This window comes from Streptomyces sp. NPDC031121, assembly GCF_055570615.1.
Genome location: NZ_JBVIGV010000002.1, coordinates 452,108 through 509,778, shown reverse-complemented (window position 1 = coordinate 509,778; position 57,671 = coordinate 452,108). Strand labels below are relative to the sequence as shown.

Below are 57,671 nucleotides of genomic sequence, written 5' to 3'. Positions count from 1 at the left end.
GCGGCCGCTGGCCGTCTTCGACATCGACAACACCCTGGCCGACACCGGCCACCGCCAGCACTTCCTGGAGCGCCGCCCGCGGGACTGGGACGGGTTCTTCGGTGCGGCGCCGGCGGATCCGCCGCTCGCGCGCGGGGTGGCGCTGGCGGTCGAGCGTGCCGCCGACAGCGAGATCGTGTACCTGACCGGCCGCCCGGAGCGGTGCCGGGCCGACACGGAGGAGTGGCTGGAGCGGCACGGGCTGCCGCAGGGGCGGGTGTGGATGCGCGGTGACCGGGACCGGCGGCCGGCGCGGCTGACCAAGCTGGAGATCCTGCGCCGCCTTGCGCGGAGCCGCGAGGTGCGGGTGCTGGTCGACGACGACGAACTGGTGTACCAGGCCGCGCGCGCCGAGGGGTTCCCGGTGCTGCTGGCGAACTGGGCGGCGGAGGCGCCGGAGCTCAGGGACGCCCAGGAGGGCGAGGGCCGCACCTGACGGCGACGGGACGGCGGGCGCGCCGGGCCCCGGGCGTGTGCCCGCGGGGCCCGGGCGTGTGCCCGCGGGGCCCGGCGCGTGCGTCATTCCTCCTCGTCGAGCCGGAAGCCGACCTTCAGTCCCACCTGGTAGTGCGCGATCTCGCCGTTCTCGATGTGTCCGCGCATCTGCGTCACCTCGAACCAGTCCAGGTGGCGCAGCGTCTGGTTCGCTCGGGCGATCCCGTTGCGGATGGCCTGATCGATGCCCTCGGTGGACGTGCCGACGATTTCGGTCACCCGGTACGTGTGGTTGGACATGGCGGTCTCCCGACGGTGGGGGCTTCGTCGCTTTCCACGGTGCCCCAGTACGTCCCTCGGCGCGAACTTTGCCGGATCAATTCCGCCACGAAGACCCTTGACCGGCCCATTGGTCTATGCCAATTTCAAGCCATCTCGGAACTTCCCGCAGAAGGTGACCCCTCGTGAAGATGCGCTTCCTCGCCGTGTGCGCCGCCGTCGCGGCCGTGGCCGCCCTGACCGGATGCAGCGGGGCAGGCGGCGCGTCCGGGGGATCGGACAAGGTGACGCTCTGGCTCATGAAGGGCAGCGCCTCCGACGAGTTCATCGCCCGCTTCACCGCCGCCTTCGAGCAGGAGCACCCGGGCGTCGACCTGGATGTCCGGATCCAGGAGTGGACCGGCATCGGGGAGAAGGTCGACGGCGTCCTCTCCGGCCGCGGCGGCGAGAGCGCCGACCTCATCGAGGTCGGCAACACCCAGGTCGCCCGCTACATCGAGACCGGCGGCGTCTCCGAGCTCACCCTCGAAGGCATGCGCAAGTGGGGCAACCAGGACTGGCTCGAAGGCCTCGCCGACCCGAGCAGCATCGGCGGCGCCCAGTACGGCGTCCCCTGGTACGCCGCCAACCGCGTGGTGATCTACCACAAGGACCTCTTCGCGGACGCCGGCATCAAGGCCCCGCCCCGCAACCGCCAGGAGTGGATCCAGGCCACCCGGAAGCTCGACAAGGGCGAGCAGCAGGGCATCTACCTCCCCGGGCAGAACTGGTACGTCCTCTCCGGCTTCGTCTGGGACGAGGGCGGCGACCTCGCCGTCCAGAACAACGGCACCTGGGAGGGGACCCTCCACGACGAGAAGGCCCTCGCCGGAATGGAGTTCTACAAGCAGCTCCAGGCCCTCGGCGACGGCCCCAAGGGCGCCGACGAGGAGACGCCCCCGCAGGCCGACGTGTTCGCCCGCGGCAAGGTCGCCCAGATCATCGGGCCGCCCAGCCAGGCCGCCGCCATCGAGGCCGCGAACCCCGCCCTCAAGGGAAAGCTCGGCTTCTTCCCCGTCCCCGGCAAGACCTCCGACAAGCCCGGCGCCGTCTTCACCGGCGGATCCGTCCTGATCATCCCGGAGCGGACCCGGCAGCGCGACCACGCCGTCGACGTCATCACCGCCCTGGTCAGCGAGAAGTGGCAGACCGAACTCGCCCGCACCATGGGCTACGTGCCCAACAAGACCACCCTCGCCCACGTCGTCGCCGACAACGAGGGCGCCGCCGGCATGGCCGCCGGCGCCGCCCACGGCCGCGCCACCCCCAAGTCCGCCCGCTGGGCCGAAGTCGAGGCCAGGAACCCCATCAAGCCGTACATGACGGCCGTCCTCACCGGCCAGGACCCCCGCAAGGCCGCCCGCACCGCCTCCGAGTCCATCACCACCGTACTGAACTCCGCCCGCTGAGCCGCCGAGTTCAAAGTCCGCACACCCGGCGGCCGCGAAGCGGTCACGCCGAATCCAGCCGGTCACGGAAGAAGTAGAGGAGCCGGGCCGCCACGCCTGCGGCCCGCGCTCCGTGCCCGGACCTGGAGCCGCCATGACCATCGCCCCGCTGTCCCCGAGCGCCGCCCCCGCCGCCCCCGCCTCCGTCCCCGAGCCCGCCGGCGCCCGCGGCGCCGCCCCCCGCTACGCGGTACGCCTCGCCCGCGACGAGGACGAGGTGCGCGCGGCCCAGCGGCTGCGGCACGACGTCTTCGCCGGAGAACTCGGAGCCCGCCTCGACGGACCCGAGCCCAACATCGACGCCGACGCCTTCGACGCCTACTGCGACCACCTCCTGGTCGTGGAGGAGGAGACCGGGCAGATCATCGCCACCTACCGGCTGCTTCCCCCCGAACGCGCCGCCGTCGCCGGACGCCTCTACTCCGAGACCGAGTTCGACCTCTCGGCCCTCGCCCCCATCCGACCCGGCCTCGTCGAGGCCGGCCGCTCCTGCGTCCACCCCGACCACCGCAACGGCGCCGCCATCGGCATGCTCTGGGCCGGGCTCGCCCGCTACATGGACCGCTGCGGCCACAACTGGATCGCCGGCTGCTGCTCCATCCCGCTCTCCGACGGCGGTGTCCTCGCCGCCGCCACGCACCGGAACGTCCTGCCCGGCAGCCTCGCCCCCGCCGAGTACCGCGTCACCCCCCACCGCCCCTGGAACCCCTCCGGCACCCCGTTCCCCGCCCGCACCCCGCTCCCGCCCCTGCTGCGCGGCTACCTGCGCCTGGGCGCCTGGGTCTGCGGAGAGCCCGCCCTCGACGCAGAGTTCGGCTGCGCCGACCTGTACGTCCTGCTCTCCCTGCGGCGCACCGACCCCCGCTACCTCCGGCACTTCCTCTCACTCGCCCCGTCCGCATGAGCGCCTGGCTGCCCGCCTCGCCCTGCACACCCTCGGCCTGCGCCGGCCACGCCGGGCCCACCGCGGGGATCGCACGCGCCGTCCTGCGGATCGCCACCGCCCTCGTCCTGCTCCTCGTCGCGGCCGGCGCCGCCCCGCCGGTCCGGCTGCTGCCCCGCGGGCCCCGCCATGCCCTCGTCCGCGCCTGGTCGACCGCCTTCCTGCGCGCCTTCGGCCTGCGCGTCCGCGTCCACGGCAGCCCCGGCCCCGACGGCCCCCGCCTCATCACCCCCAACCACGTCTCCTGGCTCGACATCCCCCTCGTGGCCGCGGTCCTGCCCGGCCGCATGCTCGCCAAGAGCGAGATCCGCGGCTGGCCCGTGTTCGGCCGGCTCGCCGCCGACGCCGGAACCCTCTTCATCGAACGCGACCGGCTGCGCGCGCTCCCCGCCACCGTCGACGCAGTCGCCCGCGCCCTCCGGGCCGGCGACCGCGTCACCGTCTTCCCCGAGGGCAGCACCTGGTGCGGGCGCGCCGGAGGCACCTTCCGCAGGGCCGCCTTCCAAGCCGCCCTCGACGCCCGCGTCCCCGTACAGCCCGTCCGCCTCGCCTACCTGCTCCCCGACGGCACCACCGCCGGGGCCTGCGCCTTCGTCGGCGACGACCCGCTCGCCGCCTCCCTGTGGCGGACGGCCCGCGCGCGCGGGATCACCGCCGAGATCCGGCTGCTGCCGCGGATCCCGCCGGGCCGGCACACCGGCCGGCGGGACCTCGCGGCCGCGGCTCAGGGCCCCGTACGGGCCTCCAGCACCGGCTAGCCGACCGCCACCGACAGCGACAGCGCGAACCGGCCCCCGGAGTCCGTCCACCAGCGGGCCGGCTCCAGCCCGGCGGCCGCCAGCTCCCGCCGCACGCCCTCCCGGCGGAACTTCGCCGACACCTCCGTCAGGATCTCCTCACCCGCCGCGAACGGCACCAGCATGTCCAGCGCCCGGATCTTCACCACCAGCTCCGACCGGGCCCGCAGCCGCATCTCGATCCACTCCTCCTCCCGGTTCCACACCGCGACGTGCTCGAAGTCGCCGAGCGGGAAGTCCGCGTCCAGCTCCCGGTTGACCACCGCGAGGACGTTCCGGTTGAACTCGGCCGTCACGCCCTGCGCGTCGTCGTACGCCGCCACCAGCACGTCCTCGTCCTTGACGAGGTCCGTCCCCATCAGCAGCGCGTCCCCGGGCTCCAGCCCCGCCCGCACGGACGCCAGGAACCGCGCCCGCTCCGCCGGCAGCAGATTGCCGATCGTCCCCCCGAGGAAGACCACCAGCCGCGGACCGGGCGACTCCGGAAGCCGCAGCGGCTTCGTGAAGTCCGCCACCAGCGCGTGCACCCGCAGCCCCGGATGCTCCTCCAGCAGCGCCCGGGCCGCCCCCTCCAGGGCGCTCCCGCTCACGTCCACCGGTACGTACATCTCGAGCGCGGGCATCGCCTCGATCAGGTGCCGGGTCTTCTCCGAGGACCCCGAACCCAGCTCCACCAGGGTCCGGGCCCCGCTCGCGTCCGCGATCTCCGCCGCCCGCTCCCGCAGGATCTCCCGCTCCGCGCGCGTCGGGTAGTACTCGGGCAGCCGGGTGATCTCCTCGAACAGCGCACTGCCGCGCGCGTCGTAGAACCACTTGGGCGGCAGCGCCTTCGGCGACTGCGCGAGCCCGTGCAGCACGTCAGCGCGCAGCGCCGCGTCCGCGGCGTGCTCGTCGAGGGTCCGGGTCAACTGGAAGTCACTACTGCTCACTGGACGGTCTCCTTGAGCGGGGTCAGTGCGACCCCCGTGCGGTGGGCGGTCAACAGGGTCCGGTCGGGCACCTCGCACCAGCGGGTGTCGTCGTCGTACGGCTCCGACGCCACCACCACGCGGCCCGCGGACGGATCGGCCAGATACCACAGCGAATCCCCCCAGGCGGTCGCGGCGATCGACGTGCCGTCCGTCAGCAGCAGGTTCAGCCGGGATCCGGGCGCGGCCTCCGCCACCTCCCGCACCGGCTCCGCCAGCGCCGTCGCCAGGTCGTCGCCCTGCCGCAGCCGGTGCAGCACGAGCGCCCACACCAGCGCGGAATCGGTGGCCGCGGGCAGCGACAGCAGCTCCGGCGGCGGTAGTTCGGCCGCGAGCGCCGCGACCGACAGCGGCCAGCCCCGCACCGCGCCGTTGTGGCTGAACAGCCACGGGCCCGCCGTGAAAGGCGCGGCCGCCGCCTCCCCCTCCGCCCCCGCCAGCGTCGCGTCCCGTACGGCTGCCAGAGCGGCCTCCGCCCGGACGACCCTTGCCAGGTCGGTGAAGGTCAGGTCCCCCCAGATCGGGCTGGCCCGCCGGTACCGGGCCGGCACCGGGTCGCCCTCCGCGTACCAGCCGACGCCGAACCCGTCGGCGTTGACCGTCCCGTGCCGCTGCCGGCGCGGCCGCCACGACTGCACCACCAGCGAATGCTCCGGATCGGCGAACACCCGGCCGAGGGCCGTCCGCGGCCCCAGATAAGCAATATGACGGCACATCAGGCATCCCTCGCCGTCCGGAACCCGGAGAAGATCTGCCGGCGCACCGGCAGGTCCCAGTTGCGGAAGGTGCCCCGGCAGGCGACCGGGTCCACCGCGAACGAACCGCCCCGCAGCACCTTGTGCTCCGGGCCGAAGAACACCTCCGAGTACTCCCGGTACGGGAACGCCCGGAACCCCGGGTACGGCAGGAAGTCCGACGACGTCCACTCCCACACGTCCCCGATCAGCTGCCGCACCCCCAGCGGCGACGCCCCCGCCGGATAGCTGCCCGCCGGAGCGGGCCGCAGGTGCCGCTGCCCCAGGTTGGCGTGCGCCTCCGTCGGATCCCCGTCGCCCCACGGGTATCGCCTGGACCGGCCAGTCGCCGGATCGTGGCGGGCGGCCTTCTCCCACTCCGCCTCGGTCGGCAGGCGCCGCCCCGCCCAGCGCGCGTACGCGTCCGCCTCGTACCAGCTGACGTGCAGCACCGGCTCCGCGTCCGGCACCGGCTCCGTCACACCGAACCGGCGCCGCAGCCACTGGCCCGCCTCCCGGCGCCAGAACAGCGGCGCGCCGATGCCGTGCCGCCGGATCTGCTCCCAGCCCTCCGGCGCCCACCAGCGCTCGTCCCCGTAGCCGCCGTCCTCGATGAACGCCTGGTACGCCGCGTTCGTCACCGGCACCGTGTCGATCCAGAACGCAGCGGTCTCCCGGACGTGCGCCGGCCGCTCGTTGTCCAGCGACCACGGCTCCGCCGACGTGCCCATCGTGAACGGCCCGCCCGGAACCAGCACCTCCGCCGCAGGGGGCGGCGGGCCCGCCGGCGGATCCGGGTCAGGCGCCGCCAGCACCGCCTCCCCGCGCCGCAGCTGGTGCGTGATCAGCATCGTCTCGTCGTGCTGCTGCTCGTGCTGCGCGATCATCCCGAACACGTAGCCGCCGTCGAGGAGCGCCGACCCCTCGAGCGCCGTGCCCTCCAGCAGGTCGAAGACGCGCCCGCGCACCTCCGCCGCGTACCGGCGGGCCTCCGCCGGCCCCAGCAGCGGCAGCTTCGGCCGCTCCGCCCGCGGATGCTCGAACGCGTCGTACAGCGGGTCGATCTCCGGATGCATCGCCTCACGGCCGCCCACGTGGCGCAGCAGCCACAGCTCCTCCATGTTCCCGATGTGCGCCAGGTCCCACACCAGGGGCGACATCAGCGGGGAGTGCTGCGCGGTCAGGTCCCGGTCCGACACCGCGTCCGTCAGCGCGGCCGTACGCGCCCGCGCTGCCGCCAGGGCCTGCACCGCCCGCCCCCGCACCTCCTCCGACGGGCCGGGAGCGTACGACTCCGCCGTCATCGCGCCGCCCCCTTCCCGGCCGCGTCTGCCGCCGGGCCCGGCGGCCGGTCGTCCGCGGGACAGCGCCCGCGCCGCACGTACCGGTCGGCGAAGCATCCGACCGCGTCGACCACGTACGTGGCCGCACCGAGCCGCGGCAGCGCCTCGACCGCCGCCCGGAAGCACACCGCCGCCGCGGCCCGCAGCTCCGGATCGGCCGGCCCGAAACGGGCCGCGGACCGCCACAGCCGGTTGCGCGGCGCAGCCTCCGGCCCGTACCCGTCGGCCAGCCCCTTCGCCACCCGGTACGCCGTCTCCGCGGCCTCCGGATCGTCGAACAGGGCGTGCACCACCGCCACCGGCACCAGCCAGCCGTCGTCACCGGGCTGCGCGTCGATCATCCGCAGCTCCAGGTGCCCGCGCGGCCGCACCGGCGGGAACAGCGTCGTCAGGTGGTACTCCAGGTCCTCCGCGGTGGGCGGACGCAGCGTCGCGGCCGGACCGGCGGCGTCACCCCCGCCCTGCCCGGCCGCCGCACGCAGCCAGTCGCGGAACGTCACCCCGCGGGGCACCGCCCAGGCGCCGCGCCCGTCGCCGTGCGACCGTACGCACATCACCTCGGTGTCCAGGGCGTGCCGCGCCCACGCCGCCCGCGGCTCGGCGTCCAGTGCCGGGGCGAGCGACCGCCGGGCGTCCAGGTCGCCCCAGATCCCCTGCCGGGCGCACCGCCAGCCCGCGTACCGGCCGGAGGCCGCGGGCGAGTTGGCGAACGCGGCGACGAACACCGCGCCCAGCAGGTGCGCCATCCGCCAGCGCCGGCCGTGCCCGAAGGGGCCCGGCTCCTCGAACCCGGCGTCCACGCAGACCTGCACGGACGCTGACGCCCGCATCATGGCGCGCCCGCCGGGGCCGGAGCGGTCGAGGTAGCACTCCATGGCGTCGTAGCGGGGGCTCTCCACCAGGCGGGGCACCGCGCCCCGCGGATCGCAGCCCGCGCCCTGGAGGCCCAGCCCCATGGAGCCCAGCGCGGAGCGGACGGCGGCGAGGTCGGCCCGCAGGCCGTCGAGGCACTCGGTGAGCGACGCGGCCGGGGCGGAGCTGAGCTCCAACTGGCCGCCGGGCTCGATGCTGAAGCCGGACCGCAAGGGGAGGGCGCGCGCGGCATCGTGCGCGGCGATCAGCCGTTCGGGGGATACGAGCTCGCCGGGGAGCTCGGCGTCCACGACGAGCCATTCGAGTTCGGCGCCGAGGATGCGGGGCGGGCCGGTCTTGAAGCAGATGCCGCGGACGAGGTCCTCGGCGCCGGTTTCGGTGATGGGGGAGGGGGCGCCCGGGGGCCGGGCGGCAGACGGGTCGGTCGAGTCCTGGTGCATGGCCGATCTCCTGTCCTGGACCGTTGACTTGACCATGCCTACCCGTCCTTCACGGGATCGAAGGGCCGATTCGCGCCGCGTTGCCGTCAATTCGTTGGCCGGGGTGCCGACCCGCCGTCGATGATGGCGGCGTGAGCAGCAGATTGCGCGAGATCGCGCGGGAGAACGCGACCATCCTTGCGGCCGGCGGGTACCGGACACGGTCGGGGCGGCACGTCTCCCTGGCCGCCGCCCTGGAGGAGTCCAAGGCCGGAACCAGACTATATGGACCGAACCAGGTCATTCCAGACGAGCAACTTCCGGCCGGTCCCCATGACACCGCCATCGAGGTGACCGGGGAAAGCAGCACGGCGGCGGCCCGCAGACTCACCGCGCCGGGCGCCGGGGGTGGGGAGGTCGGGGCGGAGCCGCACGCCGTGGCGGTGCTCAACTTCGCCTCGGCCCGCAACCCGGGGGGCGGCTACCTGCGCGGGGCGAAGGCGCAGGAGGAGGCCCTCTGCCGGGCCTCCGCCCTCTACGAGACGCTGCTCCTGGCCCCCGAGTACTACGAGGTCCACCGCGCGGGCCGCAGCGCCTTCTACACCGACCGGGTGATCCACTCCCCGGGGGTGCCCGTTTTCCGCGACGACCGCGGCGAACTGCTCGACACCCCGTTCCGCGCCGGCTTCCTCACTTCGCCCGCACCCAACGCGGGCACCATCCGCCGCCAGGAACCGGAGCGCGCCGCGGAGATCCCGGCCGCCCTGGCACTGCGCGCGGAACGCGTCCTGGAGACGGCCGCCCTGCACCGCTACCCCCGGCTGGTGCTGGGGGCATGGGGGTGCGGGGTGTTCCGCAACGACCCGGCGGAGGTCGCGGAGGCCTTCCGCGCCCTGCTGGCGGGCCGTTTCGCGGGGGTGTTCGAACGCGTCGTGTTCGGGATCCTGGACCGCAACCCGCAGCCCCGGGAGGCGTTCGAGCGGGCGTTCGGCGCGCCGGGACGCTGAGGGCGGGCAGCGGCTCCGGCACACGTCGGCTGCGGGTCCGATCCGGCCAAGCGGCGTTCGAAGGGGGCGGTGGGTCTGGAAGGATGCCACCGCAATGTCACAGTCATCGAAGCCGCCCACGGCACTCACGGCACCCGCGGTACCGGCGCCGCCGATGCCGCCCGCGTTACCCGCGCCGCCGAAGCCGCCCGCGCCGCCGCCCGCCCCTCCCGCCCCCGCCATACCCACCAGCGCCGATGTGGCCCGGCTCGCCGGGGTGTCGCGGGCCACCGTGTCGTACGTGCTGAACAACGCCGCCTCCGTGCGGATCAGCGAGCCCACCCGCCTCAAGGTGCGGCAGGCCGCCGAGGAGCTGGGCTACGTCCCGCACGCCGCCGCCCGCAGTCTGCGGGCCGGGCACACCCGCATCGTGCTGCTGGCCGGCTGGCACGTTCCCGTCGGGCCGCCGTACGGCTCCTTCCTCGGGGAGCTCCAGACCGCCCTGCACCGCATGGACTACACCGTCGTCCACTACGGCAGCCCCGGGCTCGGCGGCGACGACGCGGCCCGGGCGTGGGCCGAGCTGCGGCCCGTCGCGGTGATCTCCGTCGGCGGGGTCGTCCTGTCGGCGCACAACGTCGAGACGTTGAAGCGGGCCGGGGCCCGCGCCGTCGTCACCGTCGGGCCGTCCCGGGTGCCCGGGGCGCACGCCCTCGTCCTCGACCAGGCCGAGGTGGGTGCGCGGGCCGCGGCGCACCTGTTGGAGCGGGGGCGGCGCCGCATCGGAGTGGTCGTCCCGTCGGAGGGCGGGCTGGAGCCGTTCTCCGGGCCGCGCCTGGAGGGCGCGCGCCGAGCCGTGCGAGCAGCCGGCGGAGCCGGGGTCGTGGCCCTGCCCATGGCCTGTACGGAGGAGTCGGCGGCGGCGCTCGCCGCCGGCTGGCGCTCCCACGGGCTCGACGCGGTGTTCGCGTACAGCGACGAGTACGCGCTGCTGCTGATGGCCGCGCTCCACGACGCGGGGCTGCGCGTGCCCGCGGACGCCGCCGTGATCGGGGCGGACGACCTGCTCGTCGGACGGCTCCTGCGGCCCCGGCTGAGCACGGTGCGGTTCGGGATGCCGACCGGGCAGCAGCTCGCCGAACTCGTCGACCGGGCCGTGCGCGAGCCGGCCGCGATCACCGAGCGGCACGGCACGGCGGCGGCCGAGGCCCTCCACCGGGAGTCCACCTGACCGGCGGCCCGGTCCGGCGCGGCCGGGAGGCCGTTGACAGGCGGTGACCGGCGGACGGAGACTGCGGGCGCGCCCCACCGGGCGCGCCCGGCGTCGTACGGGTGCCGACGGCGGCACCCTGGCGGCGCCGCCCGTACGGATCCGCCCAGGAGAGACGCCATGAGCATCCGCACCGTCCGCGACGTGTACGTCGTCGACGCCGTCCGCACCCCCGTCGGCAAGTTCGGCGGCGCCTTGGCGGGGGTCCGGCCCGACGACCTCGCCGCGCACGTGGTGCGCGCGCTGGTGGACCGGACGCCCGGACTCGACCCGGCCCGGATCGACGACGTCGTCTTCGGCGACGCGAACGGCGCCGGCGAGGACAACCGCGACGTGGCCCGCATGGCGGTCCTCCTCGCGGGCCTGCCCGTCACGGTGCCCGGTGTGACGGTGAACCGGCTGTGCGGCTCCGGCCTCGAAGCGGTCGTCCAGGCGGCGCGCTCCATCGCGCTCGGCGACTCCTCCGTCGCGATCGCGGGCGGCGTCGAGTCCATGACGCGGGCCCCCTGGGTGGTGCAGAAGCCCGAGCGGGCCTACCCGGCCACGCACCAGCAGATGTGGTCGACGGCGCTCGGCTGGCGGATGACGAACCCGCGGATGCCGCAGGAGTGGACGGTGTCCCTCGGCGAGGGCGCGGAGCTCGTCGCGGAGAAGCACGGCATCACGCGGGATGAGCAGGACGCGTTCGCGCTGGACAGCCACCGCAAGGCGGCCGCCGCCTGGCAGGCCGGACTGTACGCCGACGAGGTCGTGCCGTTCCCCGGCGTGGAGCTGGAGCGCGACGAGTCCATCCGGGCCGGCTCCACCATGGAGGCGCTGGCCAAGCTGAAGCCGGTCTTCCGTACGGACGGGACCGGGACGGTCACCGCCGGTAACGCGTCTCCGCTGAACGACGGCGCGGCCGCGCTGCTGCTGACCGACGAGGCGGGGCTGCGCGCCACCGGGCGGGAGCCGCTGGCCCGGATCAGTGCCTCCGCGGTCACCGGCATCGAGCCGCAGCTGTTCGGACTCGGCCCGGTCGAGGCCGTGCAGCGGGCCCTGGAGAAGGCCGGTACGGGCTTCTCCGACCTGGCCGTCATGGAGCTGAACGAGGCCTTCGCGGCCCAGGCGCTCGGCTGCCTGGCGTCCTGGCCCGAGCTGGACCCGGCGGTCGTCAACCCGCGCGGCGGGGCGATCGCCATCGGGCACCCGCTCGGCGCGTCCGGCGCGCGGCTGGCGGGCGCGGTCGCCCACCAGCTCGCGGCGGCGGGCTCGGGCAAGGGCGTGGCGTCGCTGTGCATCGGCGTCGGCCAGGGCATCGCGCTCGTCCTGGAGCGCTGAACCGGAGCGCTGAACCGGAGCGGCGGGGGCGCAGGCGCTCAGGCCGGCGGTCACCGACTGCCGACTGCCGACTGCCGGCCGAAGACTGCCGGCCGCCGGCTGGGCGGCGCCCGGCGGTCCGGCGGTACGCGGCCGAGATCGGCGCCGCGGCGATCGTTTCCGGTCAGGGTCGGCTCCCAACTGCCCGAGAACCCGACAGAACTGGGCCTTCCCGTCTGGCACGATGGCGCGTGCCGCCGCCCCCCGCTCCGCCGAACCCCTTCGGAGGCCCGCGCCATGCCGCTCCTCGACCCGACCCTCTGGCAGGACGGACCGACGCTCACCGGCGGTACCGCGCCGGTCGTCGAGCCCGCCACCGGCCACACCCTGGCCACCGTCCGCCTGGCCGCCCCCGCCGACGCGGCCGAGGCCGCCGTACGGGCCCGGGCCGCCCAGCAGGAGTGGGCGCGGGCCACGCACGTGGAGCGTGCCGCCGTGCTGCGCCGGGCAGGGGAGCTGTTCGCCGCCCACGCCGGTGAGCTGCGCGAGTGGCTGGTGCGGGAGTCCGGCTCCATACCCGGCAAGGCCGACTTCGAGCTGCACGTCGCCGCCCAGGAGTGCCACGAGGCAGCCGCGCTCGCGTCGCGGCCGGCCGGGCAGGTCCTGCCGAGCGAGGCGCCCCGGCTGTCCTTCACCCGCCGGGTCCCCGCCGGGGTGGTGGGCGTGATCGCCCCGTTCAACGCGCCGCTGATCCTGTCGATCCGCTCGGTGGCACCGGCGCTCGCGCTGGGCAACGCCGTCCTGCTCAAGCCGGACCCGCGCACCGCCGTGTGCGGCGGGATCGCCCTGGCTGCGGTGTTCGCGGCGGCCGGACTGCCCGCGGGCCTGCTCCAGGTGCTGCCCGGCGGCGCCGACACCGGGGCGGCGGTCGTCGCGGACCCGCTGGTGCGGGTGGTGTCGTTCACGGGCTCGACGGCCGCCGGTCGGGCCGTCGGCGAGCTGGGCGGCCGCCACCTCAAGCGGATGCACCTGGAGCTGGGCGGGAACTCCGCGCTCGTCGTGCTGCGTGACGCGGACGTCGAAGCCGCCGTCGCGCAGGCCTCCTGGGGCTCGTTCTTCCACCAGGGCCAGATCTGCATGACCGCCGGCCGGCACCTCGTCCACGCCTCGCTGTACGACGAGTACGTGGAGCGGCTCGCCGCGAAGGCCGAGGCGCTGGCCGTGGGGGACCCGTACCGGGAGCAGGTGCACCTGGGGCCGCTCATCGACCGCACCCAGCTCGACCGGGTCCGCGGGCTCGTCGAGGCCAGCACCGGGCAGGGCGCCAAGCTCGTCGCCGGGGGCACGCACCGGGAGCTGTTCTACCGGCCGACCGTGCTCGCCGGGGTCGAGGACGACACCCCCGCGTACGCGGAGGAGGTCTTCGGGCCGGTGGCACCGGTGCGCTCGTTCACGACCGAGGACGAGGCCGTGGCACTGGCCTCGCAGGGCCCGTACGGGCTCTCCCTCGGCATCGTCACCCGCGACGCGGCGCGCGGCCTGGACCTCGCGGGGCGGATCCCGACCGGCATCGCGCACGTCAACGACCAGACCGTCAACGACGAGGCCGTGGCCCCGTTCGGCGGGGTCGGCGCCTCCGGCACCGGCGTCCGCTTCGGCGGCGAGGCCAACCTGGACGCCTTCACGGAGCTGCGCTGGACCACGCTGCGGTCCGCGCCAGCCGGACACCCGTTCTAGCCCTTCCGGCCTCGCGCCGGCCGTGCGGAATCCCCCGGACGCCGGGGTGGTCCGTCGCTCACGGGGGCCGACGCCTGCCCCGACGCAACAGAGGGCTCGCCGCCGCGTACGTATCGCGTGAAGAGTGCGGGGGCGAGCGTCGGGCCGTCACCGGCCGGGAGGCCACTGCCGCCGCGACAGCGCGAGGACGGCCAGGGCGATGGCGGTGCCCTCGCGGCCCAGGGCCTGCCCGTAACGACGCAGCATCGCGTTCTCCCGGGCGAGCGGTGACAGGGGAAGGCCCGACGCACGCCGGTCCAGCTGGCGGCCACGGGCCTCCCGCACCCGCAGGAGCACCAGGGCGACGAGCTGTTCGTCGAGCCGGTCGAGCTCGTCCGTCTCGGACGGCCCTCCGGGCTCGTACACCTCCGCGAGCTCGCGGAGTCCGGCGAGTCGGGCGGGCGCGGAGCCGTTCTCCACGGTTTCGGACATGCCGCCGATCCTGCCCTCCGCCCGCTGCGCAAACCCCTAGTCCATGACTAGGGGTTTTCCTGGCGGGGCCGATCGGAGACTTGCCGCTGGTCTGCAGGTATGCGCGATCTGACGCGCCGATCCCCTGCCGTCCGCCGGTCTTTCAGATGGGTTGAGTGGATATGGGCAACGAGCAGAAACTCCGGGACTACCTCAAGCGGGCCGGTGCGGACCTGCAGCGCTCGAGGCAGCGGGTGCACGAGCTGGAGGCGGCAGCCACCGAGCCGATCGCCATCGTCGGCATGAGCTGCCGCTTCCCCGGCGGGGTGGCCTCCCCCGAAGACCTGTGGAGCATGCTCGTGGAGGAGCGGGACGGCATCACCGGCCTGCCCTCCGACCGCGGGTGGGAACTCGACCCCGCCGACGGGCCCACCGACATCCGCGGCGGATTCCTCCGCGGCGCCGCCGACTTCGACTCGGCCTTCTTCGGCATCTCGCCCCGCGAGGCCCTGTCCATGGACCCGCAGCAGCGGGTGCTGCTGGAGGCGTCCTGGGAGGCCTTCGAACGGGCCGGCATCGACCCGCTCGCCCTGCGCTCCACCCGGACCGGCATGTTCGTCGGCGCGATGCCGCAGGAGTACCGGACCGGGCCCGACGACGACGTCCAGGGCTTCGTCCTGACCGGCAACGCGACCAGCATCATCTCCGGCCGCCTGGCCTACGTCCTCGGCACGGTCGGCCCCGCCGTGACGGTCGACACCGCCTGCTCCTCCTCCCTCGTCGCCCTGCACCTGGCCGCGCAGTCGCTGCGCTCCGGGGAGTCCGAACTCGCGCTCGCCGCGGGCGTCACCGTCATGTCCAGCCCCACCACCTTCGTCGAGTTCGCCCGGCAGGGCGGCCTGGCCGCGGACGGCCTCTGCCGCTCCTTCGCCGACTCCGCAAACGGCACCGGCTGGGCCGAGGGCGTCGGCGTACTCGTCCTGGAGCGGCTCTCGGACGCCCGCCGCAACGGGCACCGCGTGCTGGCCGTCGTCCGCGGCACCGCCGTCAACCAGGACGGCGCGAGCAACGGCCTGACCGCCCCCAACGGCCCCTCCCAGCAGCGGGTCATCGAACAGGCGCTGCGCGGCGCCCGGCTCTCCGCCGACCAGGTGGACGCGGTCGAGGCCCACGGCACCGGCACCACCCTCGGCGACCCGGTCGAGGCTCAGGCGCTCCTCGCCACCTACGGGCAGAACCGCTCCCAGGACCGGCCGCTGCTCCTCGGCTCCGTGAAGTCCAACATCAGCCACACCCAGGCCGCGGCCGGTGTGGCCGGCGTCATCAAGACGGTGCTCGCCCTGCGGCACGAGCTGCTGCCCCGGACCCTGCACGTGGACCAGCCGTCCACCCACGTGGACTGGTCGGCCGGCGCCGTACGCCTGCTCACCGAGCCCACCCCCTGGCCCCGGCGCGAGGAACCGCGCCGGGCCGGCGTCTCCTCCTTCGGCCTCAGCGGCACGAACGCGCACGCCATCATCGAGCAGGCCCCCGAGGACACCGACGCCGACGCGGCCGCGCCGCAGACCACCCGGCCCGCCGCGCCGGGCACGCTGCCGTGGCTGGTGTCCGGCCGGACCCCGGCCGCCCTGCGCGGCCAGGCCGCCCGGCTGCTGGAGTTCCTGGCCGCGGACCCGCAGCACTCCGACACCGACCTCGCGTACTCCCTCGCCACCACCCGCGCCGGTCTGGAGCACCGCGCCGTCATCACGGCCGCCGACCGCGCCGGGGTGCAGGCCGCGCTCACCGCCCTCGCGGGCGGCGAGGACGGCACCGCCGTGCGGGGCGCCGTCCAGGGGCGCACCAGGCTCGGCTTCCTCTTCGCCGGGCAGGGCTCCCAGCGGGCCGGCATGGGCCGCGAGCTGTACGCCCGCTTCCCGGTGTTCGCCGCCGCACTCGACGAGGTGCTGACGGCCCTGGACCCGTGCGACCACGGGCACGACGTCCCGCTGCGCGAGGTGCTGTTCGCCGCCGAGGGCAGCCGTGAGGCGGCCCTCCTCGACCGCACCGGCTACGCCCAGCCCGCCCTGTTCGCCGTCGAGGTCGCCCTCTTCCGGCTCGTCCGGTCCCTCGGGATCACACCGGACTTCCTCACCGGCCACTCCATCGGCGAGATCGCCGCCGCCCACGTCGCCGGGGTGTTCACCCTCGCCGACGCGTGCGCGCTGGTCTCCGCCCGGGCCCGCCTGATGCAGGCCCTGCCGGAGGGCGGCGCCATGATCGCCGTCCAGGCCACCGAGGAGGAGGTCCTCGACCGCCTCAGCGACGCGGTCGCGGTCTCCGTCGCCGCCGTCAACGGACCCAACGCCGTCGTCGTTGCCGGAGCCGCGGACGAAACCGCGGCCGTCGCCGCGCACTTCGACGCGATGGGCCGCAAGACGCGGCCGCTGCGCGTCTCGCACGCCTTCCACTCGCCCCTGATGGAGCCGATGCTGGAGGAGTTCCGCGCCGTCGTCGCCGGACTCGCCCCGCAAGCCCCCGCCATCCCGGTGATCTCCACCCTCACCGGCGTCCCCGCCACCGCCGAACAGCTCGCCTCCCCCGCATACTGGGCCGACCACGCACGCCACGCCGTCCGCTTCGCCGACGCACTCGACTGGCTCACCGGCCACGGCGCCGGCGCCTTCCTCGAACTCGGCCCCGACGGAGTGCTGTCCGCCCTCGCCCAGGCCCACCCCGGCGCCGACAGCCTGACCGACCTGGTCGCGAGCCCGCTGCTGCGCCCGGGCCGCCCCGAGGCCGACACCTTCACCGAGGGCCTCGCCGCCCTGCACGTACGCGGCATCCGCGTCCGGTGGGACGGCTGGTTCGCCGGCACCGGGGCCCGCCCCGTCGACCTGCCCACGTACGCCTTCGAACACCGCGCCTTCTGGCCCCGCACGGCGCTCGGCCGGCACGTCGGCGACGTGCGCGGCGCCGGCCTGGGCGCCGCCCGCCACCCGCTGCTGGCCGCCGCCGTGTCCCTCGCCAACTCCGACGGACTCCTGCTCACCGGTCGGCTCTCCGTCCGGTCCCACCCCTGGCTGGCCCAGCACGCCGTACGCGGCACCGTCCTGCTGCCCGGCACCGGCTTCCTGGAACTGGCCGTCCGGGCAGGCGACGAGGTCGGCTGCGACCGCATCGAGGAACTCACCCTCGCCGCGCCCCTGCTCCTGCCCGAAGAGGGCGGCGTCCAGGTGCAGGTGTGGGTCGGCAGCCCCGACGAGACCGGCCGCCGCACCCTGACCGTCCACTCCCGGCCCGACGCCGGCCAGGACGGGGCAGCCGCGGACGAACTGCCCTGGACCCAGCACGCCCAGGGCGTGCTGGCCGCCACGGACCGGCAGGCCCCGGCCGGGGACGGGTTCGCGGCCGGGGCCTGGCCCCCGGCCGACGCGCGCCCGCTGGACCTCGACGGGTTCTACGGGCGGATGGCCGACACCGGCTTCGCGTACGGGCCCCTGTTCCAGGGCGTGCGCGCCGCCTGGCGCGCCGGAGACGACGTGTACGCCGAGGTGGCGCTCCCCGAGACCGGGACCGCCGCCGACGCGTTCGGCATCCACCCCGCCCTGCTCGACGCCGCCTTGCACCCCTGTGCCTTCCTCGACCTCGGCGAACACGGCCGCGGCGGACTGCCCTTCGCCTGGCAGGACGTCAGCCTGCACGCCACCGGCGCCACCGCCGTCCGCGTGAAGCTCTCCGCCGCCGGTGACGACGCGGTCACCCTGGCCGTCGCCGACACCGAGGGCCGGCCGGTCGCCACCGTCGGCTCGCTCGTCCTGCGCGCCCTGCCCGAGGCCGACCTGAGCCCCGCCGCCGCACTGGCCCGCGAAGCCCTGTTCGAACTGCGCTGGACCCGGCTGCGCGGCACCACCGCCCCACCGGCCCCGGCCTCCGTCGCGGTCCTCGGCGAGGACCCGTACGGCCTCGGCACCCCGCTCGTGCGGGCCGCGGGCGCCGAGACACCCGCCCTGGTCCTCGCCCCGGCCGCCGCCGCGCCCGCCGACGACCCGGCCGCCGCCGCGCACGCCCTGACCGCGCGCGTCCTGCGCCAGATCCAGGACTGGCTCGCCGACGACGCCACGGCCGACGCCCGGCTGACCTTCGTCACCTGCGGCGCCGTCGCCGCGTCCGACGACGAGGGCGTCACCGACCTCGCGGCCGCCGCAGTCTGGGGCCTCGTACGCTCCGCGCAGGCCGAGCACCCCGGCCGGTTCGGCCTGCTCGACCTCGACCCCGACGCGCCCGCCGCCGTACCCCCGCAGGCCCTCGCCGGTGACGAGCCGCAACTGGCCGTCCGGGACGGCTCCGTGCTGACCGCCCGGCTCGCCCGGGCCCGCCGGGAGCCGGCCGAGGCCGTCCTCGACCCCGAGGGCACCGTCCTGATCACCGGCGGCCTCGGCGGCCTCGGCCGGACCCTGGCCCGCCACCTGGTCGCCGAGCGCGGCGTACGCCACCTGCTGCTGGCGAGCCGGCGCGGTCCCGCCGCCGAAGGCGCCGCCGAGTTCGCGGACGAACTGCGCGCCCTCGGCGCGCAGGTCGCCGTCGAGGCATGCGACCTGACCGACCGGGCCGCCGTCACCCGGCTGCTCGCCGCCGCCCCCGCCGCGCACCCGCTCACCGCCGTGGTGCACACGGCCGGGGTCCTCGACGACGGCGTGCTCACCTCCCTCACCCCCGAACGCGTCAGCGCCGTCCTGCGGCCCAAGGCCGACGCCGTCTGGCACCTGCACCAGGCCACCGCGGAACTCTGCCCCGGCCTGGCCGCCTTCGTGGTGTTCTCCTCCCTCTCCGGCTCCGCCGGAGCCCCCGGCCAGGGCAACTACGCCGCCGCGAACGCCTTCCTCGACGCCCTCGCGCAGCAGCGGCGCGCCGCCGGACTGCCCGCCCTCTCGCTCGGCTGGGGCCCGTGGGCCCCCACCGCCGGCATGACGGGCGGCATGACCGCCGCCGACCTGGAGCGCCTGGCCCGCACGGGCACCCCCGCCCTCACCGAGCGGGACGGACTCGCCCTCTTCGACGCCGCCCTCGCCGTGGACGCGCCCGTCCTGCTGCCGGCCCGGCTCGACCTGCCGGTCCTGCGCGCGCTGGGCGACGTACCGCCGCTGCTCCGCGGACTGGTCCGGGGCCCCGCCCGGCGTTCCGTCGTCGCCGGATCCGAGGCCGCCGCCGGGCTCGTCCAGCGGCTCGCCCGCCTCGACGGGGCGGACCGCGCCGCGGCCGTCACCGACCTCGTCCGCGCCCAGGTCGCCGCCGTACTGCGGCACGCCGGACCCGAGGACGTGGACCCCTCCCGCCGCTTCCAGGACCTCGGCTTCGACTCGCTCACCGCCGTCGAACTCCGCAACCGGCTGCGCACCACCACCGGACTGCGCACCTCCGCCACCGTGATCTTCGACTACCCGACGGTCACCGCACTCGCCGGCCACCTCCTCGACGAACTCACGGGAGACCAGGGCGCCGCCGCCGTGGCCGCCGCCCCGCGCACCGCCGCGGCATCGGAGGACCCGATCGTCATCGTCGGCATGAGCTGCCGCTACCCGGGCGGCGTCGCCTCGCCCGACGACCTGTGGCAGCTGGTCCGCGCGGGCACCGACGCCATCTCCGGCCTGCCCACCGACCGCGGCTGGGACCTCGACACGCTCTACCACCCGGACCCGGACCACCCCGGCACCGCCTACACCCGCTCCGGCGGATTCCTGCACGAGGCCGCCGAGTTCGACCCCGGCTTCTTCGGGATGAGCCCGCGCGAGGCGCTCGCCACCGACGCCCAGCAGCGGCTCCTGCTGGAGGCCTCCTGGGAGGCGATCGAACATGCGGGCATCGACCCGCTGTCGCTGCGCGGCTCACAGACCGGCGTGTTCGCCGGTGTCATGTACAACGACTACGCCGCGACCCTCGCCGACAGCCGCTTCGAAGGCCACCAGGGCAGCGGCACCTCGCCGTCCATCGCCTCCGGCCGCGTGTCCTACACCCTCGGCCTCGAAGGCCCCGCCGTCACCGTGGACACCGCCTGCTCCTCCTCGCTCGTCGCCATGCACTGGGCCATGCAGGCCCTGCGCGCCGGCGAGTGCTCGCTCGCCCTCGCCGGCGGCGTCACCGTCATGTCCACCCCGACCTCCCTCATCGAGTTCTCCCGCCAGCGCGGCCTCTCCCCGGACGGCCGCTGCAAGGCGTACTCGGACGGCGCCGACGGCGTCGGCTGGGCGGAGGGCGTCGGCGTCCTCGTCCTGGAACGGCTCTCCGACGCCCGCCGCAACGGACACACCGTCCTCGCCGTGGTCCGCGGCTCCGCCGTCAACCAGGACGGCGCCTCCAACGGCCTCACCGCACCCAACGGGCCCTCCCAGCAGCGCGTCATCCGCCAGGCCCTCGCCGGCGCCGGCCTGACCACCGCGGACATCGACGTCGTCGAGGGACACGGCACCGGCACCACCCTCGGCGACCCCATCGAGGCCCAGGCGCTGCTCGCGACCTACGGCCGGGGCCGCGACGCCGAGCGCCCGCTGCTGCTCGGCTCGGTCAAGTCCAACATCGGCCACACCCAGGCCGCCGCCGGCGTCGCCGGCGTCATCAAGATGGTCATGGCCATGCGCCACGGCATCGCCCCGCGCAGCCTGTACGCGGCCGAGCCCTCCCGGCACGTCGAGTGGCAGGACGGCGCCGTCGAGCTGCTGGCCGAGGAGACGGCCTGGCCCGAGACCGGCCGGCCGCGCCGCGCCGGCGTCTCCTCCTTCGGCATCAGCGGCACCAACGCCCACGTCGTCATCGAGCAGGCGCCCGCCCTGCCCGCGCCCGCCGCGGGCGCGGAGACCCAGGTCACCGCCTGGCCGCTGTCCGGCCGCACCCGGGCCGCGCTGCGCGACCAGGCCGTCCGGCTCCGCGCGTACGCAGAAGCCCGCCCCGAGCTCGACCCGGCCGACATCGGCCTCTCCCTCGCCACCACCCGGTCCGCGTTCGAACAGCGCGCCGTCGCCGTCGGCGGCCGCGCCGAACTGCTGCGCGCCCTGCGCGCGCTGGCCCGCGGCGAGGCCGACCCGGCCCTGTGCGAAGGCGAGACCGGCCCGGCCGGGCTCGGCTTCCTCTTCGCCGGGCAGGGCTCCCAGCGGGCCGGCATGGGCCGCGGGCTGTACGCCCGCTTCCCGGTGTTCGCCGCCGCACTCGACGAGGCCCTGGAGCACCTGGACCGCGGATACGGGATCCCGCTGCGCGAGGTGCTGTTCGCCGCCGAGGGCAGCCGTGAGGCGGCCCTCCTCGACCGCACCGGCTACGCCCAGCCCGCCCTGTTCGCCGTCGAGGTCGCCCTCTTCCGGCTGGTCACCTCGCTCGGCGTGCGCCCCGGCCCGCTGCTCGGCCACTCCGTCGGCGAGATCGCCGCCGCGCACTGCGCCGGTGTGCTCACCCTCGCCGACGCGTGCGCGCTGGTCTCCGCCCGCGCCCGCCTGATGCAGGAGCTGCCCGAGGGCGGCGCCATGGTCTCCCTCGAGGCCGCCGAGGACGAGGTCCTCGCCCGGCTCACCGACGGGGTCTCCATCGCCGCCGTCAACGGCCCCCGCGCCGTCGTCGTCGCCGGGGAGGAAGCCGACGTCCTCTCACTCGCAGAGCAGTTCACCGCGCAGGGCCGCAAGACCAAGCGGCTGCGGGTCAGCCATGCCTTCCACTCGGCCCGCATGGAGCCCGTGCTCGACGCCTTCCGCGCCGTCGCCGAGCAGCTGACGTACAGCCCTCCCGTCCTCGACGTGGTGTCCAACCTGACCGGCACGATCGCCACCGCCGAGGAGCTGTGCACCCCCGGCTACTGGGTGGAGCACGTCCGCGGCACCGTCCGCTTCGCCGACGGAGCGGCTGCCGCCCGGGCCGCCGGGGCCACCGCCTTCCTCGAACTCGGCCCGGACGGCGTGCTGTCCGCCCTCGCCCAGGACGTCCTCGGGGACGACACCGAATCCGTCCCACTGCTGCGCGCCGGCCGCGCCGAGGAGCAGAGCGTCACCGCCGCCCTCGCCCGGCTCCACGTACGCGGGACCGCCGTGGACTGGGCCGCCTACCACGCCCCGACCGGCGCCCGCCGGGTCGAACTGCCCACGTACGCCTTCCAGCACGAGCGCTACTGGCCCGAACGGACCACCGCCGCGGCGGCCTCCGCGGCCGGGGGCCCCGCCGACGCCGCCCTGTGGGGCGCCGTCGAGCGCGGCGACACCGACGGCGTGGCCGGCATCCTCGGCCTGCGCGACGAACAGCACGCCAGCCTCGCCGCACTGCTGCCCGCCCTGTCGACGTACCGGCGCCACCACGCCGAGCAGACCCTGCTGGACTCCGCCCGCTACCGGATCCGGTGGCAGCAGGTCCGCGCGGGCGCCGCCCCCGTACTGGACGGCACCTGGCTCGTCCTGACCACCGACGGGATCGAGGACGCCGAGCTGCTGGACGCCCTGCGCGGCCACGGCGCCCGGTTCACCCGCCTCGTCCTGGACGACGCCAGCCCGGACCGCGCCGAACTCGCCGCCCGGCTCACCGGGGCGGGGGAGCACCACGGCCTCCTGTCCCTGCTGCCGCTCGCCGACGGCGACGGCCTCCAAGGCGCCGGTCTGCCCGCCGGCCTGGCACTCGGCGTGGTCCTCGCCCAGGCTCTGCACGACACCGGCAGCACCGCCCCGCTGTGGACGGTCACCCGGGGCGCCGTCTCCACCGGCGGCGCCGACCCGGTCACCCGGCCCCTCCAGGCCGCCGCCTGGGGCCTGGGACGGGTCGCCGCCCTGGAACGCCCGCAGGCCTTCCACGGCCTGGTCGACCTGCCCGAGACCCTCTCCGCGCCGGCCGTGCAGCGCCTCGTCAGCGCGCTGGCCACCGCCCCGGGCGAGGCCGCCGAGGACCAGCTCGCCCTGCGCGGCAGCGCCGCCTACGCCCGCCGCCTGGTGCGCCGGCCCGCCGCCGAACTCCCCAAGGACGGGGCCTTCGAGGTCACCGGCACGGTGCTCGTCACCGGAGGCACCGGCGCGCTCGGCGCCGACGTGGCCCGCCGGCTCGCCGAACGCGGAGCCGCCCACCTGATCCTCACCAGCCGGCGCGGCCCCGAGGCCCCCGGCGCCGCCGAACTGGCGGAGGAGATCAGGCAGCTGGGCGCCGAGGTCACCGTAGCCGCCTGCGACGTCGCCGACCGTGACGCGCTGGCCGCCCTCCTGGCCTCCGTGCCCGCCGAGCACCCGCTGACCGGCGTGGTCCACGCGGCCGGTCTCGGCCAGGCCTCGCCGCTCGCCGCCACCCCGCTCGCCGACGTGCGCGCCTACACCGACGCCAAGATGCTCGGCGCGGCCCACCTCGACGCCCTACTGGACGGCCGGGACCTGGACTTCTTCGTCCTGTTCTCCTCCGTCGCCGGCATCTGGGGCAGCGCCGGCCAGAGCGCCTACGCCGCCGCCAACGCCTACCTCGACGCCCTCGCCGAGCACCGCCGCGCCCGCGGCCTGACCGCCACCTCCGTGGCGTGGGGCCCCTGGGCCGAGGCCGGCATGGCCACCCACGAGGCCGTCTCCGACAGCCTCGCCCGACAGGGCCTGCGCCTCCTGCCGCCCGCCACCGCCCTGGCCGAACTCGACCGGGCGATCCTCCGGCAGGACACCGCCGTCACCGTCGCCGACATCGACTGGGCCGCGTACGTCCCCGTCTTCACCGCGGCCCGCCCCAGCCGGCTCTTCGACGAACTGCCCGACGTGCGCGCACTCGCCGCGGCACCGAAGACCGAGGCCGCCGCCTCGGAGTTCGTACGCAAGGTCCGCGCGCTGCCCGAGGCCGACCGGGACCGGACGCTCGTGGACCTGGTGCGCCGCGAGGCCGCCACCGTCCTCGGGCACTCCTCCGCCGAGTCCGTCGCCCCCACCCGCGCCTTCCGCGACGCCGGATTCGACTCGCTGACCGCCGTCGAGCTGCGCAAGCGGCTGGCGGCCGTGACCGGCCTGGCGCTGCCCAGCACCATGGCCTTCGACCACCCGACGCCCCTCGCCCTCGCCGCCTTCCTGCGCGGCGAGATCCTCGGCGCCGCCGAGGCCCAGGCCGCCCCGCGGGCTGCGCTCGCGGGCCGGTACGACGAACCCATCGCCATCGTCGGCATGAGCTGCCGCTTCCCCGGCGGGGCCGGCTCCCCGCAGCAGTTCTGGCAGCTGATCGCGGACGGCGTCGACGCCGTCTCCGAGTTCCCCGCCAACCGCGGCTGGGACGAGAACCTGTTCGACGCCGACCCCGACGCGGGCGGCAAGACGTACTCCACCCGCGGCGGATTCCTCCACGAGGCGGGGGAGTTCGACGCCGGATTCTTCGGCATCTCCCCCCGCGAGGCCCTCTCCATGGACCCGCAGCAGCGGCTCCTGCTGGAGACCACCTGGGAGGCCTTCGAAGCGGCGGGCATCGACCCGGCCGCCGTGCACGGCAGCGCCACCGGCACCTTCATCGGATCCACCTACCAGGAGTACGGCACCGGCATGGACGACGCGTCCGCCGGCCACGCCGTCACCGGCACCAGCCCCAGCGTGCTCTCCGGCCGTCTCGCCTACCTCTTCGGCCTCGAAGGCCCGGCCGTCACCGTGGACACCGCCTGCTCCTCCTCGCTGGTGGCCCTGCACCTGGCCTGCCAGTCGCTGCGCAACGGGGAGAGCTCGCTCGCACTGGCGGGCGGCGCCACCGTGATGACCAACCCGAACGCGTTCATCGCCTTCAGCCGGCAGCGGGCCCTGGCCGCCGACGGCCGCTGCAAGCCGTTCTCCGAGGCCGCCGACGGCATGACCCTCGCCGAAGGCGTCGGCGTCCTCGTCCTGGAGCGGCTGTCCGACGCCCGGGCCAACGGGCACGAGATCCTCGCCGTGGTCCGCGGCTCCGCCATCAACCAGGACGGCGCCTCCAACGGGCTCACCGCCCCCAACGGCCCCTCCCAGCAGCGCGTCATCCGCCAGGCCCTCAGCAACGCGGGCGTCACCGCCGCCGACATCACCGCCGTCGAGGCCCACGGCACCGGCACGGCCCTCGGCGACCCCATCGAGGCCCAGGCCCTCCAGGCCGTCTACGGCCAGGCCCACGACGCCGAGAACCCGCTGCTGCTCGGCTCCGTCAAGTCCAACATCGGCCACACCCAGTCCGCGGCCGGCGTCGCCGGCGTCATCAAGATGGTCATGGCACTGCGGGGCGGACTGCTCCCGCGGACCCTGCACGCCGACGAGCCGTCCTCGCACATCGACTGGAGCGGCGGCACGGTCGCCCTCCTGCAGGCCCCCGCCGCCTGGCCGGCCGGCGAGCGGGTCCGCCGCTGCGCCGTGTCCTCCTTCGGCATCAGCGGCACCAACGCGCACGTGGTCCTGGAGGAGGCCCCGGCCGCCGACCCGGCCCCGGCCACGCCGGCCCCGGCCGACCCTGCCGACCCGGCCGGGACCGCCGGGCAGGCGTCCGACCCGGGCGGGGCCGTGATCCCGTGGGTGCTGTCCGCCAGGACGCCCGCGGCGCTGCGCGGCCAGGCCGCGCGGCTCGCCGAGCACCTCGACCGCCTCGGCCCGGACTCCGCCGCCGCACGGCCGGCCGACATCAGCCACTCGCTGGCCTCCACCCGCGCGCTCTTCGAGCACCGTGCCGTCGTCCTCGGCGACAGCGCCGGGGACCTGCGCCGGCACCTGGAGGCCCTCGCGACCGGCGGCGCGTCCACCTCCGTCGTCCAGGCCGCCGCCGACCTCGACGGCAAGACCGTGTTCGTCTTCCCCGGCCAGGGCGCGCAGTGGGCCGGAATGGCCGCCGAACTCCTCGACCGGTCACCGGTCTTCGCCGAACGCCTGCACGAGTGCGCCGCAGCCCTGTCGGCCTACACCGACTGGTCGCTCGTCGACGTCCTGCGCCAGGCCGACGGCGCGCCGTCCCTCGACCGGGTCGACGTCGTCCAGCCCGCGAGCTTCGCCGTCATGGTGTCGCTGGCCCACCTGTGGGCCTCGTACGGCATCACCCCCGACGCGGTCCTCGGCCACTCGCAGGGCGAGATCGCGGCGGCCGCCGTCGCCGGGGCCCTCACCCTGGACGACGCCGCCCGCGTGGTGGCCCTGCGCAGCCAGGCCATCGCCCGCCGGCTGGCGGGCTCCGGCGGCATGGTCTCCGTACCGCTGCCCGCCGACGAGGCCGAGGCGCTCCTGGCCGCACGCGGCGGAGGCATCTCCATCGCCGCCGTCAACGGCCCGCGCACCGTGGTCGTCGCCGGCACCCCCGAGGAACTCGACGCGCTCGTCGAGGAGCTCGCCGCCGCCGACGTCCGGGCCCGCCGCATCGCCGTCGACTACGCCTCCCACTCCGCCCAGGTCGAGCAGCTGGAGGAGGAGCTGCTGGCCGCCCTGGCACCCGTACGCCCGCGCACCGCCGACATCCCGTTCTTCTCGACCGTGACCGGCGACTGGCTGGACACGGCCGCCCTGGACGCCGCGTACTGGTACCGCAACCTGCGCCGCACCGTCCGCTTCGGCCCGGCCGTGGCCGCGCTGCTCGACCAGGGCCACCGGTTCTTCGTCGAGGCCAGCCCGCACACGGTGCTGACCATGGCCGTCGAGGCCGTGGCCGAGGACGGCGGGCACCGGGTCGCCGCCATCGGCACCCTGCGCCGTGACAAGGGCGGCACCGGCCGCTTCCTGACCTCCCTCGCCGAGGCGTTCGTCCGCGGCGCCCGCGTGGACTGGACCCCGGCCTTCGAGGGCGCCGGCGCGCACCGCGTCGCCCTGCCCACGTACGCCTTCCAGCGCGAGCACCTGTGGGCCCTGCCCGGCAGGCCGCGCACCGCGGGCGAAGGGGACCCGGCCGACGCCGAGTTCTGGACCGCCGTGGAGGAGGCGGACGTCGAGTCGCTGGCCGAGGGCCTCAGGCTGGAGCAGTCCGCACTCGCCCCGCTGCTGCCCGCGCTCGCCGGCTGGCGGCGCCGCAGCCGCGACCGGGCGGCCGTGGACTCCTGGCGCTACCGCGCCACGTGGAAGCCGCTCGGCGCGCTGCCCCCGGCCGCCCGGCTCACCGGCACCTGGCTCGTCGTCACGGCCGCTGCCGAAGCCGACGCCGACATCACCCAGACGCTGACGGCCGCGGGCGCCGACGTACGGCACCTGGTGCTGGACGAGACCTGCGCCGACCGGGCAGTCCTGGCCGCCCGCCTCGCCGCCGTCAGCGCCGGCCCGGCCGAAGCCGGCACCGGCCTCACCGGCATCGTGTCGCTGCTCGCCGCGGACGAGGCGCCGAGCCGGGCCGTGCCCGCGCTCACCGGCGGGCTCGCCCTGACCCTCTCCCTGGTCCAGGCCCTCGGCGACACCGGAATCGGCGCACCCCTGTGGTGCGTCACCCGGGGCGCCGTCTCCACCGGCCGCGCCGACCGGCTCACCCGGCCCGTGCAGGCCCAGATCCACGGCCTCGGCTGGACCGCCGCCCTGGAGCACCCCGACCGCTGGGGCGGTGTCATCGACCTGCCGGGCACCCCGCTGGACGCCCGGGGCCGCGAACGCCTCGCCGCCGTCCTCACCGGGACGACCGGCGAGGACCAGCTCGCCCTGCGCCCCTCGGGCGTCCTGGCCCGGCGCATCGCCCGCGCCGCCGCGGGCCGGGCCCCCGCGGGCAAGGACGCCTGGCGTCCGCGCGGCACCACCCTGATCACCGGCGGCACCGGCACCCTCGCCCCGCACCTGGCCCGCTGGCTGGCCGGGGAGGGAGCCGAGCACCTCGTCCTCACCAGCCGGCGCGGCGCCGACGCGCCCGGCACCGCCGAACTGCTCGCCGAACTCGCCGCGCTGGGCTGCGAGGCGGAGTTCCGCAGCTGCGACCTCACGGACCGCGCGGCCGTCGCCGCCCTCCTGGAGGGCCTGACCGCCGACGGCCGCACCGTACGGACCGTCGTCCACACCGCCGCTGTCATCGAACTGGCCTCCCTGGAGGAGACCGGCCCCGAGGCGTTCGCCAGGGTCATCGACGCGAAGGTGACCGGAGCCCGCCACCTGGACGAGCTCCTCGACGACGACCAGCTCGACGCGTTCGTCCTGTACTCCTCCACCGCCGGCATGTGGGGCAGCGGCCGGCACGCCGCCTACGTCGCCGCGAACGCGTACCTCAACGCCCTCGCCGAGCACCGCCGGGCACGCGGCGCCCACGCCACCTCCCTCTCCTGGGGCATCTGGTCCGACGACCTCGAGCTCGGCCGGGTCGACCCCGGCCAGATCCGCCGCAGCGGCCTGAACTTCATGGACCCGCAGCAGGCCCTCACCGGGCTGCGCCAGGCCCTGACCGAGGACGCGCACGTCCTCACCGTCGCCGACATCGACTGGGACCGCTACCACCCGGTGTTCACCTCCGGGCGGCCCACCGCCCTGTTCGAGGACATCGCCGAGGTGCGCAAGCTGGAGCACCTGGCCACCGAACGGCCGACCGGGGACAGCGAGTTCACCGCCCGACTGCGGGCCCTGCCCGCCGCCGAACAGGACCGCGCGCTCCTGGACCTCGTACGCTCCGAGGCGGCCACCGTCCTCGGCCACGCCTCCGCGGACACGCTGTCCGAGCAGAGGGCCTTCCGCGACGTCGGCTTCGACTCGCTGACTGCCGTGGACCTGCGCAACCGGCTGTCGGCCGTGACCGGGCTGGCCCTGCCCAGCACCATGGTCTTCGACTACCCCAACCCCGTCTCCCTGGTGGAGTTCCTGCGCACCCAGGTCGCCGGGGCACCCACCGGGGCTCAGGCCGCGGCCGCCGCCGCGGCGCCGCCCGCCGACGACGAACCCATCGCCGTGATCGGCATGAGCTGCCGCTACCCGGGCGGGGTCGCCTCCCCCGAGGACCTGTGGCGACTGGTCGCCGCCGGGGCCGACGCCATCGGCGACTTCCCCCTCGACCGCGGCTGGGACGCCGAGGGGCTCTACGACCCCGACCCGGACCGGCCCGGCAAGACGTACTCGACGCGCGGCGGATTCCTGGACGGTGCCGCCGAGTTCGACGCGGGTTTCTTCGGCATCTCGCCGCGCGAGGCCCTGTCGATGGACCCGCAGCAGCGCCTGCTGCTGGAGACCTCCTGGGAGGTCCTGGAACGCGCCGGGATCGACCCGAACAGCCTGCGCGGCAGCCGCACCGGCACCTTCATCGGAGCCAGCTACCAGGACTACACCTCCGGCGGCTCCGCCCAGGACGGCGCCGAGGGCCACCTCGTCACCGGCACCGTCCCGTCCGTGCTGTCCGGGCGGATCTCCTACACCCTCGGCTTCGAGGGCCCCGCCGTCACCCTCGACACCGCCTGCTCCTCCTCGCTGGTGGCCCTGCACCTGGCCTGCCAGTCGCTGCGCAGCGGCGAGTCCGCGCTCGCCCTCGCGGGCGGCGTCAGCATCATGGCCACGCCCAACGCCTTCGTCGGCTTCAGCCGGCAGCGCGCCATGGCCGCGGACGGACGCTGCAAGGCGTACGCCGAGGCGGCCGACGGCATGAGCCTCGCGGAGGGCGTGGGCCTGGTCCTCGTCGAGCGGCTGTCCGACGCCCTGGCCAACGGCCACCGCGTCCTCGCCGTCATCCGCGGCTCCGCCGTCAACCAGGACGGCGCCTCCAACGGCCTGACGGCCCCCAACGGGCCCTCCCAGCAGCGCGTCATCCGCCAGGCCCTCGCCAACGCGGGCGTCCGCGCCGCCGACGTCGACGTCGTCGAGGGACACGGCACCGGCACCCGCCTCGGCGACCCCATCGAGGCCCAGGCGCTGCTCGCGACCTACGGCCGGGACCGCGACGCCGAGCGCCCGCTGCTGCTCGGCTCGGTCAAGTCCAACATCGGCCACACCCAGATGGCCTCCGGTGTCGCAAGCGTCATCAAGATGGTCATGGCCATGCGCAACGGCGTCCTGCCCGCGAGCCTGCACATCGACCGGCCCTCCACCCACGTGGACTGGACGGCGGGCGCGGTCGAACTGCTGACCGGGGAACGGGAGTGGCCGCAGACCGGCCGCCCGCGCCGCGCGGCCGTGTCCTCCTTCGGCCTGAGCGGCACGAACGCCCACCTCGTCCTGGAGCAGGCCCCCGCCCCGGACCCCGAGCCGCAGGAGGAGGCCGCCCAGCCGGCGGGCGTGGTCCCGCTCCTGCTGTCCGGCCGGACCGAGGCCGCGCTGCGCGCCCAGGCCGGACGCCTGCTCGACGCGGTCACCGGCAGGCCGGAGGCGTTCGCCCTGCCCGCCCTGGGACGCGTCCTGGCCGGCGGCCGCGCCGCCCTGGACCACCGGGCCGCCGTCGTCACCGACACGCACGAGGAGTGCGTACGGGCCCTGACCGCCCTGCGCGACGGCCTGCCGGACTCCGCCCTGCTCACCGCACGGGCCGCCGCGCGCGGCGGGACCGCGTTCCTCTTCACCGGACAGGGCAGCCAGCGGCCCGGCACGGGCCGCGAACTGTACGAGCGGCACCCCGTGTTCGCCGATGCCCTGGACGCCGTACTGGCCCGCTTCGACCGCGAACTGGAGCGGCCGCTGCGCGAGGTGATGTTCGCCGTGCCCGGCAGCGCCGACGCCGCGCTGCTCGACGACACGGCCTACACCCAGCCCGCCCTGTTCGCCCTGGAGGTGGCCCTCCACCGGCTCCTCGAGTCCTGGGGCGTCCGCCCCGGCCACCTGGCCGGGCACTCGGTCGGCGAACTCGCCGCCGCGCACGTGGCGGGGGTGTTCTCGCTGGAGGACGCCTGCACCCTGGTCGCCGCGCGCGGCCGGCTGATGGCGGACCTGCCCGGCGGGGGCGCGATGGTCTCCGTCGAGGCCGCCGAGGACGAGGTACTGCCGCTGCTGGCCGGCCACGAGGACCGGATGGCCCTCGCCGCCGTCAACGGCCCCCGGTCCCTGGTGCTGTCCGGCGACGAGGAGCCGGTCCTGGAGCTCGCGGCGCGCTTCGCCGCGCAGGGCCGCCGGACCCGGCGGCTGCGGGTGAGCCACGCCTTCCACTCGCCGCACATGGATCCGATGCTCGACGCCTTCGCCAGGGTCGCGCGCGGAATCTCGTACCACGCTCCGACGATCCCCCTGGTGTCGACCGTGACCGGCCGACCGGCCGACTCCGAGCGGCTGTGCACCCCGGAGTACTGGGTCGAACAGGTGCGCGCCACGGTCAGGTTCGCCGACGCCGCCGGCCGCCTCGCCGAGCTGGGCGCCACCGTGCTCCTGGAACTCGGCCCCGATGCCGTCCTGAGCGGCGCGGCCCGCGAGACCGTGGCCGATGAGCGGGTCACCGCCGTTCCGGTCCTGCGCCGGGACCGTGCGGAGGCGGAGGCGCTGGCCAGGGCCGTGGCCGCCCTGCACCTCGGGGGTGCACACGCCGACTGGGAGGCGTTCTTCCCCGCAAGCGGCGCCGCCTGCGCCGCCGCGCTCGACGAGCTGCCGACCTATGCCTTCCAGCGCCGGCGCTACTGGCCGGAGGCCGGCCCGGCCGGTACGGAGGGGCCCGCCGCCGACCCGGCGGACGCCGCGTTCTGGGCGGCCGTCGAGCGGGGGGACCTGTCCGCGCTCGGCGCCGACCTCGGCCTGGACGACGCCACCCTGACGGCCGTCGTGCCCGCCCTCACCTCGTGGCGCCGCAAGCGCCGCGCCGAGTCCACCGTCGACGGCTGGCGCTACGGCAGCACCTGGAAGCCGCTGCCCGCCGCCCCGGCCGCGGACACCACGCTCGCCGGCACCTGGCTCTGCCTGGTACCGGCTGACGGGGACAGCGGCGAGGAACTGCTCGAACGCCTCGGCGGCGACCGGCACACCCTCACCGTCCCGTGCGGTGAGACGCGCGCCGACCTCGCCGAGCGGCTGCGCGAACTCCCTGCGGCAGGGGAAGGGTTCACGGGCGTACTGTCGCTGCTGGCGCTTCAGGACGAGGGCCTGCTGCCGACGGCGACCGCCGTCCAGGCCCTCGGAGACGCCGGCATCGAGGCCCCCCTGTGGTGCCTGACCCGCGGCGCCGTCAGCGTCGGCCGTTCCGACCGGCTCGGGCGGCCCGACCAGGGCGCCGTCTGGGGCCTGGGCCGCAGCGCGGCCCTGGAACACCCCGAGCGCTGGGGCGGCCTGCTGGACCTGCCCGAGACCCTCGACGAGCCGGCCGCGCGCCGGATCGCCGGACTGCTCGCGCAGAGCGCCGCCACGGGCCGCTCCGGCGGCGAGGACCAGGTGGCCGTGCGCGCCGCGGGCGTGTACGCCCGCCGGCTGACCCGCCTCCCGCTGGCCGACCGCGCCGACGCACGCCCCTACGCCCCCGCCGGCACCGTCCTCATCACCGGCGGTACCGGCGGGATCGGCGCACACCTCGCCCGCCGGCTCGCCGCCCGTGGCGCCGCACACCTGCTGCTCGTCAGCCGGCGCGGTGCCGAGGCGCCCGGCGCCGTGGAACTCGGTGAGGAACTCGCCGCGCTGGGCGCCCGCGCCACCCTGGCGGCCTGTGACGTCTCCGACCGCGACGCGCTCGCCCGCGTCCTGGCCGGGATCCCGGCGGACCTGCCGCTGACCGCGGTCTTCCACGCGGCGGGCGTGGTCGAGGACGGCGTCCTCGACACGCTCACCCCGGAGGCGTTCGCCGCCGTACTCGGCCCGAAGGCCACGGCGGCACGGCACCTGCACGAGCTGACCCGCGAGACGGACCTGGCGGCCTTCGTGCTGTTCTCGTCCACCGCGGCGAGCCTCGGTGCCGCCGGACAGGCCAACTACGCCGCCGCCAACGCCTGTCTCGACGCCCTCGCCGAGCACCGGCGCGGGCAGGGCCTGCCCGCGACCTCGCTGGCCTGGGGCCCCTGGGCGGGCACCGGCATGGCCGGTGACGGGACCGGCGTCGAGGCCCGGGTCCGCCGGGGCGGCTACGCCCCCATGGACCCGGAGCTCGCGCTCGACGCGCTGACCCAGGCCCTGGACCACGGGGGCCCCGCCGCGCTGACCGTCGCCGACATCGACTGGGCCCGGTTCGCCCGGGTGCTCACGGCGGTCCGGCCCAATCCGCTGATCTCCGACCTCGCCGAGACCCGGGGCGCCGCCGCCGCCCCCGCGCAGCCGGCCGCGGGAGACGGGAACGGCCTGCGGCAGCGGCTCACCGCCCTGCCCGCGGCCGGCCGAGCCAAGTTCACCCTGGACTTCCTGCGGGCCCAGGTGGCCGCCGTGCTCGGCCACGCCGACGCCGCCGCCATCGGCGCCGACCAGGCGTTCGCCGACCTCGGCTTCGACTCGCTCACCATCGTCGAACTGCGCAACACCCTCGCCGCGACCACCGGTCTGCGGCTGCCCGCGACCCTCGTGTACGACCACCCGACCCCGCAGGACCTCGCCGCGCACCTGCTCGCCGAACTGCTGGGCGGTGCGGACGGCGAAGCCGCACCGGGGGCGCCGGCCGGCACCTCCGCCGACCACGACGACGACCCGGTCGTCATCGTCGGCATGGGCTGCAGGTTCCCGGGCGGGGTCGCCTCGCCCGAGGACCTGTGGCGGCTGCTGGCGGCCGGCGAGGACGCGATCTCGGCGTTCCCCGCCGACCGCGGCTGGGACCTCGACGGCCTCGCCCGGGGCGGCTCCGCCACCCTGGAGGGCGGCTTCCTCGACGGCGTCGGCCGCTTCGACGCCCGGTTCTTCGGCATCTCGCCGCGCGAGGCCCTCGCGATGGACCCGCAGCAGCGCCTGCTGCTGGAAACCTCCTGGGAGGCCCTGGAGCGGGCCGGCATCGCCCCGGACTCGCTGCGCGCCAGCTCCACCGGCGTGTTCATCGGCACCAACGGCCAGGACTACACCTCCGTCCTGCGCCGCGGCACCGCCGACGTCCAGGGCCACGTCGCCACCGGCAACACCGCCAGCGTGATGTCCGGCCGCCTCTCCTACACCCTGGGCCTGGAGGGCCCGGCCGTCACCGTCGACACCGCCTGCTCCTCCTCGCTCGTCGCCCTCCACCTCGGGGTCCGCGCGCTGCGCGCAGGCGAGTGCTCCCTCGTCCTCGCCGGCGGTGTGTCGGTGATGTCGAGCCCCGACGCGTTCGTCGAGTTCTCCGCACAGGGCGGACTCGCCCCCGACGGCCGCTGCAAGGCCTTCGCCGACACGGCCGACGGCACCTCCTGGTCGGAGGGCGCGGGCGTCCTCGTCCTGGAACGGCTCTCCGACGCCCGCCGCCACGGCCACTCCGTCCTCGCCGTGCTGCGCGGCGCCGCCGTCAACCAGGACGGCGCCAGCAACGGACTGACCGCCCCCAACGGGCGCGCCCAGCAGCGGGTCATCCGCCAGGCCCTGGCCGACGCGGGCCTCGCGCCCGCCGAGGTCGACGCCGTCGAGGCGCACGGCACCGGCACCCCGCTCGGCGACCCGATCGAGGCCGGCGCGCTGATCGCCGCGTACGGGAAGGACCGGGAACGGCCGCTGCTCCTCGGCGCCGTCAAGTCCAACCTGGGCCACACCCAGGCCGCCGCCGGCATGGCCGGCGTCATCAAGATGGTCATGGCCATGCGGGAGGGCGTCCTGCCGCGCACCCTGCACGCGGACACCCCGTCCACCCACGTGGAGTGGGACGGCGAGGCCGTCACCCTGGTCCGCGAGGAGCAGGCCTGGCCCGCGACCGGGCGCCCGCGCCGGGCGGGCGTCTCCGCCTTCGGCGTCAGCGGCACCAACGCCCACGTGATCGTGGAACAGGCACCGCCCGCACCCGACGCGGACGCACCCACCGTGGTGCCCGCCGTCGCCCCGTGGACGGTGTCCGCGAAGTCCAAGGCCGCGCTCGACGCGCAGCTGGCGCAACTGGCCGCACGCACCGGGGAGTCGGCGCTGGACATCGGCTTCTCGCTCGCCGTCGGACGCACCCACCTCCCGCACCGGGCCGTGCTCGTGGCGGGAACCGAAGTCGCACGCGGCACGGCCGAGGAGCGGTCCCTCGCGGTCCTCTTCTCCGGCCAGGGCTCGCAGCGCCTGGACATGGGCCGCGAACTGTACGGACGCTTCCCCGTGTTCGCCGAGGCCTTCGACGCCGCGTGCGCCGCACTGGACCGGGAACTGGACCGCCCGCTGCGCGAGGTGGTCTGGGGCACGGACGCGGCGCTCACCGACCGCACCCAGTACGCGCAGGCCGGGCTGTTCGCGGTCGAGGTCGCGCTGTACCGCCTGGTGGAGTCGCTCGGCGTCCAGCCCGAGTACGTCGCCGGCCACTCGGTCGGCGAGGTGGCGGCCGCGCACGTCGCGGGCGTCCTCACGCTCGCCGACGCCTGCACCCTGGTGGCGGCCCGCGGCCGGCTGATGGAGGCCCTGCCCGAGGGCGGCGCGATGGCCGCGCTCCAGGCGGCGGAGGACGAAGTCCGGCCGCTGCTCGGCGCGCAGGTGTCCCTCGCCGCCGTGAACGGACCGGCCTCGGTGGTCGTCTCCGGCGCGGCCGACGCGGTCGAGGCCGTACGCGCCGAGTTCGCGGGCAGGGGCCGCAGGACGACCCGGCTGCGCGTCTCGCACGCCTTCCACTCCCCGCTGATGGACCCGATGCTGGACGCCTTCCGGAAGGCCGTCTCCGCGCTGTCGTTCTCCGCGCCGCTGCTGCCGCTCGTCTCGAACGTGACGGGCGGGCTCGCGACGGCGGAGCTCGTGTGCGACCCGGAGTACTGGGTCCGGCACGTCCGCGAGACCGTCCGCTTCGCCGACGGCGTCCGCGCCCTCGGCGAGGCGGGGGCCACCGCCTTCCTGGAACTGGGCCCGGACGGTGTCCTCGCCGCCCTCGCCGCCCTCGCCGCGCAGAGCCCGACCGGCGGGGACCCCGTGGTCACCCCGGCCCTGCGCGCGGACCGGCCCGAGGAGTCCGCGTTCGTCACCGCGCTGGCCCGGCTGCACGTCGCCGGCGTACGGGTCGACTGGACCCGCCTGTACGAGGGCACCGGCGCCCGGCGCACCGACCTGCCCACGTACCCGTTCCAGCGCGAGTCGTACTGGCCCGAACCCGCGGCCCTCCCGGCGACCGGGCAGACGGCGCAGGAGCAGAACGCGGACGACGCCGCCTTCTGGACGGCGGTGGAACGGCAGGACCTGCCCGGACTCTGCGCCACCCTCGGCCTGTCCGAGGACGAGGCGGCCCTGTCGGCTCTCCTGCCCGCGCTGTCCGCGTGGCGTCGCGGCCGCGACGAGAGCGCGGCGGTGGACGGCTGGCGCTACCGGGTGGCCTGGCAGCCGGCCGACGCGGCCCCGGCCGACGCCCTCACGGGCAGCTGGCTGGCGCTCGTCCCGCAGACCCACGCGGACGACCCGTGGGCGGCCGGGATCACGGACGCCCTCGGACCGGACGCGGTACGCTTCGTGGCCGACCCCGCCGACACCGAGGACCTCGCGGCGCGGCTGGCCGGACTCGACCGGCGGTTCGACGGCGTGCTGGCCCTGCTCCCCGCCGCGTCCACGATCCCCGACGCCCTGACGGCCGCCCTCACGACGGCCGGTGTCGAGGCACCGCTGTGGTGCGTCACCCGGGGGGCCGTGGCCGTGGGCCGTGCCGACCGGCCCGCCGATCCGGCCCAGGCCGCCCTGTGGGGCCTCGTCCGGGTCGCGGCCCTCGAAGACCCCGCCCGCTGGGGCGGACTGCTCGACGTCACCGAGGTACCCGACGCCCGTACGGCCGCCCGGCTGCGCTCCCTGCTCGCCGCCGGCCCCGGCGGCGAGGACCAGCTGGCCCTGCGCCCGTCCGGCGCCTACGCCCGCCGTCTCGTCCGGTCCTCGGCCGCAGGCCGGGCGTCCGGGACCTGGAACCCGTCCGGAACCGTGCTCGTCATCGGCGACGCCGCCGAGTTCGGCGGCCACACCGCCCGCTGGCTGGCCCGGCAGGGCGCGGACCACGTGCTGCTCGTCGGCACACGGGAACCGGACGCGGCCCTCGCCGACGAACTCGGCGCCCGGCTCGCCGAGCACGGGGCGGCCCTCACCGTGGCCACCGCCGCTCCGGACGACCGGGGAGCGCTGACCGCCGCCCTGTCCGCGATTCCGTCCGACCGGCCGCTCACCGCGGTGGTACACACCGGGTACGGCCCCGTACCGACCGGACCGGACCTGGCCCGGGCAGGCGTGGAGACCCTCGAAGGGGCACTCGACGACGTCCTCGGAGACCGGGAACCGGACGCCTTCGTCCTGTTCACCTCGATCGCCGGCGTCTGGGGCGTACGCGGCCAGGGCACGGGAGCCGCGGCGAGCGCCTGGCTCGACGCCTTCGCCGAACGCCGCCGCGCCACAGGCCGGGCCGCCCTCGCCGTGGCCTGGGGAGCCTGGACCGGTCTCGCCGACGACTCCCTCGACCGGCACCTGCGGCTCAGCGGGCTGCCCGCCATGGACCCCGAGCGGGCCCTGGCCGCCATGCGCCGGGCCACCGGCGACGAAGCGGCGGCCGTGGTCGTCGCGGACGTGGAATGGGAACGCTTCGCGCCCGCCTTCGGGCAGTCCCGCCCGAGCAGGCTCTTCGCCGCACTCCCCGAGGCCCGCGCCGCACTGGCACCCGCCGAGGGGCGGACCGGTGCGGGCACGGACACGCAGAGCACGGGCGCCCTGGCCGCGCTGCGCGCCGAACTCCTCGCCAGGCCCCGGGGCCCCGAACGCGACGAGGTGCTGCTGGCCCTCGTACGCCGCGAAGTGGCCGCCGTGCTCGGCTACCGGGACCTGGAGGACATCCCGGCCGGCCAGGCCTTCAAGGACCTCGGCTTCGACTCGCTCACTGCCGTGGACCTGCGCAACCAGCTCGCCAAGGCCACCGGCCTGACCCTCCCGGCCACGCTCGCCTTCGACCACCCCACTCCGGCGGCCCTCGCCGCGCAGCTGCGCGCCGAACTGCTGGAGGAGGGGGACGACGACGCGCCGGCCGCCACAACCGCCGGCGAGGCCGCCGACACGACCGCGGACCCGATCGTCATCGTCGGCATGAGCTGCCGATACCCCGGCGGCGTGCAGTCCCCCGAGGACCTGTGGGAGCTGCTGCGCGCCGAGGTCGACGCCATCGGCGCCTTCCCCGCCGACCGCGGCTGGGACCTGGACCGGCTTGCCCACGGTGACGCCGACGGCCGCGGCCGCAGCGTCACCCAGAACGGCGGCTTCCTCTACGACGTCGCCGACTTCGACGCCGCCTTCTTCGGCATCTCGCCGCGCGAGGCGGTGATCGTCGACCCGCAGCAGCGGATCGTGCTGGAGGCGGCCTGGGAGGCCCTGGAGCGGGCCGGCGTCGACCCGCACACCCTGCGCGGCGGCGACACCGGCGTGTTCATCGGCGGCGGCAGCGGCGACTACCGGCCCGCCATCGGCCAGCTCGGCCACGTCGAGACCGCCCAGTCCGCCAGCCTGCTCTCCGGCCGGCTGTCGTACACCCTCGGCCTGGAAGGGCCCTCGGTGACCGTCGACACCGCCTGCTCCTCCTCCCTGGTCGCGCTGCACCTGGCCGCGCAGGCCCTGCGCGCCGGGGACTGCTCCATGGCGCTCGCCGGCGGTGTGACCGTGATGTCCAGCCCCGTCGGGTTCGTCGAGTTCGGCGAGATGGGCGCCCTGTCCCCGGACGGCCGCTGCCGGGCCTTCGCCGACTCGGCGAACGGCACCGGATGGTCGGAGGGCGTGGGCGTACTCGTCGTCGAACGCCTCTCCGACGCCCGCCGCCGCGGCCACGAGGTGCTGGCCGTGCTGCGCGGCTCCGCCGTCAACCAGGACGGTGCGAGCAACGGCCTCACCGCGCCCAACGGCCCGTCCCAGCGGCGCGTCATCCGGCGCGCCCTGGCCAACGCCCGGCTCACCGCAGCGGAAGTCGACGCCGTCGAGGCGCACGGCACCGGCACCAAGCTGGGCGACCCGATCGAGGCCCAGGCGCTGCTGGCCACCTACGGCAGGGACCGGGACGCCGGCCGGCCGCTCCTCCTCGGCGCCGTCAAGTCCAACATCGGGCACACCCAGGCCGCCGCGGGCGTCGCCGGAGTCATCAAGATGATCACGGCGATGCGGCACGGCGTCCTGCCGAAGACCCTCCACCTGGACGCGCCCTCCTCGCACGTCGACTGGACCGCCGGCGCGGTGGAACTCCTCACCGAGGAGACCGCCTGGCCGCACACCGGCCGCCCGCGCCGCGCCGGCATCTCCGCCTTCGGCGCCAGCGGCACCAACGCCCACGTCATCCTGGAACAGGCAACCGACCCCATGCAGGACGCACCCCTCACCGAGGCACGGCAGGAGCCGGAACCGGAGGCCACCGCCGGCACGGCCGCCGGGCGCATCCCCGTGCCCGTCTCGGCCACCACCCCCGACGCACTCCGGGCCCAGGCCGCCCGCCTGCACGCCCACGTCACCGGACGGCCCGCCCTCCCGGTCACCGACCTCGCCTACTCCCTGGCGACCACCCGGTCCTCCTTCGACCACCGGGCCGCCGTCCTCGCGGGCGACCGGGACGAACTCCTCGCCGGCCTCGCCGCCCTCGCGGACGGCCGCACCGGACCCCGCGTCCTGCGCGGCGAAGCCGGCGCCCGCAGCCGCAAGACCGCCTTCCTCTTCTCCGGCCAGGGCGCCCAGCGCCCCGGCGCCGGCCGCGAACTGCACGCCCTCCAGCCGGTGTTCGCACGCGTCCTCGACGAGGTGACCGCCCGCTTCGACCTGGAGCTGGACCGGCCCCTGCGCGACCTGCTGTTCGCCGAAGAGGGCACCCCCGAGGCCGCCCTGCTCGACCACACCGGCTACACCCAGCCCGCCCTGTTCGCGATCGAGGTCGCCCTCTACCGGCTCGTCGAATCCTGGGGCCTGCGCCCCGACTTCGTCGCCGGGCACTCCATCGGCGAGATCGCCGCCGCCCACGTGGCGGGCGTGTTCTCCCTCGACGACGCCTGCACCCTGGTCGCCGCCCGCGCCCGCCTCATGGCCGCCCTGCCCGGCGGCGGTGCGATGGCCGCCCTGCAGGCGACCGAGGACGAGGTGCGCGCCCACCTCACCGGAGCCGGAGCCGGAGGCCACGGAGTCTCGGTGGCCGCGGTGAACGGCCCCCGGGCCGTCGTCATCGCCGGCGACGAGGCGGCCGTGGACCGGATCGCCCGGAGCTTCGCGGACACCGGCCGCAAGACTAGGCGTTTGCGGGTCAGCCATGCATTTCACTCCGTGCACATGGACGCCATGCTCGACGACTTCGCACGAGTGGCCCGGGGCATCACCTACACCGCCCCGAGCCTTCCCCTCGTGTCGAACCTGACCGGGGAACCGGTCGACGCCGCGCTGGTGTGCACCCCCGACTACTGGGTGCGGCACGTCCGGGAGACCGTCCGGTTCGGCGACGGGCTGCGCGCCCTCGCCGCCCGCGGCGTCACCCGCTTCCTCGAAATCGGCCCGGACGCCACCCTGTCCGCCCTGGCCCAGGACACCGACGGCGCTCACAGCGCCACCTCCGTGACCGCCGTACCGGCCCTACGCAAGGGACGACCCGAGCAGGACACCCTCCTGACCGCCGTCGCCCGGCTGCACGTCGAAGGCTGCGCGCCCCACTGGCCGTCCGTCTTCACCGGGACCGGCGCCCGCCGGGTGCCGCTGCCGACGTACGCCTTCCAGCGCGCGCGGTACTGGGCCCACGGCAGCCCGGCCACGGCCACTGCGGTGGCCGCCACGGCCACCGGAACGGACGACGCCTTCTGGACCGCCGTACGCTCCGAGACCCTCGACTCGCTCGCCGGGACCCTCGACGTCGACAGCGACGCACTGTCCAAGGTGCTGCCCGCCCTGGACGACTGGCGCCGCCGCCGCGCCGAGGAGGCCACGATCGACGGCTGGCGCCGGCACATCACCTGGCAGCCGCTCACCGGCAGCCGCGGCCGCACGGCCCCGCCGGCGGGGACCTGGCTCGCCGTCCTCCCCGCCGCGCACGCCGCGGACCCCTGGACGGCCTCCGCCATCGGCCGGCTCGGCCCGGACACCGTCCGCTTCGAGATCGCCCCGGACACCGACGCGGACCGGGAAGGCATGGCGAAGCGACTGCGCGAACTGGCCGCCGTCGCGGGCGGAGAGTTCACCGGGGTGGTCTCCCTCCTCGCCCTCGACGAGACCGGCGAGGTCCCGCAGGGCGTGGCACTGACCGCCACCCTCCTCCAGGCACTCGGCGACGCCGGACTGACCGCACCCCTGTGGTGCCTGACCCGGGGCGCGGTCGCCGTGACCCCCGGCGAGCCGGTACCGGGCCTCGCCCAGGCCGCCGTCTGGGGCCTCGGACGGGTCGCCGCCCTCGAACACCCGCAGCGCTGGGGCGGCCTGATCGACCTCCCGGCCGACCTCACCGCCGACCCCGCGGCCCTCGACCGGCTCACCGCCTTCCTCGCCGCACCCGACGGGGAGGACCAGGTCGCCGTCCGGGCCGGAACAATCCACGGCCGCCGACTGAGCCCGCCCACGGCCCGCCCCGCACCCGCACCCGCCACCGCGCCCGCCCGCACCTGGGACCCGGAGGGCACCGTCCTCATCACCGGCGGCACAGGGGCCCTCGGCGCACACGTCGCCCGCCGCCTCGCCGCCGCCGGAGCCCGCCACCTGGTCCTGCTCAGCCGCAGCGGCCCGGACGCCCCCGGCGCCGCCGCCCTGCGCGCCGAACTGGCCGAAGCGGGTGCCGAGGCCACCCTCACCGCCTGCGACGCCGCCGACCGCGAGGCGCTGTCCGCCGTCCTCGCCGCCATCCCGGACCGGGCGCCGCTGACCGCCGTCGTCCACACCGCCGGCGTACTCGACGACGCGGTCGTCGACAGCCTCACCCCGGACCGCTTCACCGCCGTCTTCCGCGCCAAGGTCACCTCCGCACTGCTCCTCGACGAGCTCACCCGGGACCTGGACCTGAAGGTGTTCGCCCTGTTCTCCTCCGCCTCGGCGGCCGTCGGCAACCCCGGACAGGGCAACTACGCGGCGGCCAACGCCGTCCTCGACGCCCTCGCCGAGCAGCGCCGCGCCCGCGGCCTCGCCGGCACCTCCCTCGCCTGGGGCGCCTGGGGCGGTGCGGGCATGGCGGCCGGCGACCGGGCGTCCGGAGCCGCCCACCGGGCCGGCATCCGGCCCCTGGACCCGGACCTCGCCGTCACGGCCCTGCGCCGCGCGGTCATGGAACCCGAGCCGACCACCGTCATCTCCGACGTCGACCCCGGCCGGTTCGTCCACGCCTTCACGGCCGTGCGGCCCAGCAAGCTGCTCGCCGGCCTGCCCGTGCCGCAGGGCGCGGACACGGCCGGCCCGGCGGCAGCCCCGGCGGTCCCGGAGCAGCGCGCCGAACTGGCCGCCCTGCCCGCGGGCCGGCGCGGAGCCGCGGTGCTCCACCTCGTACGCACCCGGGCCGCCGAGGTCCTCGGCCTCACCGGACCCGAAGCCGTCGGCGCGGAGAAGGCCTTCCGCGACCTGGGCTTCGACTCCCTCGGCGCCGTGGAGCTGCGCAACCAGCTCACCGCCGCCACCGGCCTGGACCTGCCCGCCACCCTCGTCTTCGACCAGCCCACCCCGGCCGAGCTCGCCGAGCACATCGCCCGGCGCCTGGACCCGGCGGCGTCCGACGACGCCGCCGAGTCCCAGGACGTCGACCAGACAAGGCTCCAGGCCCTGCTGGCCTCCGTGTCCGTGGACCAGCTGCGCCGCATCGGCGTCCTGGAACCGCTGCTGCGGCTCGCCGCCGAGCACGGCCGGAACGACGGGCCCGAAGACGAGGCGGACAAGACACCCGAGTACGCCGACTCCATCGACGCGATGGACGTGGACGCGCTCGTCAACGCAGCCCTCAACACGCCCTCGTCCGACCCGACCGCCCACCAGACACCCGACCTCTCATCCGTACCGGCCCACCGCGACGAACCGCAGGGCCGACGGAGCTGACGGAGCAGAACATGGCCACGCCCACGCCCCACGACAAGGTCGTCGAAGCGCTCCGGTCCTCGATGAAGGAGACCGAGCGGCTGCGGCGCCAGAACCTGAACCTGGTCGCCGCAGCCACCGAACCCATCGCCATCGTGGCCATGGGCTGCCGCTACCCGGGCGGGGTCCACTCGCCCGAGGACCTGTGGGACCTCGTCGCCGCCGGAACCGACGCCATGTCGGACTTCCCGGCCGACCGGGGCTGGGACCTCGACGCCCTGCGCGGCGCCGGAGTCGACTCCCGCGGCCACGGCGTGAGCCGTGGCGGCGGGTTCCTCGACGACGTGGCCGGCTTCGACGCCGACTTCTTCGGCATCTCGCCCCGCGAAGCCCTGTCGATGGACCCCCAGCAGCGGCTGCTGCTGGAAACCTCCTGGGAGGCGTTCGAGCGGGCCGGAATCGATCCGTCCCGGCTGCGCGGCAGCCGGACCGGCGTCTTCATGGGCACCAACGGCCAGGACTACGCCTACCTCCTCGTCCGGTCCCTCGACGACGCCACCGGAGACATCGGCACCGGCATCGCCGCCAGTGCCGTCTCCGGCCGGCTCGCCTACCAGCTGGGCCTGGAAGGCCCGGCGGTGACCGTGGACACCGCCTGCTCGTCGTCCCTCGTCGCCCTGCACTGGGCCGTCCAGGCCATCCGGGCGGGCGAATGCTCACTCGCCCTGGCCGGCGGAGTGAACATCATGTCCACGCCCGGCTCCCTCATGGAGTTCAGCCGGCAGGGCGGGCTGGCGGGGGACGGCCGGTGCAAGGCGTTCGCGGATGCCGCCGACGGCACCGGCTGGTCCGAGGGCGTGGGCGTACTCGTCCTGGAACGCCTGTCGGACGCCGTACGCAACGGGCGGCGCGTGCTCGGCGTCGTCCGCGGCTCGGCCGTGAACCAGGACGGCGCCAGCAACGGCTTCACCGCGCCGAACGGTCCGTCGCAGCAGCGGGTGATTCGTCAGGCGCTTGCGTCGGCGGGGCTGTCGCCTGCGGACGTGGACGCGGTGGAGGGGCACGGTACGGGTACGCCGCTGGGTGACCCGATCGAGGCGCAGGCGCTGCTGGCCACGTACGGCCGGGAGCGGGGTGAGGAGGGCCGGCCGCTGCTGCTCGGGTCGGTGAAGTCGAACATCGGTCACACGCAGGCCGCGGCGGGTGTGGCCGGTGTGATCAAGATGGTCATGGCGATGCGGGAGGGTGTGCTGCCGCGCACCCTGCACGTGGACGCGCCGTCCCGCCACGTCGACTGGTCGGCGGGCGGCGTACGGCTGCTGACGGAGGCCGTGCGCTGGCCGTCCGGTGAACGCCTGCGCCGGGCGGGCGTGTCCTCGTTCGGCATCAGCGGGACGAACGCGCACGTGGTGCTGGAGGAAGCCCCTGCCGCACCGGCCGCCGCCCCCTCGGACACCGCGGTGCTCGCCCCGTGGCTGGTGTCGGGCAAGTCTGCGTCCGCCCTGGACGCCCAGCTGGAACGGCTCACCGGGATCACGGGTTCCCCGCTCGACGTGGGCTTCTCGTCGGCGGTCACGCGGGCGCGGTTCGCGCACCGGGCGGTGCTGGTGGACGGGGTCGAGGTTGCGCGGGGTGTGGCCGGAGACCGGTCCGTGGCTTTCCTGTTCTCGGGTCAGGGGTCGCAGCGGTTGGGGATGGGGCGGGAGTTGTATGCCCGTTTTCCGGTGTTTGCGGCAGCGTTTGACGCGGTGTGTGCGGAGTTGGATGTTTCGGTTCGGGATGTGGTGTGGGGTGGTGACGAGGCGGCGCTGAACGGGACGGCGTGTGCGCAGGCGGCGTTGTTCGCGGTCGAGGTGGCGTTGTTCCGGTTGGTGGAGTCGTTGGGTGTGCGGCCGGATTTCGTGGCCGGGCATTCGGTGGGTGAGGTTGCGGCTGCGCATGTGGCCGGGGTGTTGTCGCTGGCGGATGCGTGTGCGCTGGTGTCGGCGCGTGGGCGGCTGATGCAGGCGCTGCCCGAGGGTGGTGCGATGCTCGCCGTCCAGGCGACGGAGGAGGAAGTCGGTCCGCTGCTGGGGGAGTCGGTGTCGGTTGCCGCCGTCAACGGCCCGTCGGCTGTGGTGGTTTCGGGTGCCGAGGACGCCGTCGAGGAGATCGGCGTGCACTTCCGCGGCATGGGCCGCAAGACGACCCGGCTGCGGGTGTCGCATGCGTTCCACTCGCCGTTGATGGATCCGATGCTGGACGGGTTCCGTGCGGTGGTGTCGGGGCTGTCGTTCTCTGCGCCGGAGATCGCGATGGCGACGGATGCCGACCTGGTGTGTGATCCGGAGTACTGGGTGAGGCATGTGCGGGAGACCGTGCGGTTCGCCGACGTGGTGCGCTTGCTGGCGGAGCAGGGCGTTGATGCGTTCCTGGAGCTGGGTCCGGACGGGAGTCTGTGTGCGCTGGCCCAGTTGAGCGTCGAGGCCGAGGTCGCCGTCCCGGTGTTGCGCAAGGGGCGGGGTGAGGAGCGGGCGCTCGTCGACGGGTTGGCGCGGTTGTACTGCGCGGGCGTGGCGGTCGACTGGGCACGCCTCTACGACGACACGGGTGCCCGTGGCGTCGACCTGCCGACGTACGCCTTCCAGCACGAGCGCTACTGGCCCGCACTCACGCCGGATGCCGGAGACGTCACCGCGGCAGGACTGATCGCCGACGCCCACCCCATGCTCGGAGCGGTCCTTCCACTCGCCCAGTCGGAAGGCGTGGTCTTCACCAGCCGCCTCTCGACCCACGCGCAGCCCTGGTTGACGGGGCAGGCCACGCCCGCAACCGGTCTCCTGGAACTGGCACTTCGTGTCGGCGACCACGTCGGCTGCGACCGCGTCGAACGCCTCGTGCACACCACCCCCCTGTCCCTGCCCGTGGACGGCAGTGCCACGGTCCAGGTGCGGGTGGGGGAACCCGATGAGACGGGCGCCCGAACGGTCGCGTTCTTCTCCCGGGTCGACGGCGGGGGGTGGACGGAGCACGCGACCGGCATGCTCGTACCCGCTCCCGAGCGGCCGACGACGGACCTGGCCGGCGCTGACGAGGAGTTTGCGTTGTCCGGTGAGGCGGCGCGGGAGGCGGATCGCTTCGGTCTGCATCCGGCGTTGCTGGCCGAGGTGGTGCGGGCGGCGGCGGGTGAGCAGGAGCTGGTGCCGGTGTCCTGGCGCGGGGTTGTGCTGCACGCGGTGGGCGCGTCGGTCGTGCGGGCGCGTGTCAGGCGTACGGCTGAGGACTGCGTCTCTCTCGTGCTGGTGGACGCCGAGGGCGCACCGGTGCTGACGGCCGATGAGTTGACCCTCGGCGCTCCGGGGGCGCCGGGCGGGCCCGCACCGCTGCGGGACGGGCTGCTGTGCCTCGACTGGGTGCCCGCCGATGTGTCGGCGGCTTCCGCTGCCGATGACGCGGGGCTGACGATTCTGCGTGTCGAGGGCGGTGAGACGGTCGGGGCGGTGCACGAAGCCTGTGCTCGTGTGCTGGCTGCTCTGCAGGAATGGCTGGCGCAGGAGCGGCCGGCGGACGCCCGCCTGGCCGTCGTGGTACGGGGGGACCTGGCCGGAGCCGCTGTCTCGGGTCTCGTGCGGGCGGCGGAGTCGGAGAACCCGGGCCGCTTCCTGCTCGTCGACGTCGAGGGCGACGGGGAGTGGCCGGTCGCGCGGGTCCTCGCGGCAGCCGAGCCCCACGTGCGGGTCCGGGGCGGTGTCGTGTACGTGCCGCGGCTGGGTCGGGTGGAGTCGTCGCTCGGTGTGGTGGGGTCGCCGTTGGGTGACGGGACTGTGCTGGTGACGGGTGGTACGGGTGGTCTGGGTCGTGAGGTGGCCCGGCATCTGGTCTCGGTTCACGGGGTGCGGAGTTTGCTGTTGGTGTCGCGTCGGGGGCTGGGTGCTCCGGGTGCGGTGGAGTTGCGGGATGAGTTGGCTGCTTCCGGTGCGGATGTGTCGGTGGTGGCGTGTGATGTGGCGGATCGGGATGCGCTGGCGGGGGTGTTGGCCGGGGTCGGGTTGTCGGCGGTGGTTCATGCCGCTGGTGTGCTGGATGACGGTGTGGTGACGTCGCTGACGGCCGAGCGGTTGTCGGGGGTGTTGCGTCCGAAGGTGGATGCGGCCTGGCATCTGCACGAGCTGACGCAGGGCCTCGACCTGTCGGCGTTCGTGTTGTTCTCGTCGGTCTCGGGTGTGATGGGTTCGGCGGGTCAGGGCAATTACGCTGCGGCGAATGTCTTCCTGGATGGGCTGGCGGCGTATCGTCGTGGTTTGGGTCTGGCGGGGCAGTCGCTGGCGTGGGGTGCGTGGGCGCCGTCGGGTGGTATGACGGCGACGCTGTCCGAGGCGGACCGGCAGCGGATCGCAGCCTCGGGTGTTCCGCCGCTCTCCGTGGAGCAGGGGCTGGCGCTCCTGGACGCGGCGATGGCCACCGACCTGCCCTACCTCGTCCCCCTCGGCCGGCTCGCCACCGGAACCGGGGCACGCCCGGGCACCGACATACCGCCGCTGTTCCGCGGGCTGTTCAAGGGCGCCCGCCGGACGGCCGTGTCGGCGACCGCCGGTGCGCTCGGGCTTCGACTCGACGCCCTGGCCGAGGAGGAACGGCTCCGGCACGTGCTGGACCTCGTACGCACCGAAGCGGCCGGAGTGCTCGGCCACACGTCGGGCACGACGGTCGATGCGGAGCGGGAGTTCAAGGACCTCGGCGTCGACTCCCTCACCGCACTCGAACTCCGCAACCGGCTCGGCCACGTCACCGGCCTGCGGCTGCCCGCCACCCTCGTCTTCGACTACCCCACCCCCACCGCCCTCGCCACCCACCTCCTCGCCGAACTCCTCGGCCGGCAGCAGACCGTGGACACGGACGCCCCGAAGGCGCCCGCAGCCGACGAACCGATCGCGATCGTCGGCATGGCCTGCCGGATGCCCGGCGGCGTGGACACGCCGGAGGCCCTGTTCCGGATGCTCCTCGAAGGCCGGGAAGGGATGACGGACTTCCCCACCGACCGGGGCTGGGACCTGGCCGCTCTCTTCGGTGACAGCACCACCGGCAACCGGGGGGCCAGCGCGGCCCGGCGCGGCGGATTCCTCTCCGCACTCGGCGACTTCGACGCCGGATTCTTCGGGATCTCGCCGCGCGAGGCCCTCGCCATGGACCCGCAGCAGCGGCTCCTGCTGGAAACCTCCTGGGAGGCGTTCGAGCGGGCCGGGATCGATGCCACCCGGCTGCGCGGTAGCCGGACCGGCGTGTTCGTGGGTACCACCGGCCAGGACTACGCCTCGCTCGTCATGAACTCGCGCGAGGACGTCGAGGGCCACGCCAGCACGGGTCTGGCGAACAGCGTGATCTCGGGGCGGGTGTCCTACGCCTTCGGGCTCGAAGGCCCCGCCGTGACCGTGGACACCGCCTGCTCCTCCTCCCTCGTGGCCCTGCACCTGGCCGCCCAGTCCCTGCGCAGCGGCGAGTCCTCGCTCGCCCTCGCCGGCGGTGTCACCGTTCTGTCCACGCCGATGAGCTTCCTCGGCTTCAGCCGGCAGGGCGGGCTGGCGGGGGACGGGCGGTGCAAGGCGTTCGCGGATGCCGCCGACGGCACCGGCTGGTCCGAGGGCGTGGGCGTACTCGTCCTGGAACGGCTCTCGGACGCCCGGCGCAACGGGCATGAGGTCCTTGCCGTGGTTCGGGGCTCGGCCGTGAACCAGGATGGTGCGTCGAACGGCCTGACGGCGCCGAACGGTCCGTCGCAGCAGCGGGTGATTCGTCAGGCGCTTGCGTCGGCGGGGCTGTCGCCGGCGGACGTGGACGCGGTGGAGGGGCACGGTACGGGTACGCCGCTGGGTGACCCGATCGAGGCGCAGGCGCTGCTGGCCACGTACGGCCGGGAGCGGGGGGAGGCGGGTCGGCCGCTTCTGCTCGGGTCGGTGAAGTCGAACATCGGTCATACGCAGGCTGCGGCGGGTGTGGCGGGTGTGATCAAGATGGTCATGGCGATGCGGGAGGGTGTGCTGCCGCGCACCCTGCACGTGGACGCGCCGTCCCGCCACGTCGACTGGTCGGCGGGCGCCATCGACCTCGTCACCGAGAACACGGCCTGGCCCGAAGCCGGCCGGCCGTGGCGGGCGGGTGTCTCCTCATTCGGCCTCAGCGGCACCAACGCGCACGTCGTCCTGGAGCAGTCCGTCCATTCACCCGCGGAACCGTCCGATGCGAGGACCGTGGCGCCCTGGGTGGTGTCGGGCAGGTCGGAGCAGGCGCTCGACGCGCAGCTGGGGAGACTGGCGGGCGCCGCCGGATCCGGGTTGGACGTGGGCTTCTCGCTGGCCGCTTCGCGGGCGCGGTTCGCGCACCGGGCGGTGCTGGTGGAGGGGATCGAGATAGCCCGGGGGGTCGCACGCGAGCGGTCGCTGGCGGTGCTGTTCTCGGGTCAGGGGTCGCAGCGGTTGGGGATGGGGCGGGAGTTGTATGCCCGTTTTCCGGTGTTTGCGGCGGCGTTTGACGCGGTGTGTGCGGAGTTGGATGTTTCGGTTCGGGATGTGGTGTGGGGTGGTGACGAGGCGGCGCTGAACGGGACGGCGTGTGCGCAGGCGGCGTTGTTCGCGGTCGAGGTGGCGTTGTTCCGGTTGGTGGAGTCGTTGGGTGTGCGGCCGGATTTCGTGGCCGGGCATTCGGTGGGTGAGGTTGCGGCTGCGCATGTGGCCGGGGTGTTGTCGCTGGTGGATGCGTGTGCGCTGGTGTCGGCGCGTGGGCGGCTGATGCAGGCGCTGCCCGAGGGCGGCGCCATGGTGGCGGTGGAGGCGACGGAGGAGGAAGTCGGTCCGCTGCTCGGCGAGTCCGTGTCGGTTGCCGCCGTCAACGGCCCCTCCTCCCTGGTTGTTTCGGGTGCCGAGGACGCCGTCGAGAAGATCGGCGTGCACTTCCGCGGCATGGGCCGCAAGACGACCCGGCTGCGGGTGTCGCATGCGTTCCACTCGCCGTTGATGGATCCGATGCTGGACGAGTTCCGTGCGGTGGTGTCGGGGCTGTCGTTCTCTCCTCCGCGGATCGCGATGGCCGTGGATGCCGACCTGGTGTGTGATCCGGAGTACTGGGTGCGGCACGTCCGCGAGACCGTACGGTTCGCCGACGGCGTACGGGCCCTGCACACGGCGGGTGCCACCGCCTTCGCCGAGCTCGGCCCGGACGGCGTGCTGACCGCCCTCGCCCAGGAGGTCCTGAGCGGCGAGAACCCGCAGGACATCGTGTCCACCCCGGTTCTGCGCAAGGGCCGGCAGGAGGAGAACACCCTCGTCGAAGGGCTGGCGCGGCTCTTCTGCGCGGGCGTCGCGGTGGACTGGACGCGCCTGTACGACGACACCGGCGCCCGGCGGGTGGACCTGCCGACGTACGCCTTCCAGCGCGAGCGATACTGGCCCGTTCCGGCCGTCCGTACGGGCGATGTGGCGGGCGCCGGCCTCGCGGCGACCGGGCACGCCCTCCTGGGCGCCGCCGTGACGCCCGCCGACTCCGGCGGCAGCGTGCTGCTCACCGGTCGGCTGACCACGGCGGCGCTGCCGTGGCTCGACGGCCATCTCGTCGACGGGGTGGCCGTCCTCCCGAGCGAGGGCCTGCTGGAAATGGTGCTGCGAGCCGGGGAACAGGCCGGCTGCGAGCACATCGCAGAACTCGCCCTCACGGACCAGCCACTCGTCCTCCCCGGCACGGGGGCCGTGGTGGTCCAGGTGACGGTCGGAGCTCCCGACGAGACCGGGGCCCGTACGGTCGGCTGCTACGCCCGCCCCGAGGAGACTCCCGACGGCCCGTGGACCTGCCACGCCACAGGACGTCTGACGCCCGAGCCGGCCGCAGTCAAGCCGATCGTTGACGGGACGGTGGTCGACGCCGCCCTGCCGGGTCGCGCCGAGGACGCCGGGCTCTACGGTCTGCACCCGGCGTTGCTGGCCGAGGTGGTGCGGGCGGCGGCGGGCGAGCGGGAGCTGGTGCCGGTGTCCTGGCGCGGGGTGTCGCTGCACGCGGCGGGCGCGTCGGTGGTACGGGCCCGCATCGTGCCGACGGGAGAGGACCTTCTGGCCGTCGAGCTGGCGGACGCCGAGGGCGGGCCGGTCCTGTCCGTGGCGGAGCTGCGTCTCGGGGCCCCTGCGAGGCCGGTCGAGACGGTGCCGGGGCGCGACGGGCTGCTGCGCCTGGACTGGATTCCCGCGGACGGGACCGGAGTTTCCGCAGCCGACGACGCGGCGCTCACGGTCTTCCCCGTGTCCGGTGGTGATGCGCCGGAGGCCGTGCACGCGGCGTGTGCCCGGGCCCTCGCCGCGGTGCAGGAGTTGCTGGCGGGGCCTGAGGGTTCGCGTCTGGCGTTCGTGACGCGGGGTGCGGTGTCGGGGGCCGACCTGGCGGGCGCCGCGGTGTGGGGCCTGGTGCGGGCCGCGGAGTCGGAGAACCCGGGCCGCTTCCTCCTCGTGGACGTCGACGACGACTCCGAGCTGTCCCTGGCGCAGGTGCTCGCGGCAGGGGAGTCGCAGGTTCTCGTGCGGGGCGGTGTCGTGTACGTGCCGCGGCTGGGTCGGGTGGAGTCGTCGCTCGGTGTGGTGGGGTCTCCGTTGGGTGACGGGACTGTGCTGGTGACGGGTGGTACGGGTGGTCTGGGTCGTGAGGTGGCCCGGCATCTGGTGGCTGTGCACGGGGTGCGGAGTTTGCTGTTGGTGTCGCGTCGGGGGCTGGGTGCTCCGGGTGCGGTGGAGTTGCGGGATGAGTTGGCTGCTTCCGGTGCGGATGTGTCGGTGGTGGCGTGTGATGTGGCGGATCGGGATGCGCTGGCGGGGGTGTTGGCGGGGGTCGGGTTGTCGGCGGTGGTTCATGCCGCTGGTGTGCTGGATGACGGTGTGGTGACGTCGTTGACGGCCGAGCGGTTGTCGGGGGTGTTGCGTCCGAAGGTGGATGCGGCCTGGCATCTGCACGAGCTGACGCAGGGCCTCGACCTGTCGGCGTTCGTGTTGTTCTCGTCGGTCTCGGGTGTGATGGGTTCGGCGGGTCAGGGCAATTACGCCGCTGCGAATGTCTTCCTGGACGCCCTGGCGGCGTATCGTCGTGGTCTGGGTCTGGCGGGGCAGTCGCTGGCGTGGGGTGCGTGGGCGCCGTCGGCTGGTATGACGGCGACGCTGTCCGAGGCGGACCGGCAGCGGATCGCAGCCTCGGGTGTTCCGCCGCTCTCCGTGGAGCAGGGGCTGGCGCTCCTGGACGCGGCGATGGCCACCGACCTGCCCTACCTCGTCCCCCTCGGCCGGATGTCCGGCACGGGCGCACCCCGGATGCGCGGCGAGGTGCCGCCGCTGCTGCGCCGCCTCATCAAGAGCGCCAAGCGGCAGGCCACCGCCGGCGGCCCTGCGGCCGGCACCCAGGACATGCTCGCCGCCCGGCTCCGGGAACTGCGAGAAGGCGATCGGCTGCGGCACGTACGGGAACTCGTCCAGGCAGAGGCGGCGGCCGTGCTCCGGCACACATCAGCCCAGGCCGTCGACGCAGGAATGGAGTTCAAGGACCTCGGCGTCGACTCCCTCACCGCGCTGGAGCTGCGCAACGGGCTCACGGCCGTCACCGGTCTGCGCCTGCCCGCCACTCTCGTCTTCGACTACCCGACGCCGAACGACCTGGCCGAGTACCTGCTGGCCACCCTGCTTCACGAACACCGGGGCGGCGACCGCGACGAGCAGTACGCCCTCCTCGCCGAACTCGACCGGCTGGACGCCGCCTTGACCGCGGCCGATCCCGACGAACACACCCGCGCGGCGGTCTCCCTCCGGCTGCGCCACCTCGTGGAGAAGTGGCGAGCCGGCGACGAGGACTCCGCCTCCGCCGATGTCGCGGAGCGGATCGAATCCGCCACCACCGACGAAGTGCTCGCGTTCATCGACAACGAGCTCGGCCGTCTGAACGACCGCTGATCCGGCCGTCTGTCGTCTTTCACCTCTTCTCCATCGCTGTAGGAAGGCTCCACCCCCATGTCGAACGACAGCAAGCTCGTTGACTACCTCAAGTGGGTCACCGCTGATCTGCACCAGACGCGCCAACGACTGCTGGAAGTCGAGTCGGAGAAGCAGGAGCCGATCGCGATCGTCGGAATGTCCTGCCGCCTCCCCGGCGGTGTGCGCTCGCCCGAGGACCTGTGGCGGCTGGTGACGGAGGGCCGCGACGGCATCTCCCCGTTCCCCACCGACCGGGGCTGGAACCTGGAGGCCCTGTCCGGCGACGGGAGCGGCAGCAGCGCCTCGGTGGAGGGCGGCTTCGTCGACGCAGCGGCCTTCGACGCGGACTTCTTCGGGATCTCCCCGCGTGAGGCAATGGCGATGGACCCCCAGCAGCGGCTGCTGCTGGAGACCTCCTGGGAGGCTTTCGAACGGGCCGGGATCGACCCGGCGACCCTGCGCGGCAGCCGCACCGGCGTCTTCGTCGGCACGGCGGGCGTGGACTACGTGGGCGTGGTCATGAACTCCCAGGAGGACGTGGAGGGCCACGCGACGACCGGCCTGACGGCCAGCGTCCTCTCCGGCCGCATCTCGTACGCCTTCGGGCTGGAAGGCCCGGCGGTGACCCTCGACACCGCCTGCTCGTCCTCGCTCGTCGCGCTCCACGTCGCCGCGCACGCCCTGCGCTCGGGGGAGTGCACCATGGCCCTGGCCGGCGGCGTGACCGTCCTGTCCACGCCGATGAGCTTTTCCGGCTTCAGCCGGCAGGGCGGGCTGGCGGGGGACGGGCGGTGCAAGGCGTTCGCGGATGCCGCCGACGGCACCGGCTGGTCCGAGGGGGTGGGCGTACTGGTTCTGGAACGCCTGTCGGACGCCCAGCGCAACGGGCATGAGGTCCTTGCCGTGATCCGCGGCTCGGCCGTGAACCAGGACGGTGCGTCGAACGGACTGACCGCGCCGAACGGTCCGTCGCAGCAGCGGGTGATTCGTCAGGCGCTTGCGTCGGCGGGGCTGTCGCCTGCGGACGTGGACGCGGTGGAGGGGCACGGTACGGGTACGCCGCTGGGTGACCCGATCGAGGCACAGGCGCTCCTGGCCACCTACGGCGCGAACCGTGCCGAGGGCAGGCCGCTCCTGCTCGGCTCGCTCAAGTCGAACATCGGGCACACCCAGGCCGCGGCCGGTGTGGCCGGTGTGATCAAAATGGTCATGGCAATGCGGGAGGGCGTGCTGCCCCGCACCCTGCACGTGGACAAGCCGACCACGCACGTGGACTGGTCGGCCGGTGAGGTCTCCCTGCTGACCGAACAGACGGACTGGCCGGCCACGGGCCGCCCGCGCCGGGCCGCAGTGTCGGCCTTCGGCATCAGCGGCACCAACGCCCACACGATCATCGAGCAGGTTCCGTCCGCCGAAGGCGAGCCGACCGAGCCCGCCGAGCCGGCCGTGACACCCACCGTCGCTCCGTGGGTGGTGTCGGCCAAGTCCCCGGCCGCGCTGGATGCGCAGCTGGCCCGCCTGGGCACCGCGCCCGGAAAGTCCGCGACGGACGTCGGCTACTCGCTGGCCGCGCGACGCGCGAGCCTGACGCACCGGGCGGTGCTGGTGGACGGTGCGGAGGTTGCGCGGGGCGTGGCCGGAGACCGGTCCGTGGCCTTCCTGTTCTCGGGTCAGGGGTCGCAGCGGTTGGGGATGGGGCGGGAGTTGTATGCCCGTTTTCCGGTGTTTGCGGCGGCGTTTGACGCGGTGTGTGCGGAGTTGGATGTTTCGGTTCGGGATGTGGTGTGGGGTGGTGACGAGGCGGGGCTGAACGGGACGGCGTGTGCGCAGGCGGCGTTGTTCGCGGTCGAGGTGGCGTTGTTCCGGTTGGTGGAGTCGTTGGGTGTGCGGCCGGATTTCGTGGCCGGGCATTCGGTGGGTGAGGTTGCGGCTGCGCATGTGGCCGGGGTGTTGTCGCTGGCGGATGCGTGTGCGCTGGTGTCGGCGCGCGGTCGGCTGATGCAGGCGCTGCCCGAGGGTGGTGCGATGCTCGCGGTCCAGGCGACGGAGGAGGAAGTCGGTCCGCTGCTCGGCGAGTCCGTGTCGGTTGCTGCCGTCAATGGCCCGTCGGCTGTGGTGGTTTCGGGTGCCGAGGACGCCGTCGAGAGGATCGGCGGGCACTTCCGCGGCATGGGCCGCAAGACGACCCGGCTGCGGGTGTCGCATGCGTTCCACTCGCCGTTGATGGATCCGATGCTGGACGAGTTCCGTGCGGTGGTGTCGGGGCTGTCGTTCTCCGCGCCGGAGATCGCGATGGCCACGGATGCCGACCTGGTGTGTGATCCGGAGTACTGGGTGCGGCACGTGCGGGAGACGGTGCGGTTCGCCGACGTGGTGCGCTTGCTGGCGGAGCAGGGCGTTGATGCGTTCCTGGAGCTGGGTCCGGACGGGAGTCTGTGTGCGCTGGCCCAGTTGAGCGTCGAGGCCGAGGTCGCCGTCCCGGTGCTGCGCAAGGGGCGGGGTGAGGAGCGGGCGCTCGTCGACGGGCTGGCACGGCTGTACTGCGCGGGCGTGGCGGTCGACTGGGCACGCCTCTACGACGGCACGGGCGCGCGTGGCGTCGACCTGCCGACGTACGCCTTCCAGCACGAGCGCTACTGGCCGAGGCCCGCGCTGCCCGTAGGCGATGTCGCCGGCGCCGGGCTCCGGCCCGCCGAGCACCCGCTGCTGGGCGCTGCCGTCTTCCTGGCCGGCTCGGACGGGACGGTGCTCACGGGCCGCCTGTCCTGCGCATCCCAGCCCTGGCTGGCGGAACACGCGGTGGACGGCCAGGTGGTCTTCCCGGCGACGGGCCTGCTGGAACTCGCCCTCCGGGCCGCCGACCAGGTCGGCTGTGGCCGGGTCCAGGAGCTGACGCACACCGAGCCTCTCGTGCTCGCCATGGACGGCGCCGTTGCCGTCCAGGTGTGGGTGGGCGCACCGGACGAGAACGGAGGCCGGCCGGTCACCCTGCACTCACGGCGTGAGCAGGACTCCGATGCCGAGTGGACCGAGCACGCAGCAGGTGTGCTGGTCACCGGTGCGCCCGTCGTCGTGGCGGACGCCGACGGCGCCGAGGCCGAGTTCGTACTGTCCGGCGAGGTGGCGCGGGAGGCGGATCGCTTCGGTCTGCATCCGGCGTTGCTGGCCGAGGTGGTGCGGGAGGCGGCGGGCGAGCGGGAGCTCGTGCCGGTGTCCTGGCGCGGGGTTTCGCTGCACGCGGCGGGCGCGTCGGTCGTGCGGGCGCGGATCGGCCGTACGGCTGAGGACTGCGTTTCGCTGGTGCTGGTGGACGCCGAGGGCGCACCGGTGCTGTCCGTGGCGGAGCTCCGTCTCGGAGCTCTCGCGATGCCCGTGGAGACGGTGCCGGGGCGCGACGGGCTGCTGCACCTGGAGTGGACCCCGGCGGACCTCTCGGAAGCCTCTGCTGCCGACGACGCGGCGCTCACCGTCTTCTCCGTCGAGGGCGGTGTCTCGCCCGAAGCGGTCCACGCGGCGTGTGCCCGGGCCCTCGCCGCGGTGCAGGAGTTGCTGGCGGGGCCTGAGGGTTCGCGTCTGGCGTTCGTGACGCGGGGTGCGGTGTCGGGGGCCGACCTGGCGGGCGCCGCGGTGTGGGGCCTGGTGCGGGCCGCGGAGTCGGAGAACCCGGGCCGCTTCCTCCTCGTGGACGTCGACGACGATTCCGAGCCGTCCCTCGCGCAGGTGCTTGCGGCGGGGGAGTCGCAGGTTCTCCTCCGGGGCGGTGTGGCCCATGTGGGCCGCCTCGCGCGACTGGGCCGGGATGCCGGTGTGGTGGGGTCGCCGTGGGGGGACGGGACTGTGCTGGTGACGGGTGGTACGGGTGGTTTGGGTCGTGAGGTGGCCCGGCATCTGGTGGCTGTGCACGGGGTGCGGAGTTTGCTGTTGGTGTCGCGTCGGGGGCCGGATGCTCCGGGTGCGGTGGAGTTGCGGGATGAGCTGGTTGCTTCCGGTGCGGATGTGTCGGTGGTGGCGTGTGATGTGGCGGACCGGGATGCGCTGGCGGAGGTGTTGGCCGGGGTGGGGTTGTCGGCGGTGGTTCACGCCGCCGGTGTGCTGGATGACGGTGTGGTGACGTCGCTGACGGCCGAGCGGTTGTCGGGGGTGTTGCGTCCGAAGGTGGATGCGGCCTGGCATCTGCACGAGCTGACGCAGGGCCTCGACCTGTCGGCGTTCGTGTTGTTCTCGTCGGTCTCGGGTGTGATGGGTTCGGCGGGTCAGGGCAATTACGCGGCGGCGAATGTCTTCCTGGACGCCTTGGCGGCGTATCGTCGTGGTCTGGGTCTGGCGGGGCAGTCGCTGGCGTGGGGTGCGTGGGCGCCGTCGGGTGGTATGACGGCGACGTTGTCCGAGGCGGACCGGCAGCGGATCGCAGCCTCGGGTGTCCCCCCGCTGTCCGTGGAGCAGGGGCTGGCGCTCCTGGACGCGGCGATGGCCACCGACCTGCCCTACCTCGTCCCCCTCGGCCGACTCGCGACCGGAACCGGGGCACGGCTGCGCGGCGAAGTACCCACCATGTTCCGGGGTCTGGTCCGCGGCGGGCGCCGGATGGCCGCCACCACCGCGGGCGGAGCCGCGACCGCCGTCGCGCTCGCCGCCCGGCTGTGGGAGCTGCGCGAGGCCGACCGCACCCGTACCGTCGTCGAGATGGTGCGCGCGGAAGCGGCAGCCGTCCTCGGGCACGCCTCCGCGCAGACCATCGGCGCGGACCGGGACTTCCACGACCTGGGACTCGACTCCCTCACCGCCCTGGAGCTCCGAAACCGCCTCACCGAGGCCACCGGCCTGCGGCTGCCCGCCACCCTCGTCTTCGACTACCCC

At 75.1% G+C, this 57,671-nt stretch carries 16 protein-coding genes and 1 pseudogene (2 of these 17 running past the window's edge); 11 read left to right on the top strand and 6 right to left on the bottom strand.

Going from position 1 to position 57,671, the window contains the following annotated elements:
• A protein-coding gene (locus ACZ462_RS05230; RefSeq protein WP_467802788.1) for a phosphatase domain-containing protein crosses the window boundary here: on the top strand, positions 1–475 show its 3' portion. 20 nt of this gene lie to the left of the window's left edge; only the last 475 of its 495 coding nucleotides appear in the window; its start codon lies beyond the left edge, outside the window; it ends in the stop codon at positions 473–475.
• Between the two features lie 83 nt (positions 476–558).
• Here ACZ462_RS05230 and ACZ462_RS05225 read toward each other — a convergent pair whose 3' ends face one another.
• A complete protein-coding gene (locus ACZ462_RS05225) occupies positions 559–774 on the bottom strand; it encodes a dodecin (RefSeq protein WP_467802789.1) in 216 nt (71 codons plus the stop codon).
• Between the two features lie 164 nt (positions 775–938).
• Here ACZ462_RS05225 and ACZ462_RS05220 point away from each other — a divergent pair, with 164 nt between their 5' ends.
• The 3 genes from ACZ462_RS05220 to ACZ462_RS05210 all read left to right on the top strand — a co-directional run bounded on the left by ACZ462_RS05220 (position 939) and on the right by ACZ462_RS05210 (position 3,941).
• Complete coding sequence (locus ACZ462_RS05220; protein WP_467802790.1) at positions 939–2,201, top strand: extracellular solute-binding protein; 1,263 nt, start codon at positions 939–941, stop codon at positions 2,199–2,201.
• Between the two features lie 133 nt (positions 2,202–2,334).
• Entirely contained in the window at positions 2,335–3,144 is an 810-nt protein-coding gene (locus ACZ462_RS05215) for a GNAT family N-acetyltransferase (RefSeq protein ID WP_467802791.1), read from the top strand.
• Positions 3,141–3,941, top strand: a complete 801-nt coding sequence (locus ACZ462_RS05210; protein WP_467802792.1) for a lysophospholipid acyltransferase family protein — start codon at positions 3,141–3,143, stop codon at positions 3,939–3,941. The genes ACZ462_RS05215 and ACZ462_RS05210 overlap by 4 nt, the downstream gene beginning before the upstream one ends.
• Here the strand turns inward: ACZ462_RS05210 and egtD are convergent.
• Genes egtD through egtA form a run of 4 tightly spaced genes read right to left on the bottom strand, consistent with a single transcriptional unit; the run spans position 3,938 to position 8,338 of the window.
• A complete protein-coding gene (gene egtD, locus ACZ462_RS05205) occupies positions 3,938–4,909 on the bottom strand; it encodes an L-histidine N(alpha)-methyltransferase (RefSeq protein WP_467802793.1) in 972 nt (323 codons plus the stop codon). The two genes, ACZ462_RS05210 and egtD, sit on opposite strands and share 4 nt — an antisense overlap.
• Positions 4,906–5,664: an ergothioneine biosynthesis protein EgtC gene (gene egtC / locus ACZ462_RS05200; protein ID WP_467802794.1), complete on the bottom strand. Its 759-nt coding sequence runs from the start codon at positions 5,662–5,664 to the stop codon at positions 4,906–4,908. The genes egtD and egtC overlap by 4 nt, the downstream gene beginning before the upstream one ends.
• On the bottom strand, positions 5,664–6,986 hold the full coding sequence (egtB, locus tag ACZ462_RS05195; RefSeq protein WP_467802796.1) for an ergothioneine biosynthesis protein EgtB: 1,323 nt from the start codon (positions 6,984–6,986) through the stop codon (positions 5,664–5,666). Before egtB ends, egtC begins: the two co-directional genes overlap by 1 nt.
• On the bottom strand, positions 6,983–8,338 hold the full coding sequence (egtA, locus tag ACZ462_RS05190) for an ergothioneine biosynthesis glutamate--cysteine ligase EgtA (protein WP_467802797.1): 1,356 nt from the start codon (positions 8,336–8,338) through the stop codon (positions 6,983–6,985). The genes egtB and egtA overlap by 4 nt, the downstream gene beginning before the upstream one ends.
• A 131-nt stretch (positions 8,339–8,469) precedes the next feature.
• Here egtA and ACZ462_RS05185 point away from each other — a divergent pair, with 131 nt between their 5' ends.
• The 4 genes from ACZ462_RS05185 to ACZ462_RS05170 all read left to right on the top strand — a co-directional run bounded on the left by ACZ462_RS05185 (position 8,470) and on the right by ACZ462_RS05170 (position 13,609).
• Positions 8,470–9,324, top strand: coding sequence for a TIGR02452 family protein (locus tag ACZ462_RS05185; RefSeq protein WP_467802798.1), 855 nt, complete (start codon positions 8,470–8,472; stop codon positions 9,322–9,324).
• Between the two features lie 154 nt (positions 9,325–9,478).
• Positions 9,479–10,534, top strand: a complete 1,056-nt coding sequence (locus ACZ462_RS05180; RefSeq protein WP_467802901.1) for a LacI family DNA-binding transcriptional regulator — start codon at positions 9,479–9,481, stop codon at positions 10,532–10,534.
• A 159-nt stretch (positions 10,535–10,693) separates the two neighbouring features.
• The gene (locus ACZ462_RS05175) at positions 10,694–11,893 is read left to right on the top strand and encodes a thiolase family protein (protein WP_467802799.1); all 1,200 of its coding nucleotides are present in this window, start codon (positions 10,694–10,696) and stop codon (positions 11,891–11,893) included.
• Positions 11,894–12,169: 276 nt separating this feature from the next.
• Positions 12,170–13,609: an aldehyde dehydrogenase family protein gene (locus ACZ462_RS05170; protein ID WP_467802800.1), complete on the top strand. Its 1,440-nt coding sequence runs from the start codon at positions 12,170–12,172 to the stop codon at positions 13,607–13,609.
• A 147-nt stretch (positions 13,610–13,756) separates the two neighbouring features.
• Here ACZ462_RS05170 and ACZ462_RS05165 read toward each other — a convergent pair whose 3' ends face one another.
• Positions 13,757–14,080, bottom strand: a complete 324-nt coding sequence (locus tag ACZ462_RS05165) for a chorismate mutase family protein (RefSeq protein WP_467802802.1) — start codon at positions 14,078–14,080, stop codon at positions 13,757–13,759.
• A 161-nt stretch (positions 14,081–14,241) separates the two neighbouring features.
• Here ACZ462_RS05165 and ACZ462_RS05160 point away from each other — a divergent pair, with 161 nt between their 5' ends.
• The 3 genes and pseudogenes from ACZ462_RS05160 to ACZ462_RS05150 form a co-directional block, all read left to right on the top strand.
• Positions 14,242–42,870 carry a type I polyketide synthase gene (locus ACZ462_RS05160; RefSeq protein ID WP_467882463.1) on the top strand — a complete coding sequence of 9,543 codons (28,629 nt, stop codon included), beginning with the start codon at positions 14,242–14,244 and terminating at the stop codon, positions 42,868–42,870.
• Positions 42,867–52,793: an SDR family NAD(P)-dependent oxidoreductase gene (locus ACZ462_RS05155; protein ID WP_468251431.1), complete on the top strand. Its 9,927-nt coding sequence runs from the start codon at positions 42,867–42,869 to the stop codon at positions 52,791–52,793. Before ACZ462_RS05160 ends, ACZ462_RS05155 begins: the two co-directional genes overlap by 4 nt.
• A 63-nt stretch (positions 52,794–52,856) precedes the next feature.
• Positions 52,857–57,671 (top strand): annotated as a pseudogene (locus ACZ462_RS05150) (type I polyketide synthase) (its annotated part continues 11,211 nt past the right edge of the window); the annotation flags it as partial.

Coding starts and splice junctions, on each gene's coding strand:
- ACZ462_RS05225 (WP_467802789.1), bottom strand. CDS start 774: ATGTCCAACCACACGTACCGGGTGACCGAAATCGTCGGCACGTCCACC.
- ACZ462_RS05215 (WP_467802791.1), top strand. CDS start 2,335: ATGACCATCGCCCCGCTGTCCCCGAGCGCCGCCCCCGCCGCCCCCGCC.
- ACZ462_RS05210 (WP_467802792.1), top strand. CDS start 3,141: ATGAGCGCCTGGCTGCCCGCCTCGCCCTGCACACCCTCGGCCTGCGCC.
- egtC (WP_467802794.1), bottom strand. CDS start 5,664: ATGTGCCGTCATATTGCTTATCTGGGGCCGCGGACGGCCCTCGGCCGG.
- egtB (WP_467802796.1), bottom strand. CDS start 6,986: ATGACGGCGGAGTCGTACGCTCCCGGCCCGTCGGAGGAGGTGCGGGGG.
- egtA (WP_467802797.1), bottom strand. CDS start 8,338: ATGCACCAGGACTCGACCGACCCGTCTGCCGCCCGGCCCCCGGGCGCC.
- ACZ462_RS05180 (WP_467802901.1), top strand. CDS start 9,479: ATGCCGCCCGCGTTACCCGCGCCGCCGAAGCCGCCCGCGCCGCCGCCC.
- ACZ462_RS05175 (WP_467802799.1), top strand. CDS start 10,694: ATGAGCATCCGCACCGTCCGCGACGTGTACGTCGTCGACGCCGTCCGC.
- ACZ462_RS05170 (WP_467802800.1), top strand. CDS start 12,170: ATGCCGCTCCTCGACCCGACCCTCTGGCAGGACGGACCGACGCTCACC.
- ACZ462_RS05165 (WP_467802802.1), bottom strand. CDS start 14,080: ATGTCCGAAACCGTGGAGAACGGCTCCGCGCCCGCCCGACTCGCCGGA.
- ACZ462_RS05160 (WP_467882463.1), top strand. CDS start 14,242: ATGGGCAACGAGCAGAAACTCCGGGACTACCTCAAGCGGGCCGGTGCG.